This window comes from Streptomyces sp. NPDC002463 (genome assembly GCF_042889835.1).
Lineage (GTDB): Bacteria > Actinomycetota > Actinomycetes > Streptomycetales > Streptomycetaceae > Streptomyces > Streptomyces nymphaeiformis.
Genome location: NZ_JBIARL010000014.1, coordinates 203,803 through 261,473 on the forward strand (window position 1 = coordinate 203,803; position 57,671 = coordinate 261,473).

General features: G+C 73.1%; 46 protein-coding genes (2 of these 46 only partly in view). 31 read left to right on the forward strand and 15 right to left on the reverse strand.

Annotation, left to right across the window (positions count from 1 at the left end):
- Both ACFYX3_RS27515 and ACFYX3_RS27520 read right to left on the reverse strand, forming a co-directional pair.
- Positions 1-584, reverse strand: the 5' portion of a protein-coding gene (locus ACFYX3_RS27515) for an acyl-CoA dehydrogenase family protein (RefSeq protein ID WP_382658685.1). Its footprint begins 574 nt before the window's first position; 584 of the gene's 1,158 nt are visible here — the first part of the coding sequence; it begins with the start codon at positions 582-584; the stop codon falls past the left edge of the window.
- Between the two features lie 71 nt (positions 585-655).
- Complete coding sequence (locus tag ACFYX3_RS27520) at positions 656-1,876, reverse strand: helix-turn-helix domain-containing protein (RefSeq protein ID WP_389018514.1); 1,221 nt, start codon at positions 1,874-1,876, stop codon at positions 656-658.
- Positions 1,877-2,037: 161 nt separating this feature from the next.
- On the opposite strand from ACFYX3_RS27520, the gene ACFYX3_RS27525 reads away from it, so the two are divergent.
- The gene (locus ACFYX3_RS27525; RefSeq protein WP_389018517.1) at positions 2,038-2,643 is read left to right on the forward strand and encodes a hypothetical protein; all 606 of its coding nucleotides are present in this window, start codon (positions 2,038-2,040) and stop codon (positions 2,641-2,643) included.
- Between the two features lie 16 nt (positions 2,644-2,659).
- Here ACFYX3_RS27525 and ACFYX3_RS27530 read toward each other — a convergent pair whose 3' ends face one another.
- Positions 2,660-4,117: a PucR family transcriptional regulator gene (locus ACFYX3_RS27530; RefSeq protein WP_389018520.1), complete on the reverse strand. Its 1,458-nt coding sequence runs from the start codon at positions 4,115-4,117 to the stop codon at positions 2,660-2,662.
- A gap of 159 nt (positions 4,118-4,276) precedes the next feature.
- On the opposite strand from ACFYX3_RS27530, the gene ACFYX3_RS27535 reads away from it, so the two are divergent.
- From ACFYX3_RS27535 to ACFYX3_RS27550, 4 genes are all read left to right on the forward strand, one after another.
- Entirely contained in the window at positions 4,277-5,755 is a 1,479-nt protein-coding gene (locus ACFYX3_RS27535) for a sodium:solute symporter (RefSeq protein WP_389018523.1), read from the forward strand.
- A 72-nt stretch (positions 5,756-5,827) separates the two neighbouring features.
- Positions 5,828-6,805 carry an agmatinase gene (speB, locus tag ACFYX3_RS27540; RefSeq protein WP_376584377.1) on the forward strand — a complete coding sequence of 326 codons (978 nt, stop codon included), beginning with the start codon at positions 5,828-5,830 and terminating at the stop codon, positions 6,803-6,805.
- A gap of 77 nt (positions 6,806-6,882) precedes the next feature.
- Positions 6,883-8,565, forward strand: coding sequence for a thiamine pyrophosphate-binding protein (locus ACFYX3_RS27545; protein WP_389018528.1), 1,683 nt, complete (start codon positions 6,883-6,885; stop codon positions 8,563-8,565).
- A gap of 158 nt (positions 8,566-8,723) precedes the next feature.
- Complete coding sequence (locus ACFYX3_RS27550) at positions 8,724-9,149, forward strand: hypothetical protein (RefSeq protein ID WP_389018531.1); 426 nt, start codon at positions 8,724-8,726, stop codon at positions 9,147-9,149.
- Between the two features lie 54 nt (positions 9,150-9,203).
- On the opposite strand, the gene ACFYX3_RS27555 is transcribed toward ACFYX3_RS27550, so the two are convergent.
- Positions 9,204-9,575, reverse strand: coding sequence for a hypothetical protein (locus ACFYX3_RS27555; protein WP_389018534.1), 372 nt, complete (start codon positions 9,573-9,575; stop codon positions 9,204-9,206).
- A 156-nt stretch (positions 9,576-9,731) separates the two neighbouring features.
- Between ACFYX3_RS27555 and ACFYX3_RS27560 the strand changes: the two genes are divergently transcribed.
- The 3 genes from ACFYX3_RS27560 to ACFYX3_RS27570 all read left to right on the forward strand — a co-directional run bounded on the left by ACFYX3_RS27560 (position 9,732) and on the right by ACFYX3_RS27570 (position 15,500).
- Positions 9,732-13,454 (forward strand): ABC transporter ATP-binding protein, encoded by a 3,723-nt coding sequence (locus ACFYX3_RS27560; RefSeq protein WP_389018683.1) that lies wholly within the window; start codon positions 9,732-9,734, stop codon positions 13,452-13,454.
- Between the two features lie 90 nt (positions 13,455-13,544).
- Positions 13,545-13,949 carry a hypothetical protein gene (locus ACFYX3_RS27565; RefSeq protein WP_389018537.1) on the forward strand — a complete coding sequence of 135 codons (405 nt, stop codon included), beginning with the start codon at positions 13,545-13,547 and terminating at the stop codon, positions 13,947-13,949.
- Positions 13,950-14,048: 99 nt separating this feature from the next.
- On the forward strand, positions 14,049-15,500 hold the full coding sequence (locus ACFYX3_RS27570) for an aminopeptidase (RefSeq protein ID WP_389018540.1): 1,452 nt from the start codon (positions 14,049-14,051) through the stop codon (positions 15,498-15,500).
- 278 nt (positions 15,501-15,778) lie between these two features.
- Here ACFYX3_RS27570 and ACFYX3_RS27575 read toward each other — a convergent pair whose 3' ends face one another.
- Positions 15,779-17,614, reverse strand: coding sequence for a glycoside hydrolase family 3 protein (locus ACFYX3_RS27575; protein ID WP_389018543.1), 1,836 nt, complete (start codon positions 17,612-17,614; stop codon positions 15,779-15,781).
- A gap of 110 nt (positions 17,615-17,724) precedes the next feature.
- Entirely contained in the window at positions 17,725-18,636 is a 912-nt protein-coding gene (locus ACFYX3_RS27580) for a LysR family transcriptional regulator (RefSeq protein ID WP_389018546.1), read from the reverse strand.
- Between the two features lie 100 nt (positions 18,637-18,736).
- Here ACFYX3_RS27580 and ACFYX3_RS27585 point away from each other — a divergent pair, with 100 nt between their 5' ends.
- From ACFYX3_RS27585 to ACFYX3_RS27600, 4 genes are read left to right on the forward strand one after another with little or no spacing between them, the layout of a single operon-like run.
- Positions 18,737-19,657, forward strand: a complete 921-nt coding sequence (locus tag ACFYX3_RS27585) for an EamA family transporter (protein ID WP_389018549.1) — start codon at positions 18,737-18,739, stop codon at positions 19,655-19,657.
- Entirely contained in the window at positions 19,654-20,181 is a 528-nt protein-coding gene (locus ACFYX3_RS27590) for a hypothetical protein (protein WP_389018553.1), read from the forward strand. Before ACFYX3_RS27585 ends, ACFYX3_RS27590 begins: the two co-directional genes overlap by 4 nt.
- Positions 20,160-20,318, forward strand: a complete 159-nt coding sequence (locus ACFYX3_RS27595; RefSeq protein WP_389018556.1) for a hypothetical protein — start codon at positions 20,160-20,162, stop codon at positions 20,316-20,318. The genes ACFYX3_RS27590 and ACFYX3_RS27595 overlap by 22 nt, the downstream gene beginning before the upstream one ends.
- A gap of 29 nt (positions 20,319-20,347) precedes the next feature.
- Positions 20,348-20,953: an AAA family ATPase gene (locus ACFYX3_RS27600; RefSeq protein WP_389018559.1), complete on the forward strand. Its 606-nt coding sequence runs from the start codon at positions 20,348-20,350 to the stop codon at positions 20,951-20,953.
- 274 nt (positions 20,954-21,227) lie between these two features.
- Here the strand turns inward: ACFYX3_RS27600 and ACFYX3_RS27605 are convergent, their stop codons facing one another.
- On the reverse strand, positions 21,228-22,274 hold the full coding sequence (locus ACFYX3_RS27605) for a LacI family DNA-binding transcriptional regulator (protein ID WP_382658650.1): 1,047 nt from the start codon (positions 22,272-22,274) through the stop codon (positions 21,228-21,230).
- A gap of 114 nt (positions 22,275-22,388) precedes the next feature.
- Here ACFYX3_RS27605 and ACFYX3_RS27610 point away from each other — a divergent pair, with 114 nt between their 5' ends.
- From ACFYX3_RS27610 to ACFYX3_RS27620, 3 genes are read left to right on the forward strand one after another with little or no spacing between them, the layout of a single operon-like run.
- On the forward strand, positions 22,389-23,540 hold the full coding sequence (locus ACFYX3_RS27610; protein WP_389018563.1) for a Gfo/Idh/MocA family protein: 1,152 nt from the start codon (positions 22,389-22,391) through the stop codon (positions 23,538-23,540).
- On the forward strand, positions 23,537-24,691 hold the full coding sequence (locus ACFYX3_RS27615) for a dihydrodipicolinate synthase family protein (protein ID WP_389018566.1): 1,155 nt from the start codon (positions 23,537-23,539) through the stop codon (positions 24,689-24,691). Before ACFYX3_RS27610 ends, ACFYX3_RS27615 begins: the two co-directional genes overlap by 4 nt.
- Entirely contained in the window at positions 24,688-25,491 is an 804-nt protein-coding gene (locus ACFYX3_RS27620; RefSeq protein ID WP_389018569.1) for a sugar phosphate isomerase/epimerase family protein, read from the forward strand. The genes ACFYX3_RS27615 and ACFYX3_RS27620 overlap by 4 nt, the downstream gene beginning before the upstream one ends.
- 102 nt (positions 25,492-25,593) lie before the next feature.
- Here the strand turns inward: ACFYX3_RS27620 and ACFYX3_RS27625 are convergent, their stop codons facing one another.
- Positions 25,594-26,067, reverse strand: a complete 474-nt coding sequence (locus tag ACFYX3_RS27625; RefSeq protein WP_389018572.1) for a hypothetical protein — start codon at positions 26,065-26,067, stop codon at positions 25,594-25,596.
- 287 nt (positions 26,068-26,354) lie between these two features.
- On the opposite strand from ACFYX3_RS27625, the gene ACFYX3_RS27630 reads away from it, so the two are divergent.
- On the forward strand, positions 26,355-28,580 hold the full coding sequence (locus ACFYX3_RS27630; RefSeq protein ID WP_389018575.1) for an ATP-dependent RecD-like DNA helicase: 2,226 nt from the start codon (positions 26,355-26,357) through the stop codon (positions 28,578-28,580).
- Positions 28,581-28,759: 179 nt separating this feature from the next.
- Entirely contained in the window at positions 28,760-30,049 is a 1,290-nt protein-coding gene (locus ACFYX3_RS27635; protein ID WP_030685223.1) for a citrate synthase, read from the forward strand.
- A 478-nt stretch (positions 30,050-30,527) separates the two neighbouring features.
- Here the strand turns inward: ACFYX3_RS27635 and ACFYX3_RS27640 are convergent, their stop codons facing one another.
- Positions 30,528-32,735: a heavy metal translocating P-type ATPase gene (locus ACFYX3_RS27640; RefSeq protein ID WP_389018581.1), complete on the reverse strand. Its 2,208-nt coding sequence runs from the start codon at positions 32,733-32,735 to the stop codon at positions 30,528-30,530.
- Between the two features lie 70 nt (positions 32,736-32,805).
- Positions 32,806-33,030, reverse strand: a complete 225-nt coding sequence (locus tag ACFYX3_RS27645; RefSeq protein WP_389018584.1) for a heavy-metal-associated domain-containing protein — start codon at positions 33,028-33,030, stop codon at positions 32,806-32,808.
- A 129-nt stretch (positions 33,031-33,159) separates the two neighbouring features.
- On the opposite strand from ACFYX3_RS27645, the gene ACFYX3_RS27650 reads away from it, so the two are divergent.
- Positions 33,160-34,380, forward strand: a complete 1,221-nt coding sequence (locus tag ACFYX3_RS27650) for a cation:proton antiporter (RefSeq protein WP_389018587.1) — start codon at positions 33,160-33,162, stop codon at positions 34,378-34,380.
- Here the strand turns inward: ACFYX3_RS27650 and ACFYX3_RS27655 are convergent.
- A complete protein-coding gene (locus ACFYX3_RS27655; RefSeq protein ID WP_389018590.1) occupies positions 34,358-35,026 on the reverse strand; it encodes a TetR/AcrR family transcriptional regulator in 669 nt (222 codons plus the stop codon). The genes ACFYX3_RS27650 and ACFYX3_RS27655 overlap by 23 nt on opposite strands.
- Positions 35,027-35,190: 164 nt before the next feature.
- Here ACFYX3_RS27655 and ACFYX3_RS27660 point away from each other — a divergent pair, with 164 nt between their 5' ends.
- Genes ACFYX3_RS27660 through ACFYX3_RS27675 form a run of 4 tightly spaced genes read left to right on the forward strand, consistent with a single transcriptional unit; the run spans position 35,191 to position 41,422 of the window.
- Positions 35,191-37,422 (forward strand): MMPL family transporter, encoded by a 2,232-nt coding sequence (locus ACFYX3_RS27660; RefSeq protein ID WP_389018594.1) that lies wholly within the window; start codon positions 35,191-35,193, stop codon positions 37,420-37,422.
- A 31-nt stretch (positions 37,423-37,453) separates the two neighbouring features.
- Positions 37,454-38,755: a hypothetical protein gene (locus ACFYX3_RS27665; RefSeq protein ID WP_389018597.1), complete on the forward strand. Its 1,302-nt coding sequence runs from the start codon at positions 37,454-37,456 to the stop codon at positions 38,753-38,755.
- Between the two features lie 29 nt (positions 38,756-38,784).
- On the forward strand, positions 38,785-40,080 hold the full coding sequence (locus ACFYX3_RS27670) for a tachylectin-related carbohydrate-binding protein (protein ID WP_389018600.1): 1,296 nt from the start codon (positions 38,785-38,787) through the stop codon (positions 40,078-40,080).
- Between the two features lie 43 nt (positions 40,081-40,123).
- Positions 40,124-41,422 (forward strand): tachylectin-related carbohydrate-binding protein, encoded by a 1,299-nt coding sequence (locus tag ACFYX3_RS27675; protein ID WP_389018603.1) that lies wholly within the window; start codon positions 40,124-40,126, stop codon positions 41,420-41,422.
- Positions 41,423-41,476: 54 nt separating this feature from the next.
- On the opposite strand, the gene ACFYX3_RS27680 is transcribed toward ACFYX3_RS27675, so the two are convergent.
- Positions 41,477-41,674, reverse strand: a complete 198-nt coding sequence (locus ACFYX3_RS27680) for a helix-turn-helix transcriptional regulator (RefSeq protein ID WP_376593768.1) — start codon at positions 41,672-41,674, stop codon at positions 41,477-41,479.
- Between the two features lie 268 nt (positions 41,675-41,942).
- On the reverse strand, positions 41,943-42,863 hold the full coding sequence (locus tag ACFYX3_RS27685) for a sugar phosphate isomerase/epimerase family protein (protein WP_389018607.1): 921 nt from the start codon (positions 42,861-42,863) through the stop codon (positions 41,943-41,945).
- Positions 42,864-43,033: 170 nt separating this feature from the next.
- Between ACFYX3_RS27685 and iolC the strand changes: the two genes are divergently transcribed.
- From iolC to ACFYX3_RS27715, 6 genes are all read left to right on the forward strand, one after another.
- Positions 43,034-43,984, forward strand: coding sequence for a 5-dehydro-2-deoxygluconokinase (gene iolC, locus ACFYX3_RS27690; RefSeq protein ID WP_389018686.1), 951 nt, complete (start codon positions 43,034-43,036; stop codon positions 43,982-43,984).
- Between the two features lie 200 nt (positions 43,985-44,184).
- On the forward strand, positions 44,185-45,009 hold the full coding sequence (iolB, locus tag ACFYX3_RS27695; RefSeq protein WP_376593782.1) for a 5-deoxy-glucuronate isomerase: 825 nt from the start codon (positions 44,185-44,187) through the stop codon (positions 45,007-45,009).
- Complete coding sequence (gene iolD / locus ACFYX3_RS27700) at positions 45,006-46,856, forward strand: 3D-(3,5/4)-trihydroxycyclohexane-1,2-dione acylhydrolase (decyclizing) (RefSeq protein ID WP_389018610.1); 1,851 nt, start codon at positions 45,006-45,008, stop codon at positions 46,854-46,856. The genes iolB and iolD overlap by 4 nt, the downstream gene beginning before the upstream one ends.
- Positions 46,857-46,870: 14 nt before the next feature.
- The gene (gene mmsA, locus ACFYX3_RS27705; protein ID WP_382658606.1) at positions 46,871-48,373 is read left to right on the forward strand and encodes a CoA-acylating methylmalonate-semialdehyde dehydrogenase; all 1,503 of its coding nucleotides are present in this window, start codon (positions 46,871-46,873) and stop codon (positions 48,371-48,373) included.
- Positions 48,374-48,540: 167 nt separating this feature from the next.
- Complete coding sequence (locus tag ACFYX3_RS27710; RefSeq protein WP_389018615.1) at positions 48,541-51,261, forward strand: alpha/beta fold hydrolase; 2,721 nt, start codon at positions 48,541-48,543, stop codon at positions 51,259-51,261.
- Positions 51,258-52,133, forward strand: coding sequence for an ABC transporter permease (locus tag ACFYX3_RS27715; RefSeq protein ID WP_382658601.1), 876 nt, complete (start codon positions 51,258-51,260; stop codon positions 52,131-52,133). The genes ACFYX3_RS27710 and ACFYX3_RS27715 overlap by 4 nt, the downstream gene beginning before the upstream one ends.
- A gap of 33 nt (positions 52,134-52,166) precedes the next feature.
- On the opposite strand, the gene ACFYX3_RS27720 is transcribed toward ACFYX3_RS27715, so the two are convergent.
- Entirely contained in the window at positions 52,167-52,886 is a 720-nt protein-coding gene (locus ACFYX3_RS27720; protein WP_389018620.1) for a DNA-binding response regulator, read from the reverse strand.
- 270 nt (positions 52,887-53,156) lie between these two features.
- Here ACFYX3_RS27720 and ACFYX3_RS27725 point away from each other — a divergent pair, with 270 nt between their 5' ends.
- The 3 genes from ACFYX3_RS27725 (at position 53,157) to ACFYX3_RS27735 (ending at position 57,038) form a co-directional block, all read left to right on the forward strand.
- Positions 53,157-53,627, forward strand: coding sequence for a DUF1772 domain-containing protein (locus tag ACFYX3_RS27725; RefSeq protein ID WP_389018624.1), 471 nt, complete (start codon positions 53,157-53,159; stop codon positions 53,625-53,627).
- Between the two features lie 321 nt (positions 53,628-53,948).
- Positions 53,949-54,881: an AfsR/SARP family transcriptional regulator gene (locus tag ACFYX3_RS27730; protein WP_359509844.1), complete on the forward strand. Its 933-nt coding sequence runs from the start codon at positions 53,949-53,951 to the stop codon at positions 54,879-54,881.
- A 141-nt stretch (positions 54,882-55,022) separates the two neighbouring features.
- Complete coding sequence (locus ACFYX3_RS27735; protein WP_389018628.1) at positions 55,023-57,038, forward strand: helix-turn-helix domain-containing protein; 2,016 nt, start codon at positions 55,023-55,025, stop codon at positions 57,036-57,038.
- A gap of 13 nt (positions 57,039-57,051) precedes the next feature.
- Here ACFYX3_RS27735 and ACFYX3_RS27740 read toward each other — a convergent pair whose 3' ends face one another.
- A protein-coding gene (locus tag ACFYX3_RS27740) for an IS701 family transposase (RefSeq protein WP_389018631.1) crosses the window boundary here: on the reverse strand, positions 57,052-57,671 show its 3' portion. It continues 643 nt past the right edge of the window; the window shows 620 of its 1,263 coding nt (coding positions 644-1,263); its start codon lies off the right edge, out of view — the gene reads right to left on this strand; its stop codon occupies positions 57,052-57,054.

The following is a 57,671-nucleotide window of genomic DNA, read 5'->3' on the forward strand; positions in this document are numbered from 1 at the left end:
TTGGTGTCGACGGCGAAGAGGGAGATGCCGAAGCGGCGGTCCTCGGCCGACGGGGCGGAGGTGCGCGCGCAGACGATCACGCGGTCGGCGTGGACGCCGCCGGTGATGAAGGTCTTGGCGCCGTTGAGGACGTAGTGCGTGCCGTCCTCGGAGAGCTTGGCGGTGGTCTTCATGCCCGCGACGTCGGAGCCGGTGCCCGGCTCGGTCATGGCGAGCGCCCACATCTCCTCGCCGGTGACGAACTTCGGCAGGAAGCGCTTCTTCTGCTCGTCGGTGGCGAGCATCTTGATGTACGGCAGGGCGAGCAGCACGTGGACGCCGGAGCCGCCGAACTGGACGCCGGCGCGCGAGGTCTCCTCGTACAGGACGGCCTCGAACTTGTGGGTGTCCAGGCCCGCGCCGCCGAACTCCTCGGGGACGTTGATGCCGAAGATGCCGAGCTCACCGAGCTTGTCGTAGAACTCGCGCGGCGCCTGGCCCGCGGCGAACCACTCGTCGTAGACGGGGACGACCTCGGCCTCGATGAAGGCGCGGATGGTCTCCCGGAACGCCTCGTGGTCCTCGTTGAATACGGTACGGCGCACGAGCCGCCTCCTTGTCGCTGCCGGTTGTCTAAGCGCTTGCTCAGGCTGTTCCGTTCGAAGTTACCCAGCGGTCACCCACCCTGTCCAGACTCCGCGCCTGTGATCCAGAGCCCCTTCGCCGCGTCGTACACGTGGACCGGGCTGCTCCCCTTCGCCCGCCCGCTGGTACGGAAGGCCTCCCCGCCCGGGGCTCCGATCCGCACCACACCGCTCCGCCCCTGCGCGCTCCACTCCAGCTCCAGGTACCAGCGGCAGTCGCAGCCGGCCGCGCGGGCGGAGACCAGCAGCTCCTCGGGCTCGGCCGCCGTGACCGCGTAGGGGAACGAGACGGCGGGGATCGTCCGTCCCTCCTCGCCCGAGGCGTCGTACCCGTCGACCGGCCGCGCGAGCGGGCGCGGCGCGTCGAGGTCCACCGCGAACCGGCGGGGGGTGACCGCCCCGCCGCACCCCTCGTCCATCCGGTACGCCTCCCGGGGCAGCGGCTCCGCCCGTCCCACCACGCGCACGTGCAGCCCCTGGAGGACGACGGCGGAGGTCCCCTTCCCCTGCACCGTGAGCCGTACGAGCGTCTGCCCGCCGTCCACCGCGCCGAGCGCCTCGGCCCACCGGGCCGCGTCGGCGGGCACCGGGGGAGCGGGGACCCGCGCCGGCGGCCGGTCCGCCAGATAGGTGTGCCCGCAGCCGTTCTCCCAGAGGGAGGCGACGGTGTACGTGAACGGGGGCGCCGTCGGCGGCTTCGCGCGGGACTGCGGCTCCCGTCCGGTCCCGGACAGCAGGACGGCCCCGAGCGTCAGCGCCACGACGCCGGCCACGGCACCGACGGCGAACCAGGCCCTCCGCCTCCGTCGGGGCGGCGCGGTGACGGGGGCGGCCGGGTCGGCGGGCGCGGAGGCCGAAGCGGGCCCGGCCAGGGGCTCGGAGCCGGGTGCGGGCGCCGGGGGCTCGGAGCCGGGTGCCGGCCCGGGCGCCGTCTCCGGCGCCTCGGGCGTCGCCGCCGTCTCCGGCGCCGTCGCCCCCGGCGTGACCGGGTCCGCCGCCTCCGCCGGGGGCCGCCGGACGCGGTCCGCGCGCCGCCAGCGCTCCTCCAGCTCGCGCGTCTCGTCCGCGCCGGCCCCGCACAGCCGGGCCAGGCGCTCGATGACGGCGAAGGACTCCGGGACGGCCGCTCCGGAGCCGTAACGGTGCAGGGTGGAGGCGCTGACGCCGAGGCGCCGCCCCAGCGCCTCGTAACTCCGCCCGTCCCGTTCCTTCAGCGCGCGCACCCGCGCCGCGAACTCCTCGACCTCACCCATCGGCCCACCCCCGCTCGTTCCACCCCTCTTGCGTTCTCCCACGTCAGAGGGGGTGGAATGGTTCCGGGACGGGTGGAGGGCGCGTCGCCGTTGTCCGGGGTGGGCGGGGGCCCGACGCTGGTGGAGCACTGACCGAACCACCCGACGGGGGATCCATCACGATGAGCACGCTCCGTACCGCACTCGCCACCGCCACCGCCGCCGCCCTGGGCCTCGCGGCCCTCGCCACGGCCCCGGCGCAGGCCGCCGCCCGGCCCGCCTTCCTCGCCGCCTCCCAGATGCCCGCGTCGTCGACGCCGTGGACCGCCACCCGGGTCTTCACCGGCGTCCCGGAGAACGGCGGCGCCCTCTGCGCCCCGTACAAGATCCCGGCGCAGAACACCCGCTACCGCGAGTTCAGCACCGAGCTCGACACCAACGGCGTCCAGATCACCACCGTCGCCCGCACCGAGGCCGACGCGGTGAAGCTGGTCGACACCCTCCGCAAGGCCCTCGCCGGCTGCGGGGCCCTCCTGGAGCGGCAGAACCCGGGCCTGCACGCCGTCAGCGCCTACCACGGCAAGCTCGCCGTGGAGGAGGGCGCCTGGGTCTACAGCCTGGACACCGCCGACCCGCAGATCGGCATCACCGACATCCACCTGTTCTCCGTCGGCCGCGACGGCCGCACCGTCACCTTCGTCCGCTGGGGCCGGATGGGCGACCTGAAGGACGCCCCGCTGGCCGCCTTCCGCACCACGGCGAAGACGGCGGTGAACAAGCTCTGGTGACGGGGGACCGCCCGGGTCACTGAGCCCGCAGCGCGAACCACAGCTCCATCCGTACGTCCGGATCGTCCAGGTCGCGGTCGAGCAGGGCCGCGCAGCGGGTGATCCGCTGGCGGACCGTGTTCCGGTGGATCTCCAGGGCCACCGCCGTCCGGTCCCAGCTGCCGTGCAGGGAGAGCCAGACCCGGAGGGTCTCGGCGAGCGGCTCGGTGAGCGGGGCCAGGGCGTCCCGGGCGTACGCGGCGGCCTCGTCGCGGTCCACCAGCGCGGCGAAGCCGCTGGCCCGGTGCCGCACCAGGGCCGTCCGGGAGGCCTCCGCCCTGCGCAGGGCCCGCGCCGCCTGCGCCTCCCCGGCCGCGAGCTCCGGGGCCGTCACCGGGGCGCTCGCCCCGAGCGTCCACCCCTGCTGCGCCGTGACGGGGGAGGAGGAGGGCAGGAGGAGCCGCACGGTGCCTTCCGTCTCGTCCGCGAGGGGGGTGCCGAGCGCCGCCGCCAGGCTCGCCGTGGCGAACGGGGTGCCGTCGCCGCCCCGCCCGTGGACCACAGTCCACGGGCCCGGGGCCAGGGTGCCCGCGACCTCCGCCGGGTCCGCGCCGAGCAGCAGCCGGACCAGGGCCCCGTCCCGCACCGTCACGTCCGCGCCCCGGTGCGGGGCCGTGAGCAGCGACAGCAGGACCACCGCCACGCCCGCGATCGTGTGGTCGCCCGGGCCGCGCCGCTCCGTCGCCACCCCCAGGGTCAGCCCGTCCCCGCCGCCGAGCGCGTACGCCGCGAGCCGCAGCCCGCCGCCGTCCCCGCTCGCCGAGGCCGGCCCGCCCGGGCGCGGCCCGAGCACCCCCGCCAGGTCCCGCAGCGCCCGCGCCGCCTCCGCCGGGACCTCCCGGCCGGCCGCCGCCGACTCCGTGCCGTCCGCGCCGAACAGCACCGCCCGGCCGCCCAGCCGGGAGGCCAGCGCGCCGAGGACCGCCGGGACCGGGGCCGGCCGGGCCGCGGCCGCCGCCAGGGACTGCTGGGCCTCCGTCACCCGGCGCAGCTCGTGCAGCCGGGCCTCCGCCATCAACCGCCACAGCGCCCGCGCCACCGCCGTGAACGGGGTCCGGGGCGGGACCTCCACCAGGGGCAGGCCGTGGCGCTCGCAGGCCTCGACCAGCTCGGCGGGGACCGTGTCGTAGACCGGCGTCACCCCGAAGGCGAGCGCCGCCGCCCCCGCCTCCACGACCCGGTCGACGTAGTGCGCCGGATCGGTGAGCTGCACGCCCGCCGTCATGAGCAGCTCGCCGCCGAGCAGATACGGATGGGGGTCGGCCATCTCCGAGGTGTGCACCCAGTGCAGCGGGACGTCCTGGGGCCCGGCGAGCAGCCGCAGGCCCAGGTCGGGGCGGGCGAGCAGCGCGGCGAGCGACACCGGCGGCGCCGGGGGGGTGGAGCCGGGCTCAGAAGGGGACGGAGCGGTCATCGGTATGGGCCCTTCGTACATCCCTCGCCCGGACAGTGGAGGAAACGTACACTTCAACGTCGCTTTCCGGCCACTTACTGTCGTTCTCATCCCAGGGCCGCGGGTACGGGCGGATGTCCCCGCGATCAGCACCTGGGCACTCCCCCGCACGACACGCCACCGAGGTGAGAAGGAGTCCCCATGGCCGTCGACTACACAGTGATCGTCCTGTATCTGGCCGGCATGCTCGCGATGGGCTGGTGGGGCATGCGCCGCGCCAAGTCCAAGAGCGAGTTCCTGGTGGCCGGCCGCCGCCTCGGACCCCTCATGTACTCCGGGACGATGGCCGCCATCGTCCTCGGCGGCGCCTCCACGATCGGCGGCGTCGGCCTCGGCTACAAGTACGGCCTCTCCGGCGCCTGGATGGTCTTCGCCATCGGCCTCGGCCTGCTGGCCCTCTCGGTCTTCTTCTCCGCGCGGATCGCGCGCCTGAAGGTCTACACCGTCTCCGAGATGCTCGACCTGCGCTACGGCGGCAAGGCCGGCGTCATCTCGGGCGTCGTGATGTGGGCGTACACCCTGATGCTCGCGGTCACCTCGACCATCGCGTACGCCACGATCTTCGACGTCCTCTTCGACCTGCCCCGGACCCTCGCGATCGTCCTCGGCGGCACCATCGTCGTCGCCTACTCGACCCTCGGCGGCATGTGGTCCATCACCATTACTGACATGGTGCAGTTCGTGGTGAAGACCATCGGCGTGCTGCTCCTGCTGCTGCCCATCGCCGTCGTCAAGGCCGGCGGCTTCGAGGGGATGCGGGAGGCGCTGCCCACCTCGTACTTCGCGCCCCTCGGCATCGGCGGCGAGACGATCTTCACGTACGTGCTGATCTACACCTTCGGCATGCTCATCGGCCAGGACATCTGGCAGCGGGTCTTCACCGCCCGCAACGACAAGGTCGCCCGCTGGGGCGGCACCGTCGCCGGCACCTACTGCCTCGCGTACGCGCTCGCCGGGGCCGTCATCGGCACGGCGGCCAAGGTGCTCTACCCGAAGCTGCCCAGCGCCGACGACGCCTTCGCCACCATCGTCAAGGACGAGCTGCCGATGGGCGTCCGGGGCCTCGTCCTCGCCGCCGCGCTCGCCGCCGTGATGTCCACCTCCTCCGGCGCCCTCATCGCCTGCGCCACCGTCGCCAACAACGACATCTGGTCACGACTGCGCGGCGCCGTCGCCAGGAAGAGCGAGGACGACCACGACGAGGTGAAGGGCAACCGCCTCTTCATCCTGATCATGGGCGTCGCCGTCATCCTCATCGCCATCGCCCTCAACGACGTCGTCCAGGCCCTCACCGTCGCCTACAACCTGCTGGTCGGCGGGCTCCTCGTGCCCATCCTCGGCGGCCTGCTCTGGCGCCGCGGCACCGTCCAGGGCGCGCTCGCCGCGGTCACCGTCGGCGGCCTGACCGTCATTGGCCTGATGTGGACTTACGGAATCTTGGCAAATGAGCCTGTTTACTATGGTTTGTTGGCCTCGCTCGCCGCTTATGTGATCGTTTCCCTGGCGACCCGCCCGACGGACGCCGCCGTGCTCGCGAACTGGCGCGCCCGGCTGGCGGGCCAGGACACCACGACCGAGCCCGGAACCGAAACGCCGGAACCGGCACCCGCGACCGCCTGACCACGGCCGCACCCCGGGCGTCGAGACCCGACGCCCGGGCCGCATGAAACACACCCCAGGAGGACCCCGACCATGAGCAGCAGCGACCAGAACGCCTTCCGCGGCCCGATCGACTCGTCCCGCATCCCGCGGTACGCCGGTCCCGCGACGTTCGCCCGGCTGCCGCGCCTCGACGAGGTCGGCACCGCCGACGTCGCCGTGGTCGGCGTCCCCTTCGACACCGGCGTCTCCTACCGCCCCGGCGCCCGCTTCGGCGGCAACGCCATCCGCGAGGCCTCCCGCCTGCTCCGCCCGTACAACCCCGCGCAGGACGCCTCCCCGTTCGCCCTCGCCCAGGTCGCGGACGCCGGTGACATCGCCGCCAACCCGTTCAACATCAACGAGGCCGTCGAGACCATCGAGGCCGCCGCCGACGACCTCCTCGGCACCGGCGCCCGCATGATGACCCTCGGCGGCGACCACACCATCGCCCTGCCGCTGCTGCGCTCCGTCGCCAAGAAGCACGGCCCCGTCGCCCTGCTCCACTTCGACGCGCACCTCGACACCTGGGACACCTACTTCGGCGCCGAGTACACCCACGGCACCCCGTTCCGCCGCGCCGTCGAGGAGGGCATCCTCGACACCTCCGCCCTCTCCCACGTCGGCACCCGCGGCCCGCTCTACGGCAAGCAGGACCTCACCGACGACGAGAAGCTCGGCTTCGGCATCGTCACCTCCGCCGACGTCTACCGCCGCGGCGCCGACGAGATCGCCGACCAGCTGCGCCAGCGCATCGGCGACCGCCCGCTGTACATCTCCATCGACATCGACTGCCTCGACCCGGCCCACGCCCCCGGCACCGGCACCCCCGAGGCCGGCGGCATGACCTCCCGCGAGCTGCTGGAGATCCTCCGCGGCCTCTCCTCCTGCAACCTGGTCTCCGCGGACGTCGTCGAGGTCGCCCCGGCGTACGACCACGCCGAGATCACGGCGGTCGCCGCGTCGCACACGGCGTACGAGCTGACGACGATCATGTCGCGCCAGATCGCCGCGGCCCGCGCCGCCGAGTAGGACCCTGCCGGGGTGCGCGGTGCGGGCCGCGCACCCCGACCACCGGGCCGCACACGACCATCGAGCCAAGGGACCTCATGACCCACGACCACGACCTCGTACTGCGGCCCACCGCTGCCCAGACGGAGGCGGCCCTCAACCCGCCCCAGGGGCGCAACGGCGGTGACCTCGTCGTCGAGACCCTCACCGGCCTCGGCGCCACCACCGTCTTCGGCCTCCCCGGCCAGCACGCCCTGGGCATGTTCGACGCCCTCCGCCGCTCGGCCCTGCGCTACGTCGGCCTCCGCGTCGAGAACAACGCCGGCTTCGCCGCCGACGCGTACGGCCGGATCACCGGCGAGGCCGCCCCGCTGCTGCTCTCCACCGGCCCCGGCGCGCTCATGTCGCTCGCCGCGCTGCAGGAGGCGGCCGCCGCCTCCGCCCCCGTCCTCGCCATCGGCAGCCAGATCCCGGTGGCCGGGCTCGGCGGCGGCCGGCACGGCTACCTCCACGAGCTCCGCGACCAGCAGGCCTCCTTCCGGGACGTCGTGAAGTCCGTCCACACGGTCCGCACGCAGTCCCAGATCCCCTCCGCGATCGCGGCGGCCTGGGAGTCGGCGCTCACCGCCCCGCACGGGCCGGTCTGGGTGGAGATCCCGCAGGACGTGCTCCTCGCCGAGACCACGCTCCCCGTCGTCACCGCCATGGACGCCACGCCCGAGGAGGTCGTCCCGCGCCCCGAGCTGACGGCCGTCGCGGCGCACCTCCTGGAGAACGCCGAGCGGCCCGCGATCATCGCCGGCGGCGGGGTCGTCCGCTCCGACGCCTCCGGCAAGCTCCTCGCGCTCGCGGAGCGGCTCGACATCCCCGTCGTCACCACCTTCGGCGGCAAGGGCGCCTTCCCCTGGGAGCACCCGCTGTCGCTCCAGTCCTGGCTAGAGGACCGGCACACCACGGACTTCCTGGAGGACGCCGACGTCCTGCTCGTCGTGGGCTCGGGGCTCGGCGAGCTGTCCTCGAACTACCACACGTTCGCGCCCCGCGGCCGGGTGATCCAGATCGAGGCCGACGCGGGCAAGCTGGAGTCCAACCATCCGGCGCTCGGCATCCACGCGGACGCCCGCCTCGCGCTCCAGGCGCTCCTGGAGACGGTCGGGGAGCGCACGGACCCGGCCGCCCCGGAGCGGGTCGCCGCCGTCCTGGGCAAGGTCCGGGAGCGGATCGCCGCGCAGGACCTGGGCCTGGAGCAGCAGGTCGTCGCGGCGGTCCGGGAGGCGCTGCCGGACCGGGCGCCGAGCTTCTGGGACATGACGATCCTGGCGTACTGGGCGTGGTCGGCCTTCGACGCGCGGCACCCGAACACGATGCACTCCGCGCAGGGCGCGGGCGGCCTCGGCTACGGCTTCCCCGCCGCGCTCGGCGCGGCCGCCGCCGACCCGTCGCAGCCGGTCCTCGCGGTGTCCGGCGACGGCGGCGCGATGTACTCGATCGCGGAGCTCGCGACGGCGAAGCAGTACGGGCTCGACGTGACGTGGCTGATCGTCGACGACGGCGGGTACGGGATCCTGCGGGAGTACATGACGGGCGCGTTCGGCGAGGCGACGGCCACCGAACTCACCCGCCCGGACTTCGTCGCCCTGGCCGAGTCCTTCGGCGTCCCGGCCACCCCGACGACCCCGGAGACCCTGGCGACGGACCTGGCGAAGGCCCTGGCCACCCCGGGCCCGTCGGTGGTCGTCCTCCCGGCCCTCCTGAGGATGTTCGAACCGACGCACCTCTGACCGCACTGCGACGGCCTCGCGGCGCGCCTCCGGGCGCGCCGCGGATGCCCCGGAGGCATACGTGGTGAATGTTCCGGAGGCATAGTCTGAGGGTGTATGCGGACGGCGGCGCACTCCGCGTACACCACGGCGTTCGTTCCCCGGTGAGGTGAAACGCCATGCGACGCCATTCCGTATTGCTCGTGCCCGCTTCCGTCGCGCTCGGCATCGTGGGCTTCCTCGCCCCGACCGCAGGCGCCGTCAGTGCCCACTTCGTCGGCACCCCCACCGCGACGGCCTCGGGCAGCAGCCTGACCGTCAAGGGCAAGGAGGCCGGCCTGGGCAACCAGCAGTCCGTGAACATCTCCGTCACCGCCGACGCCCAGTGCGTCAACCGCGGCGGCAACGACCCCAGCGCCGGCAACAAGCAGTCCACCGGCGGCGGAGGCACCTTCCCCGTCCAGAACGGGAAGGCCAACTTCTCCGTGACCGTCACGGCGACCTTCCAGCCCAAGTGCTCCCCTCCGATGAGCCTGGTGTGGAGCAACGTGGTCGTCACGGACACCGGCAACAACATCTCCGTCACCCTCCCCGGCCCCTTCTGACCCCTCCGGCCCCCCGGGCCCCGGTGTCAGGACCGGGGCCCACGCCGCCCCGGCTCAGGGCACGAGCTTCTCCCACCTCTCCCGGTAGAGGCCCAGCTGGTGCTCGTACCCCTCGTGGAACGCCGCGATCTCCTTGTCGGTCAGCCCCTTCCCGTACATCGGCTCCGGGGCTATCAGCTCCGTGATGTCCACGACGACCGCGGCCGCCGCCCGGGCGTGCTCGCCGCCCTTCTCCCGGGCGGCGAGCAGCTGGAGCCCCATGGACCGCAGGAGGTTCTCGAAGTTGTTCCGCGGGGTGTTCGTCGTCTTCTTCCGCTCGGACGGCCGGCCCAGCTCGGTCCTCCCCTTGGCCAGCCCCTCGAGAACCTGCACCGCCGCGTGCAGCCGCCCCCACCGGTACGGCCCCCCGTCCTCGACCCGTCCCATGGACCTCCCCTTCCACTCGGACCACGGCGCCGCCCGTGCGACGGCCCCGGGGACTCCCTACCCGCCCCGGCGGTATTTGTTGCGGCGGGATGAAATCGCACGTCGGCCGTGTTGGGCCTTCCGGTAGAGCAGGACGGATGGGAGGCCCTCGTGGCGGTGGTCGGGGAGAAACAACAGGGCTGGGCGCGCAGGCTGGCCGGGTACGCGTGGCGGTACAAGGCGAACACGCTGCTCGCGCTGGGGTCCTCCCTCGCCGGCATGGCCGTGCTCGCCCTCGTGCCGCTCGTCACCAAGGTGATCATCGACGACGTCATCGGGGCGAAGACCCGGAGCCTCGGCGTCTGGACGGGGCTGCTCCTCGGCGCCGCCGTCTTCGTCTACGCCCTCACCTACGTCCGCCGCTACTACGGCGGAAAGCTCGCCCTCGACGTCCAGCACGACCTGCGGACCGACATGTACGAGACCGTCACCCGGCTCGACGGGCGGCGGCAGGACGAGCTGTCCACCGGGCAGGTCGTCGGGCGGGCCACCAGTGACCTCCAGCTCATCCAGGGCCTTCTCTTCATGCTCCCGATGACCATCGGGAACATCCTGCTGTTCCTCATATCGCTGGCCGTCATGGCCTACCTGTCGATCCCGCTCACCCTCGTCGCCCTCGCCGTCGCCCCCGCCCTCTGGTGGATCGCCAAGCGCAGCCGTACCCGCCTCCACCCCGCCACCTGGCACGCCCAGCAGCAGGCGGCCGTCGTCGCCGGCGTCGTCGACGGGGCCGTGACCGGCGTCCGGGTCGTGAAGGGCTTCGGGCAGGAGGACCAGGAGACCGGCAAGATCCGCGAGGCCGGGCGGAAGCTGTTCGCGGGCCGCCTGCGGACGATCCGGCTGAACTCCAAGTACACCCCGGCCCTCCAGGCCGTGCCCGCCCTCGGCCAGGTCGCGGTCCTCGCGCTCGGCGGCTGGCTCGCCTACCGGCACCAGATCACCCTCGGCACCTTCGTCGCCTTCTCCTCGTACCTGGCCTCCCTCGTCGGCCCGGTCCGCATGCTCGCCATGGTCCTCACCGTCGGCCAGCAGGCCCGCGCGGGCGTCGAGCGGGTCTACGACCTCATCGACACCGAGCCGACCATCAAGGACGGCACCAAGGAGCTGCCCGCCGACGCGCCCGCGACCGTCGAGTTCGACGACGTGTCCTTCGCGTACGAGGGCGCCTCCGGCAAAACGAAGCCCGTCCTCGAAGGCTTCTCCCTGGAGATCCGGCAGGGCGAGACCGTCGCCGTCGTCGGCGCCTCCGGCTCCGGCAAGTCGACCGTCTCCCTCCTCCTGCCCCGCTTCTACGACGTCACCCACGGCGCCGTCCTCGTCGGCGGCCACGACGTCCGCGAGCTCACCCTCGACTCGCTGCGCGCCGCCGTCGGCCTCGTCCCCGAGGACTCCTTCCTCTTCTCCGACACGGTCGCCGCGAACATCGCGTACGGCGTCCCCGACGCCACCCGCGAGCAGATCGAGACCGCCGCCCGCGCCGCCCAGGCGGACCGTTTCATCGCCGAGCTCCCGGACGGCTACGACACCAAGGTCGGCGAGCACGGCCTCACCCTCTCCGGCGGCCAGCGCCAGCGCGTCGCGCTCGCCCGCGCGATCCTCACCGACCCCCGGCTCCTCCTCCTCGACGACGCCACCTCCGCCGTCGACGCCAAGGTCGAGCACGAGATCCACGAGGCCCTGAAGTCGGTCATGGCGGGCCGTACGACCCTGCTCATCGCGCACCGCCGCTCCACCCTCGGCCTCGCCGACCGCATCGCCGTCCTCGAGGACGGCCGCCTCGCCGACATCGGCACCCACGCCGAGCTGGAGCAGCGCTCCCCGCTCTTCCGCCGTCTCCTCACCGACCCCGAGGAGCTCGGCGCCGTCTCGCCCGGCCGCCTCACGCCGCCGGACGAGCTCCCCGAGGACCGCACGCTGCGGGCCGAGCTGGACGCCGAGTTCGACGCCGAGCGGGGCATCACCCCCACCCTGTGGGTACGGGACGAGACCACCGGCCGCGAGACCCCCGCGCCCGGGGCGACCCCCGAGCTGCTCGCCGCCGTCGAGGCCCTGCCGCCGGCCACCGACATCCCGGACATCGACGAGGCCCGGGCCGTGTCGCCCGAGGACACGTACGGGCTGCGCCGACTCCTGCGCGGCTTCGGCGTCCCGCTGCTCATCAGCCTCGGCCTGGTCGCCCTCGACGCGGGCGCGGGCCTGCTGCTCCCGGTCCTGATCCGGCACGGCATCGACGAGGGCGTGAACCGGCTCGCGATCGGCGCCGTCTGGGCGGCCTCCGCGCTCGCCCTGGTCACCGTCCTCGTGCAGTGGGTCGCGCAGACCGCCGAGACCCGGATGACCGGCCGCACCGGTGAGCGGGTCCTGTACGCGCTGCGCCTGAAGATCTTCGCCCAGCTCCAGCGGCTCGGCCTCGACTACTACGAGCGCGAGCTGACCGGTCGGATCATGACCCGGATGACCACGGACGTGGACGCCCTGTCGACGTTCCTCCAGACGGGTCTGGTCACCGCCTTCGTCTCCGTCGTGACCTTCTTCGGCATCATGGTCGCGCTGCTCGTGCTCGACCTCCAGCTCGCCCTGGTCGTCTTCACGACCCTGCCGGTCCTCGCCATCGCCACGTACTACTTCCGCCGCTCCAGCGTGAAGGCGTACGAGCTGGCGCGCGAGCGGATCAGCGTCGTCAACGCCGACCTCCAGGAGTCCGTCTCGGGCCTGCGGATCGTGCAGGCCTTCCGCCGCGAGCGCTCGGGCGCGGCCCGGTACGCGGAGCGCAGCGACGCCTACCGCGAGGCGCGGATCCGGGGCCAGTGGCTGATCTCGGTCTACTTCCCGTTCGTGACGCTGCTGTCCTCGGCCGCGGCGGCCGCCGTCCTGATCGTCGGTGCGAACCGCATCGAGGCCGGCACCCTCACCACCGGCGCCCTCGTCGCCTACCTCCTCTACATCGACCTCTTCTTCGCGCCCGTCCAGCAGCTCTCGCAGGTCTTCGACGGCTACCAGCAGGCCGCCGTCTCGCTGAAGCGGATGCAGGAGCTCCTCCAGGAGCCGACGTCGACGGCCGCCGCCGACGCGCCCCTGGACGTGCTGTCGCTGCGCGGCGAGATCGCCTTCGAGGACGTCTCCTTCGCGTACGGGGACGAGGAGACGGCGCTGACCGGGATCGACCTGCGGATCCCCGCCGGGCAGACCGTCGCCTTCGTCGGCGAGACCGGCGCCGGGAAGTCCACGCTGGTCAAGCTGGTCGCCCGGTTCTACGACCCGACCGGCGGCCGGGTCACCGCCGACGGCACCGACCTGCGGGACCTCGACATCACCGCGTACCGCCACCGGCTCGGCGTCGTCCCCCAGGAGGCGTACCTCTTCGCCGGGACGATCCGCGACGCCATCGCGTACGGCCGCCCCGAGGCGACCGACGCCGAGGTCGAGGCGGCGGCCCGCGCGGTCGGCGCGCACGACATGATCGCCACGCTCGACGGCGGCTACCTCCACGAGGTCGCCGAGCGCGGCCGGAACCTCTCCGCCGGGCAGCGCCAGCTGATCGCCCTGGCCCGCGCCGAACTCGTCGACCCGGACATCCTGCTCCTGGACGAGGCCACGGCGGCCCTGGACCTGGCGACCGAGGCCCAGGTCAACCAGGCCACCGACCGGCTCGCGGGCCGCCGCACGACGCTCGTCGTCGCCCACCGCCTCACGACGGCCGCCCGCGCCGACCGCGTGGTCGTCATGGACCACGGCCGGGTCGCGGAGGACGGCACCCACGACGAACTCCTCGCCCTGGGCGGCCGGTACGCGACGCTGTGGAACACGTTCATCGGGGAGGCGGAGCCGGAGCGGGTCTGAGTCTTCGCGGAACCGGCACACCCGGAGGCAACCATTCCCGGGCGTCGTGCGTCGTACGGCCGTACGACGACTCGCCCGGGAGGGGAACGCATGACCACGGACACCGGCACGCCGCGGATCCTCGCCCGCATGCTCGTCCCGCTCCTCTCCGCGCTCGCGCTGCTCCTCCTCCCCGGGCCCGGGGCCGGGGGCGCGACCGCCGACGCCGCCTCCGTCTGCCAGGGCCGCCCCACCAGGACCATCGCCTTCTCCACCGGCGAACTGCGCCTCTACCGGACCCGGCAGTACGTCTGCGCCGTCACCGTCGCCAAACGGCCGGGACCCCGCCGTCCGATGTCCGTCACGCTCCAGCCGCGCGGCGCCCGCCCCGTCGTCCGGTCCGGCCGGTTCGACCGGCAGGCCGGCCCCCTGACCGTCCACGCGCTCAACCGCTGCGTCCGGGCGGCCGGTTCGGTGGCGGGCCGGGGGACGGCGACGGGCTGGATCCTGTGCTGATGTGCAGGAAAGTCCAAGAGTAAGGATCAACTGGGTCTGGCGGTCCGCACGTTGTCCCCGCTAGGTTCGCGACACCGTTGTGAACCAAGGGGAGGGTGAATGCGCAAGTCGCTGAGATGGGCGCTGTCGCTTTCGGTGCTCATAGGCACCGTCGGGTCGACCGGTGTGGCTACCGCCGCGGACACGGAGACCGGCAGCGCGGCCGTCGTCGACTCGCAGAGCACGAGCACCGACATCAAGGACCGCATCCTGGCGATCCCCGGGATGAGCCTGATCGAGGAGAAGCCGTACGCGGGCTACCGCTACTTCGTCCTCAACTACGAGCAGCCGATCGACCACAAGCGCCCGTGGGCGGGCACGTTCCAGCAGCGGATCTCGATCCTCCACAAGGACACGAGCCGCCCCACCGTCTTCCGCACCAGCGGCTACGGCCTCTCCACCACGCCGAGCCGCACCGAGCCGACGCGGATCATCGACGGCAACCAGGTCTCCATGGAGTACCGCTTCTTCACGCCGTCCCGCCCGGCGCCGGCCGACTGGTCGAAGCTGGACATCTGGCAGGCGGCCAGCGACCAGCACCGCATCTACACGGCGCTGAAGTCGATCTACGGCCAGAAGTGGCTGTCCACCGGCGCCTCCAAGGGCGGCATGACCGCCACGTACTACGAGCGCTTCTACCCGCGCGACATGGACGGCGTCGTCGCGTACGTGGCACCGAACGACGTGGTCAACAAGGAGGACTCGGCCTACGACCGGTTCTTCGAGACCGTCGGAACGAAGGACTGCCGCGACCGCCTGAACAACATGCAGCGCGAGGCCCTCGTCCGCCGCGAGCCGCTGGAGAAGAAGTACAAGGCCTGGGCCGAGTCCGAGGGCGCCACCTTCAACACGGTCGGCTCGCTCGACAAGGCCTACGAGGCCGTCGTCCTCGACTTCGTGTGGGGCTTCTGGCAGTACTACGGCCAGGACGTCTGCGACCAGATCCCGGACGCGGCGACCGCGAGCGACGACGTCGTGTACGACACGATCGACGCGTACTCCGGCTGGTCCGCCTACACCGACCAGGGCCTGGAGTACTACACGCCGTACTACTACCAGGCGGCGACCGAGCTCGGCTCGCCCACCATCAAGCAGCCGCACCTGAACGGCCTGACCCGCTACGGCTACCAGCCGGCCAGCAGCTTCGTGCCGAGCTCCATCCCCATGAAGTTCAAGCCGTGGGTCATGCGGGACGTCGACGACTGGGTCCGCAAGAACGCGAACCACATGCTCTTCGTCTACGGCGGCAACGACCCGTGGGGCTCGGAGAAGTTCCACGTCGACAAGGGCGCGCGCGACTCCTTCGTCTACGTGGCGCCGGGCATGAACCACGGTGCGAACGTCGCGGGCCTGGTCCCGTCGGAGCGTGACAACGCGACGGCCCGCATCCTGGCGTGGGCGGGCGTCTCGGCCCCGGCGGTGCAGGCGGCGCAGCCGCTGGCGCGGTTCGATGCGCGACTGGACGCGACGGTCGACGAGGACGCGACGCGGGAGCACGGCCTGCGCCCGTAACGCCCTTCCCGTTGTGGGCAGTCGTTCCGCTGGGGCGGAACGGGTGGGCACAACGGAACGGCGCCCTTGCCGGCGCCAGAGGCTCCCGAGCCCGGACCCGCACCCCGTGCACAGCGCCCTTGTGGTGCGGGTCCGGGCGCGGAACGCGGAGGCGCCGCTAGGGGCGCCGCCCCGTGTGCCCACCCTCCCCGAGCTCTCGGCTTCGCTCGAGCAGGGGGACCCCCATCGCCCTGCGGGACGATTGCCCACACGGCGGGTGGGCACCGCCCGACGCGGGCTCAGCGCGTGTACGACAAGCCGTACCCCACCGGGTGCAGGACCTTCGTCGGGTCGGACGCGTCCTGGACCGGGACCGGGAGGCGGCCCCGCGGTGCGGCCCGGCCCGCCAGGACGCGCACCGCCGCGCGGAGTTCGACGTCCGTCCAGGAGTAGGACGCCAGACTCGCCCGTTGCCCCCCGAGACGCGCCACGTCGTACGGGTTCCGGATCGCGACCGTCACCACCGGCACCCCGGTCGCGACGAGCCGCGCGACCAGCGTCCGCTGCGGACTGGTCGCGGAGACGTTGTACGTGCCGACGAGCACCACGTCCTTGCCGCCCGCCGCCGCCACCGCCTCCTCGATCTTCGTCGCCGTCGGCGTGATCCCGGTGGAGAGCGCCGTCGCGCTGAAGCCCAGCTCCGTGAGGGCCGTCGCGAGCGTCGTCGTCGGCGGGCCCGTCGTACCGGACGGGGACGCCGGGTCGGCGCCGACGACGAGGACCGAGCGGTGGGTCGCCGGGCTCAGCGGCAGGAAGCCGTCCTCGTTGAGCAGCAGGGTCGTCGTCGCCTCGGCGATGCGGTCGGCGTGCGCGAGGTGGGACTCGCTGCCGACCACCCGCTCGACGCCCGCCCGCGTCGCGTACGCCTGCCGGAAGAGGCCCAGCTTCGCCTTGAGCCGCAGGATCCGCAGGATCGATTCGTCGAGCCGGGCCTCCGTCAGCTCGCCCGCCCTGACCGCCGCCAGGACCGCGTTCCAGGCGACGTCGAGCCTGGGCGGGTTGAGCAGCTGGTCGACCCCGGCCTTCAGGGCGAGGACCGGGACGCGCTCGTCGCCGTACTTGGTGCGTACGCCCTCCATGCCGAGCGAGTCGGTGACCACCACGCCGTCGTAGCCGAGCTGTTCGCGCAGGATGCCGGTGAGGATGGGCCGGGACAGCGTCGCCGGGTCCTCGCTGGGGTCGAGCGCGGGGACCACGATGTGCGCGGTCATGATCGAGTCGATGCCGGCGTCGATCGCCGCCCGGAACGGCGGCGCGTCGAGCTCCGCCCACTGCTCCCGGGTGTGGGTGATCGTCGGCAGGCCGTAGTGGCTGTCGACGGCGGTGTCGCCGTGGCCCGGGAAGTGCTTGGAGGTGGCCGCGACCCCGGCCTGCTGGTAGCCCTTCACCTGCGCGGCGACGAGTCCGGCGACGGCCTGCGGGTCGGAGCCGAAGGAGCGGACGCCGATGACGGGGTTGGCCGGGTTGACGTTCACGTCGGCGACGGGGGCGTAGTTCTGCCGGATGCCGATGGCGGCGAGCTCCTCGCCGGCGATCTGCGCGGCTTTGCGGGCGTCCGCGTGCGAGCCGCCGGCGCCGAGGGCCATCGCCCCGGGCAGCAGGGTCGCGGGCTTGCCGACGCGGCAGACGATGCCGTGCTCCTGATCGGTGGAGATGAGCACCGGGACGGGAGTGGGCCGGGCGAGCGCGGCCTGCTGGATGCCGTTGGAGAGCTCGGCGATCTGCTGCGGGTCGCGGGTGTTGTGGGCCCACGTGAAGTAGATGATCCCGCCCACGTGATAGCGCTCGACCAGCTCGGCGGCGGTGCGGACGCCGATCTCCGCGAGGTTGGCGTCGACGTCGGCCTGGTCGGGGGCGGTGGCGGAGTGGCCGTAGACCCGCATGACGAAGAGCTGGCCGACCTTCTCCTCGAGGGACATCCGGTCGATGATCCGCCGGAGCGCGAGGTCGTCGGATGCGGCGTTCGTCTCCGCGTGGGCGGTGGGCGCGAAGGCGCCGGTGACGGCCGCCGCGGCGGCTGCGGCGGTCACCGTGAGGAGGGTACGTCGGGAGGGGGCGGGGGCGCGGTGGTGCACTGATGCTCCTTCCGGCCGTGCGAGGTTGAAGGAAACTTCCAAGGTGTCACGGATAGCCCGAAAGTAACTGCCAGGTCAAGGATCCGCGCAGGAATCGCCCGCGCACGGCCTCAGTCGGCAGAGGCGATCGAGGGCCAGAGCTCCTGGAGCGTACGGACCGTCTCCCGGATCGCCGGGCGCCGCGCCGCACCCGTCCGCCACATGGCGTGCAGCCGGCGCGTCGGCACCGGGTCGAGCCGCACCGGCACCACCTCGGCCGGCAGCGTCCCGCGTCCCAGGCGCGGGACCAGGGCGATCCCCAGACCGGCCGCCACCAGGGCCACCTGCGTGTGGTTCTCCTCCGCCTGATGGACGATCAGCGGTTCGTACCCCGTCGCCCGCAGCGTCCGCGTGAGCCAGTCGTGGCAGACCGTCCCCGGCGGCTGCGAGATCCACCGCTCCGCCGCGAGCTCCTCCCGGCGCACCGACTCCCGCGCCGCCAGCGGATGGTCCCGGTGGACGAGGATGTCGCACCGGTCGTCGCCGATGACCACCTGCTCGACCCCCGAGGGCGTCGGCAGCGGCGCGATGTCCCAGTCGTGTGCCACCGCCAGGTCGATCACGCCCCGCGCCACCAGGTCGACCGAGAGGTGCGGGTCCACCTCCGAGAGCCGGGCGTCGAGCTCGGGGTGGAGCCGGGCCAGCTCGGCGAGCGCCCGCGGCATCAGACCACGCGCCGCGCTCGCGAAGCAGCCGATCGCGAGCAGCCCCGCGGGCCGGCCGCGCCGTTCTTCGAGCCGTACCTCCGCCTCCTCGACGAGCGCCAGCAACTGGCGTGCGGTGGCGGCGAGTTGATGAGCGTCGTCGGTGAGCCGGATGCCGCGCCCGCTGCGTTCGACCAGGGTCGTACGGGTCTCCCGCTCCAGCTTCGCGATCTGCTGCGAGACCGCGGACGGGGTGTAGCCGAGGGCGGTGGCGGCGGCGCCGACACTGCCGTGGACGGCGACGGCGTGCAGGGCGCGAAGACGGCCGAGATCCAGCACGAGCGGCTCCCGAAGGGCTTGTCGATGTAGCGGTGCTTCATCCAACCATGTAGGAATCCGTGCTGGTGCTACACGGTCGGGGGCGGCCATGCTCGACGGCATGCGCCCCGCCCACATCGCCCTCGCCGCCCTGGTCGCCGCCGTCTGGGGAGTCAACTTCGTCGTCATCGAGATCGGCCTCGACCACTTCCCGCCGCTGCTCTTCTCCGCCCTCCGCTTCCTCGTCGCCGCCCTGCCGGCGGTGTTCCTCGTCGGTCGCCCGAAGGTCGCCTGGAAGTGGATCGTGGGCGTCGGACTTGTCCTCGGCGTGGCGAAGTTCGGGCTGCTCTTCACCGGCATGGACCTCGGCGCGCCCGCCGGGCTCTCCTCCCTCGTCCTCCAGGTCCAGGCCGTCTTCACCGCCCTCTTCGCCTTCGCGGCCCTCGGCGAACGCCCCGGGCGCGTCAAGCTCGCCGGGATGGCCGTCGCCCTCGCCGGCATCGGCGTCGCCGCCGTCGACGAGGGCGGCTCGGGCCCGCTCGCGGGCTTCGCCCTGGTGATCGCCGCGGCGGCCTGCTGGGGCGTCTCCAACGTCCTGACCCGCAAGGCCGCCCCGCCCGACGCGCTCAACTTCATGGTCTGGGTCAGCACCGTGCCGGTCCTGCCGCTCCTCGCCCTCTCCCTCCTCCTGGAGGGCCCCGAACGCGACCTCGCGGCCCTGCGCGGACTCGACTGGACGGGCGTCGGCGTCATCGTCTACGTCGCCTGGATCACCACGGTCTTCGGCTTCGGCGCCTGGGGCCGGCTCCTCCGCCGCTATCCCGCCTCCTCCGTCGCCCCCTTCTCCCTCCTCGTCCCCGTCTTCGGCATGTCCTCGGCGGCTCTGTTCCTGGGCGAGAGCGTGAGCCCGCTCCGCTGGTGCGCGGCAGCGCTCCTCGTCGGGGGTGTGGCGCTGACGTCCTTCCGGCGGAGGGCGGTCGAGGCGCCCGAGGCCAGGGTGCCGGTGCCGACGCCGACGCCTTCCGGGGGAGCGACACGATGACGCATCCGCAGCAGTACGGGCCTCCGCAGCCTCCTCCGTACGGGCAGCAGCCCGCGCAGCCGTACGCGTACGGGCAGGGGCAGGGATACGCGCGCGGCTGCGAGGTCTGCGGCGCGCAGCCCGCCGCGGCGGTGACCGTCCGGGCGCACCAGGGCATGATCGTCGTCATGCGCACGGTCACCCGGCGCGGTGTCCTCTGCCGCACCGGCGGCCTCGCCGTCTACCGGAAGACGACCTCCGACACCCTCGTGACCGGACGGTGGGGCCTGTTCTCGCTGTTCGTCACGCCGTTCGTCGTGCTCGGCAACGTCCTCGGCGCCCGCTCCGCGCTCCGCCGCCTCCCCGAGCCGTACGGCGCGCTGCGCCCGCTGCTCGACCCGGGCCGGCGGGTGCTGCGGCGGGCGCCCGCGATGCTGGTCCTCACCCCGCCGGCGCTCCTCGCGGGCCCCGGCGACGAGCACGCGGGCCTGTCCGTCGGCGACTGCGTCGCCAACACCGCCGAGTGGCCGAGCAGGCGCTCCTGAAGGTGGCCCGCGGCTCGCCGCAGGCCGAGTACCGCGTCGCGGACGAGGCGTCCTGCGGTCCGGAGGACCACCTCCTGCGCGCGGAATACTCGATCGACTCCCCGGGGAAGCCGGGCTACTGTGTCAGGCCGTTGTGACCGTACGGCGCTGAGAGGCACTGCCCCGCATGACCTTCGAGAACGTCACCGTCGACAGCGCCGAACCCGCCCCCGGCATCGTCCTGCTGGCCGGGATCCCCGGGAGCGGCAAGAGCACCGTCGCGGCGGCCCTCGCGGCCCGCTTCGCGCGCGCCGCGCACGTCGAGGTCGACCACCTCCAGGAGCTGATCGTCCAGGGCGGCCGCTGGCCGAGCCCGGACGGCGACCCGGAGGCCGACCGGCAGATCCTGCTGCGCGCCCGCCACGGCTGCCTCCTCGCGGACAGCTTCGCCGCGGCGGGCTTCCTGCCGGTCCTCGACGACGTGGTCGTCCGCCGCTCCCACCTGGACTTCTACCGCGCCCACGTGCAGGCGGTCCCGCTCCACGTGGTGATCCTGGCCCCGGGCCCGGACAAGGCCTGGGAACGGAACAACGCCCGCCACAAGAAGCTGACGACGAACTGGGCCTTCCTGGACGAGGCGATGCGCGCGGAACTCTCCGGCGAGGGCGTCTGGATCGACAACGCGGACCAGACGGTCGAGGAGACGGTCGACGCGGTCCTCGCGGCGACGGGCCTGACCGCCTACGCGGACGCTCAGGCCGACGCGGACGCGAAGGCCGCGACGGGCTCGTAACGCTCGCCGACGTCCCCGAACAGCCCCTCCTCCACCAGAGGCCGAGCCGCGCGGCCCGGCGGAAGCCGAGCGCGTCGAGCCGGGTCCGGGCAGCGGCAGCTCACCGCCGAAGCCCGCGTACTTCCGCAGGGTGTGTGGCGCGCTCAGCCCTCGGAGCGCGGAAAGCCGTCCGTCTTCACGACGATCTCGCGCCCTTCGAGGGGGATGTGCGTATCCCTCGAAGGGCGCGAGATCGTCGGGCCTCCGTGCGGAGACAGCTCACCGCAGCGCCCCGCTACCCCCGCGGCGCCGCCGTCGACCCCCGTACCACCAGCTCCCCCGGCACCGTCTCCACGCCGTCCGCCGGTGGCTCCGTCGTCGACATCGCCAGGCGGCCCGCCCGTACCCCCGCCTCGTGGAGGGGGAGGCGGACCGTCGTGAGGGACGGGACCGCGTCCGTCGAGAACGGGAGGTCGTCGAAGCCCGCGACCGAGACGTCGCCGGGGATGGACAGGCCCCGCTCCCGCAGGGCCGCGCAGACGCCCAGGGCCACCGTGTCGTTGGCCGCGACGACCGCCGTGAGGTGCGGGTCGCGGGCGAGGAGCTCGGCCGTCGCCTCGTGGCCGGAGCTCCGGTCGTACGGCCCGTGGACCGTCGGGCCCTCGGCGACCCCGGCCGCCGCGAGCGCCTCCCGGTGGCCCTCCAGGCGGTGCCGGGTGGTGGTGCGGTCGGTCGGGCCCGCCACGTAGCCGATCCGCCGGTGGCCGAGGCCGAGGAGGTGCTCGGTGAGCTGCCGCGCGCCGCTGCGGTTGTCGAAGACCAGGGCCGCCGCGCTCGCGTCGCCCGGCACCGGCGGGCGCCCGCACAGCACGACCCGCGTTCCGGCCTCCGACAGCTTCGTCAGCTTGCCCGCCGTCGCCGCCAGGTGCTCCGGGTCCTCCAGGGCGCCGCCCATGAGGATCACGGCCGCCGCCCGCTGCCGCTGGAGCAGGGTGAGGTAGGTCAGCTCGCGCTCGGGGGAGCCGCCGGTGTTGCAGACGACGGCGAGCTTCTCGCCCCCGCCGCGCCCCGTGGCGCTCTCCCCGATCGCGCTCTGCGCCGCACTCGCCATGATCCCGAAGAACGGGTCGGCGATGTCGTTGACGAGGACGCCGACCAGGTCGGAGGTGGCGGCGGCGAGGGCGCTCGCGGGGCCGTTCAGGACGTAGTCCAGCTCGTCCACGGCCCGCAGCACCCGCTCCCGGGTCGACGCGGCGACCGGGTAGTTGCCGTTCAGGACGCGGGAGACGGTTGCGGGGGAGACCCGTGCGCGGGCGGCCACGTCCGCCAGGGTGACGGTCATCGCGTGCGTACCTCCAGGGCCCTTGTCGGCGGCGATGTCGGCAGGCTAGCGTCCCCCTCGATAGAAAGCGCTTTCTTTCCTGAGGGCGCCGAGCACCGGGGAGAGGAACCTTTCGTGACACGCAGGACAGTCCGCATCGCCATGAACGGCGTCACCGGGCGCATGGGCCACCGCCAGCACCTCGTCCGCTCGATCCTCGCCCTGCGCGAACAGGGCGGCCTCGACCTCGGCAACGGCGAGACCCTCTGGCCCGAGCCCGTCCTCGTCGGCCGCCGCGAGCCCGCCCTGCGCGCCCTCGCCGAGCGCCACGGCCTCACCGAGTGGTCCACCGACCTCGACGCCGTCCTCGCCGACGACAGCATCGACATCTACTTCGACGCCCAGGTCACCTCCGCCCGCGTCGACGCCCTCACCAGGGCCATCGCCGCCGGCAAGCACGTCTACACCGAGAAGCCCACCGCCGCCGACCTGGCCGGCGCCCTCGAACTCGCCCGCCTCGCCGAGGCGAAGGGCATCAAGCACGGCGTCGTCCAGGACAAGCTGTTCCTCCCCGGCCTGCTCAAGCTCAAGCGGCTCGTCGACGGCGGCTTCTTCGGCGAGATCCTGTCCGTACGCGGCGAGTTCGGCTACTGGGTCTTCGAGGGCGACTGGCAGGACGCCCAGCGCCCCAGCTGGAACTACCGCGCCGAGGACGGCGGCGGCATCGTCGTCGACATGTTCCCGCACTGGGAGTACGTGCTCCACGAGCTGTTCGGGCGCGTCACCTCCGTCACCGCGACCGTCGCCACCCACGTCCCGCGCCGCTGGGACGAGCAGGGCAAGCCGTACGAGGCCACCGCCGACGACGCCGCGTACGGCACCTTCCGGCTGGAGGGCGGCGCCATCGCCCAGATCAACTCCTCCTGGACGGTCCGCGTGAACCGCGACGAGCTCGTCGAGTTCCAGGTCGACGGCACGGAGGGCTCCGCCGTCGCGGGACTCCGCAACTGCCGCGTCCAGCACCGCTCGGCGACCCCGAAGCCCGTGTGGAACCCGGACATCCCCGCCACCGAGGCCTTCCGCGACCAGTGGCAGGAGGTCCCCGACAACGCCGAGTTCGACAACGGCTTCAAGGCCCAGTGGGAGCTCTTCCTCCGGCACGTCGTCCTCGACGAGCCGTACCACTGGGACCTCCTCGCCGGAGCCCGCGGCGTCCAGCTCGCCGAACTGGGCCTGAAGTCCGCCGCCGAGGGCCGCCGCCTGGACGTCCCGGAGGTGACCCTGTGACGCTCCGCCTCCCCGTCCCGGGCGGCTCCACGCGCGCGTACGAGCCCCGCACCGAACCCCTCGCGCTCTCCACGGCCGGCCCGCTGACCTCCCGTACGGTCTTCTCCGCCGCGCACGTCGTCGCCGACCCGTACGCCGACACCACACCCGACGCCCCGGCCGCCGTCGACTGGGACGCCACCCTCGCCTTCCGCCGCCACCTCTGGTCCCACGGCCTCGGGGTCGCCGAGGCCATGGACACCGCCCAGCGCGGGATGGGACTCGACTGGGCCGGCGCGGCGGAGCTGATCCGCCGGTCGGCGGCGGAGGCCCGCGGCGTCGGCGGCCGGATCGCCTGCGGCGTCGGCACCGACCAGCTCACCGGCCCGGCCTCCCTGCCCGAGGTCCGCGCGGCGTACGAGGAACAGCTCGCGCTCGTCGAGGAGTCGGGTGCGCAGGCCGTCCTCATGGCCTCCCGCGCCCTCGCCGCCGCCGCGACCGGCCCCGAGGACTACCTCGACCTCTACGGCCACCTGCTCCGGCAGGCGGGCGAGCCGGTGATCCTGCACTGGCTGGGCCCGATGTTCGACCCGGCGCTCGACGGCTACTGGGGCTCGCGCGATCTGGACGCCGCCACCGAGACCTTCCTCGACGTGATCGCCGCGCACCCCGACAAGGTCGACGGCATCAAGGTCTCCCTCCTCGACGCCCGGCGCGAGGTCGGACTGCGCCGCCGCCTCCCGGAGGGCGTCCGCTGCTACACGGGCGACGACTTCCACTACCCGGAGCTGATCGCGGGCGACGAACAGGGCTTCAGCCACGCCCTGCTCGGCATCTTCGACCCGCTGGGCCCGCTGGCGGCAGAGGCGGTGCGGCTCCTGGACACGGGAGACGAGGAGGCCTTCCGCAAGACGCTGGACCCGACGGTGGAACTCTCCCGCCACCTCTTCGAGCCCCCCACCCGCTTCTACAAGACGGGCGTGGTGTTCCTGGCCTGGCTGGCCGGCCACCAGGACCACTTCGCGATGGTCGGCGGCCTGCAGTCGGCCCGTTCGCTCCCGCACCTCGCCCGCGCGTACGAACTCGCCGACGGCCTGGGCCTGTTCCCGGACCCGGCCCGCGCGGAGTCCCGGATGCGCTCGCTCCTCACGACGTACGGAGTCCCCCAGTGAACCCCGACCGCTTCGGCATCAACCAGATGACGGTGAAGCAGCTCGCCCTCCCCGACCTCGTGCGGGAGTGCGTACGGCTGGGAATCCCGGGCGTGGGGCTGTGGCGCGAACCGGTTCGGGAGTACGGGGTCGAGGCGGCGGCCGCCCTGGTGCGGGACGCGGGCCTGACCGTCACCACCCTCTGCCGGGGCGGCTTCTTCACGACCGACGGCTGGGAGGCGGAGAACCGCGCGGCGATCGACGAGGCCGTCACGCTCGGCACGGACACCCTCGTCCTGGTCTCGGGCGGCCTCACCCCGTCCTGCCCGGACCTGTTGTCCGCCCGGGCGCGCATCGCCGAGGCGATCGGCATCCTCGCCCCCTACGCGGGCGAACGCGGAGTCCGCCTCGCGATCGAGCCGCTCCACCCGATGTACGCCTCCGACCGGTGCGCGGTCTCGACCCTGGACCAGGCCCTGGAGATCGCGGAGCGCTTCCCCGCGACCCAGGTCGGCGTCACGGTCGACACGTACCACCTCTGGTGGGACGACCGGGCCCCGGCGGCGGTGCGGCGCGCGGGCGCGGCGGGCCGCATCCACTCCTTCCAGCTCGCCGACTGGACCACCCCCCTCCCCGCCGGCGTCCTCACCGGCCGAGGCCAACTGGGCACGGGCGCGATCGACCTCGCGGCCTGGACGTCCCTCGTGGAGAAGGCGGGCTACACGGGTCCGATCGAGGTGGAACTCTTCAACGACGCCCTGTGGGCGAGGGACGGGGTGGAGGTCCTGGAGGAGACGCTGGAGGCGTTCCTGGCGGTGTGACGCGCCACCGGCCGGCGCGGCGGTCTTCGACGCCCCGAACCGGACGGTGCTCCGCCCCCGTCGACGTGGGGGCGGAGCACCGGGCGACCGGGCGTCAGGGGATCAGCACGGGCGGATGTGCCACACCGGCGACCACGAGGCCGTTCCGCTCTGCGGGGCCCTGCTGGTCCACCTGAGGCTGCCGTCCTGGTTGTAGAACCTCGCGACGGTGCCCGAGGTCTGGTTGTTGTTGAAGTACCCGTCGCCGATGCCGGAGAAGTCGTAGTAGCCGCAGTAGTAGTAGTCCCAGCGGCTGCCGTTGCCGTCCTGGATGCAGAGGTGGCCGTAGCTGCAACTGATGGCGGCGGCACCGGCGGTGCCGGTGGCGGAGAAGGTGACCGACCCGCCGGGCATGGTCGCCTTGCCCTCGGCGAGCTGGCGCTCACCGGGATGGCTCGCCAGGTAGGCGTCGACCTTCTGCTGAAGGCCGTCCGCCCGGTCGGCCGCGGGTGCGGCCGACGCGGTGCCGGACAGCAGTTGGCCGGCGGTCAGCACCACGGCCGCACCCGTCATCGCCAGGCTCTTGATCCAGTTCATGCCGCTGTTCCCCTTCACGTCGGTGGCTTCGGCGGCCGGTCGTGACCGTCGCCGGAAGGCACGCCCATCGTTCCGGCGGCGCGGGATGCCCTGAAGGGCGAATCAGGACAGTCTGGTGGCAAGCGTCGCCATCTTGACGAGGCTGCTCAAACGCCCTTTCCGGGGATGGGCAGCGCATTCCGCGCGGGCGGTCGTCGTGGCCGGGACGACCGAACGCGCCATGTGGCGAAACAACGCCATCCCGACGCCCGCCGCACGATGTCCGACCTCTTCGCTACGGTCGAGACATGTCCAACGACGGTCGCGGGCCCGCAGTGCTCGAAGGTGTGCTGGAGCGGATCACCTACGCCAACGAGGAGAACGGCTACACCGTCGCCCGGGTCGACACCGGGCGTGGTGGTGGGGAGCTGCTCACCGTCGTCGGGGCGTTGCTCGGCGCGCAGCCGGGGGAGTCGCTGCGGATGGAGGGGCGGTGGGGGTCGCATCCGCAGTACGGGAAGCAGTTCACCGTCGAGAACTACACGACCGTGCTGCCCGCCACCATCCAGGGCATCCGGCGCTATCTCGGGTCCGGGCTCGTCAAGGGCATCGGGCCCGTCTTCGCCGACCGGATCACGACGCACTTCGGGCTCGACACCCTCGACATCCTCGAGGAGTCGCCCGGCCGGCTGATCGAGGTCCCGGGGCTCGGGCCCAAGCGGACCAAGAACATCACCGCCGCCTGGGAGGAGCAGAAGGCGATCAAGGAGGTGATGGTCTTCCTCCAGGGGGTGGGAGTGTCCACCTCCATCGCCGTGCGGATCTACAAGAAGTACGGGGACGCCTCCATCTCCGTCGTGCGGAACCAGCCCTATCGGCTTGCCGCCGACGTGTGGGGCATCGGGTTCCTCACCGCCGACAAGATCGCCCAGGCCGTCGGCATCCCGCACGACAGCCCCGACCGGGTGAAGGCCGGCCTGCAGTACGCCCTGTCCCAGTCCAGCGACCAGGGGCACTGCTTCCTGCCCGAGGAGCGGCTGATCTCCGATGCCGTGAAGCTGCTGCAGGTCGACACCGGGCTCGTCATCGAGTGTCTGGGCGAGCTGGCCTCGGATCCCGAGGGGGTCGTACGCGAGACCGTTCCCGGACCCGAAGGCGCGCCCGTCACCGCCGTGTACCTCATCCCCTTCCACCGCGCCGAGCTGTCCCTCGCCGGGCAGCTCCGGAGGCTCCTGCGGGCCGAGGACGACCGGATGCCGGCCTTCCGGGACGTGGCCTGGGACAAGGCGCTCGCCTGGCTCGCCGACCGGACGGGGGCGTCGCTCGCGCCCGAGCAGGAGGAGGCCGTGCGTCTCGCCCTCACCCGGAAGGTCGCCGTGCTCACCGGCGGCCCCGGCTGCGGCAAGTCCTTCACCGTCCGGTCGATCGTCGAGCTGGCCCGGGCCAAGAAGGCCAAGGTGGTGCTCGCCGCGCCCACCGGACGGGCCGCCAAGCGGCTCGCCGAGCTGACCGGCGCCGAGGCGTCCACCGTGCACCGGCTCCTTGAGCTGAAGCCGGGCGGGGACGCCGCGTACGACCGGGACCGGCCCCTCGACGCCGACCTGATCGTCGTCGACGAGGCTTCCATGCTCGACCTGCTCCTCGCGAACAAGCTGGTCAAGGCCGTGGCTCCGGGTGCCCATCTGCTGCTCGTGGGGGACGTCGACCAGCTGCCGTCGGTCGGCGCGGGCGAGGTCCTGGGTGATCTCCTCGCCCCCGGCAGTCCCGTACCGGCCGTGCGGCTGACCCGGATCTTCCGGCAGGCCAAGGAGTCCGGCGTGGTGATGAACGCGCACCGGATCAACGCCGGCACCCCGCCGCAGACCCAGGGGCTGCCGGACTTCTTCCTCTTCGCCGAGGAGGAGACGGAAGACGCCGCCCGGGTCGCGGTGGAGGTCGCGGCCCGCCGGATTCCGGCCAAGTTCGGCCTGGACCCGCGCCGGGACGTCCAGGTCCTCGCCCCGATGCACCGGGGCCCGGCGGGCGCGGGCTCGCTGAACGGTCTGCTCCAGCAGGAGATCACACCGGCCCGCCCGGACCTGCCGGAGAAGCGGTTCGGCGGGCGTGTCTTCCGTGTCGGTGACAAGGTGACCCAGATTCGGAACAACTATGAGAAGGGGGCCAACGGGGTCTTCAACGGTACGGTCGGCGTCGTCACGGCACTGGACACCGTCGAGCAGCGGCTGACCGTGCGGACCGACGAGGACGAGGAGGTGCCGTACGACTTCGACGAGCTGGACGAACTCGCCCATGCGTACGCGGTCACCATCCACCGTTCGCAGGGCAGCGAGTATCCGGCGGTGGTGATTCCGGTCACCATGAGCGCCTGGATGATGCTCCAGCGGAACCTGCTCTACACGGCCGTGACCCGGGCCCGGAAGCTGGTCGTCCTGGTCGGCTCCCGTCGGGCGATCGCCCAGGCGGTCCGTACGGTCTCGGCGGGCAGGCGCTTTACCGCACTCGCCCATCGGCTCACAGGGGACGCCCTCGTGTGAAAGATCACGGAGGACTACCGGAACCGGGGCGAAGGGGGCAGGATATGAAGGTTGGCGGCACTGAGTGCCGCCGAATGGCCCAATGAGCGACCCCGAGTGCACTCTCCTGAGCCAAATGGGGGATGGTAGAGACAGTCAGGGCACCTCGAAGAAGAGGCACTACGTCGGTGAGGGATGACGTGAGCGACAACTCTGTAGTACTGCGGTACGCGGACGGTGAATACACCTACCCGGTGGTCGAGAGCACCGTCGGCGACAAGGGCTTCGACATCGGCAAACTCCGAGCCCAGACCGGTCTGGTCACCCTTGACAGCGGATACGGCAACACCGCCGCCTATAAATCCGCCATCACCTACCTCGACGGTGAGCAGGGCATTCTGCGGTACCGCGGCTACCCCATCGAGCAGCTGGCCGAGCGCTCCACCTTCCTTGAGGTGGCGTACCTGCTGATCAACGGTGAGCTGCCGAAGGTCGACGAGCTGTCGACCTTCAAGAACGAGATCACGCAGCACACCCTGGTCCACGAGGACGTCAAGAACTTCTTCCGCGGCTTCCCGCGGGACGCCCACCCGATGGCGATGCTGTCCTCGGTGGTCTCCGCGCTGTCCACCTTCTACCAGGACAGCCACAACCCCTTCGACGAGCAGCAGCGTCACCTCTCCACGATCCGCCTGCTCGCCAAGCTGCCGACGATCGCGGCGTACGCGTACAAGAAGTCGATCGGTCACCCGTTCGTCTACCCGCGTAACGACCTCGGCTACGTCGAGAACTTCCTGCGCATGACCTTCTCGGTCCCCGCCCAGGAGTACGACCTCGACCCGGTCGTCGTCTCCGCGCTCGACAAGCTGCTGATCCTGCACGCGGACCACGAGCAGAACTGCTCGACCTCCACCGTGCGTCTGGTCGGCTCCTCGCAGGCGAACATGTTCGCCTCGATCTCCGCCGGCATCTCGGCCCTGTGGGGCCCCCTGCACGGTGGCGCCAACCAGTCGGTCCTGGAGATGCTGGAGGGCATCCAGGCCAACGGCGGCGATGTCGACTCCTTCATCCGCAAGGTGAAGAACAAGGAGGACGGCGTCCGCCTGATGGGCTTCGGCCACCGGGTGTACAAGTCCTTCGACCCGCGCGCCAAGATCATCAAGGCGGCGGCGCACGATGTCCTCTCGGCGCTCGGCAAGTCCGACGAGCTGCTCGACATCGCGCTCAAGCTGGAGGAGCACGCGCTCTCCGACGAGTACTTCGTCTCGCGCAACCTCTACCCGAACGTGGACTTCTACACGGGCCTGATCTACCGGGCCATGGGCTTCCCGACCGAGATGTTCACGGTCCTCTTCGCCCTCGGCCGCCTCCCGGGCTGGATCGCCCAGTGGCACGAGATGATCAAGGAGCCGGGCTCCCGCATCGGCCGCCCGCGCCAGATCTACACGGGCGAGGTCCTCCGCGACTTCGTCCCGGTCGAGGCCCGCTGACGCCAGGCTGACGCGCCCGGCGAGTGAGCCGAAGGGGCGCGTCGGTGTCGAGGCGGCGAACGCGCGGAGGCCCGACGAAGGAGGGTCGAGCGCGATCGTCGCCTCGACACCGGCTCCAGCGCCCCGGAGGCGAACCGAGCCTCGAAGAAGAAGTGCGAAAAGCGCCCCGCCACCGATCCCCCCACGGGTCGGCGACGGGGCGCTTTCCATATCCCGGTGCGGATTCCCCCCACGGGATCCGGGCCGGGCGTCTTGCGCGCGGTCTGCCGGGGTACGTACGGGAGGGCCGCTCAAAGCTCCCCGGTGCACGTGCCCCGGCCGCGCTTGCCTGGGACGTCCCCCAAGACATCCCATGAACGTCCCCCAAGACGTTCTTGGCATCGCCCACTTAGACTCGCGAACAGCCCAGATGGTTACCCCCCAATATCTGTGATCTAGATCTCTTTGTGAAGGTCCTGTGCGTCACACGTGGGTGAATTCACGTGAAGCGCCGCAGACGAAGGCTGTTGGATACGACGAAGACGGACGAAAAGGCCATGGCCAGGCCTGCGATCATCGGGTTGAGAAGTCCGGCCGCCGCGAGGGGGAGCGCGGCGAGGTTGTAGCCGAAGGCCCAGCCGAGGTTGCCCCGGATCGTCGCCAGGGTCCGCCGTGCCAGCCGGATGGCGTCCGCCGCGACCCGCAGGTCGCCCCGCACCAGGGTCAGGTCGCTCGCCTCGATGGCCGCGTCGGTGCCCGTCCCCATCGCGAGCCCGAGGTCGGCCGTCGCGAGCGCGGCGGCGTCGTTCACCCCGTCGCCGACCATCGCGACCGTACGGCCCTCGTCCCGGAGCCGCCGGACCACCTCGGCCTTCTCCTCGGGCAGCACCTCCGCGATCACCTCGTCGATGCCCACCTCGGCCGCCACGGTCTCGGCGACCGCACGGTGGTCCCCGGTGAGGAGGACGGGCCGCAGCCCCAGGGCGCGCAGCCGGGCGACCGCCTCGGCGCTGGTGTCCTTGACGGTGTCGGCGACGGTCAGGGTGCCGCGGGCCACTCCGTCCCAGGCGACGTGGACGGCGCCGGGCTCCGTCGTCGCGGGCGCCTCGACGCCCTCGGAGGCGAGCAGGGCGGCGCGTCCGACGAGGACGAGCCGGCCGTCGACGGAGCCGCGCACGCCGAGGCCCGGCACGTTCTCGAAGGTCTTCGGGGTGGGGAGCTCCCCGCAGCGCTCGGCGGCGCCGGCGGCGATCGCGCGGGCGACCGGGTGCTCGGAGGAGTGCTCCAGGGCGCCCGCGAGCCGCAGCAGCTCGGTCTCGTCGGCGGAGTCGGCGCCGTACCGACCGCCGTACACGTGCACGCCGGTCAGCCGCATGCGGCCGGTGGTGACCGTCCCGGTCTTGTCGAGGACGACCGTGTCGACGCGGCGGGTGGACTCCAGGACCTCGGGGCCCTTGATGAGGATGCCGAGCTGGGCGCCGCGGCCCGTGCCGACCATGAGGGCGGTCGGGGTGGCGAGGCCGAGGGCGCAGGGGCAGGCGATGATCAGGACGGCGACGGCGGCGGTGAAGGCCGCGGTGACGTCGCTCGTCACGAGGAGCCAGGTGACGAGGGTGGCGAGGGCGATGAGGATCACGACCGGGACGAAGACGGCGGAGATCCGGTCGGCGAGCCGCTGCACCTCGGCCTTGCCGCTCTGGGCCTCCTCGACGAGCCGCGCGATCCTGGCCAGTTGGGTGTCGGAGCCGACCCGGGTGGCCTCGACGACGAGCCGGCCCGAGACGTTGACGCAGCCGCCGGTGACGGCGGAGCCGGGGGTGACGTCCAGGGGGAGCGACTCGCCGGTGAGCAGGGAGGCGTCGACGGCGGACGCGCCCTCGACGACGGTGCCGTCGGTGGCGATCTTCTCACCGGGGCGTACGACGAAGAGGTCGCCGGTACGGAGCTCGCCGACGGGTACGCGTACCTCCCCGTCGTCCTTGAGTACGGCCACGTCCTTGGCGCCCAGCTCCATCAGGGCCCTCAGCGCGGTGCCCGCCTTCCGCTTGGCGCGGGCCTCCAGGTAGCGGCCGAGGAGGATGAAGGTGACGACTCCGGCGGCGACCTCCAGGTAGATCGCGGAGGAGGCGTGGGCGCGGTCGGCGGTGAGGTCGAAGCCGTGCCGCATGCCGGGCATGCCGGCGTCGCCGAGGAAGAGGGCCCAGAGGGACCAGCCGTAGGCGGCGAGGGTGCCGACCGAGACGAGGGTGTCCATGGTGGCGGCGCCGTGCCGGAGGTTCGTCCAGGCGGCCCGGTGGAAGGGGAGGCCGCCCCAGACGACGACGGGGGAGGCGAGGGTGAGCGAGAGCCACTGCCAGTAGTCGAACTGGAGGGAGGGGACCATGGCGAGCAGGACCACGGGCGCCGCGAGGAGCGCGGAGACGGTGAGCCGCTGCCGGAGGGAGGCGAGCTCGGGGTCCTCCGGCTCGTCCTGCTGCTCCTCCACGGGCGGGGCGGGTTCCTCGGCGGTGTAGCCGGTCTTCACGACGGTGGCGATCAGCGCGTCGACGCCGACGTCCGGGGCGTGCTCGACGCGCGCCTTCTCCGTGGCGTAGTTGACGGTGGCGGTGACGCCGTCCATCCGGTTGAGCTTCTTCTCGACGCGGGCGGCGCAGGAGGCGCAGGTCATCCCGCCGATCGTGAGCTCGGTGACGGTGGTGCTGGGCATGTGCGTTTCCAAAGGGGAGCAGGGCCGTACCGATAACGGTACGGCCCTGCGGCGCCGGTGCGACGAGGGGTCAGGCCAGCTCGTAGCCGGCCTCGTCCACGGCGGCGGCGACGGCCTCGCGGTCGAGCGCGGCGGCGGAGACGACGGTGACCTCGCCGGTCTTGGCGACGGCGGTGACGGAGGAGACGCCGGGGATCTCGGAGATCTCGCTGGAGACGGCGCCCTCGCAGTGGCCGCAGGTCATGCCCTTGACCTGGTAGACGGTGGTCAGTTCGGTCGTGGTCTCTGCGGACATGGCGCTCTCCTCCTGGGTGGTTCGGGGTCTTACGATAGCGAGACTATACCCCTGGGGGGTATAAATCCAGCGCGTGGATCCAGGACGTGAATCCGGTGGTCGGTGCGGAGCTCATGGTAGACACCCGATATGTCGCATTCGGGGAGCACGCTCATCCTGATCATGGCGATCGCCGTCCTGGCGCCGCTGCTCGCCTACGGGGTGGGGCGATGGCTCCCCGTCCCGCTCGTCATCTTCGAGATCCTGCTCGGCATCCTCATCGGCCCCGACGTCCTGGACTGGGCCCGGCCCGACGCGCTGATCGACGGGCTCTCCCAGCTCGGCCTCGCGATGCTGATCTTCCTCGCCGGGTACGAGATCGAGTTCGGCAAGGTCCGCGGCGACACCCTCAGGCGCTCCGTGTGGGCCTGGGTGATCGCCCTCGCCCTCGGCCTCGGCACCGGCGTCCTGCTCGGCGGCGGCTACACCAAGGGCGTCTTCATCGGCGTCGCCCTGACCAGCACCGCGCTCGGCACCGTGCTGCCCGTGCTGCGGGACGCCGGCGACCTCCACGGGCGGTTCGGCACGGTCGTCATGGCCTTCGGCGCGGTCGGCGAGTTCGGCCCGATCATCGCGATGGCGCTGCTGCTCAGCGGCCGGGGCGCCGCCGAGTCCACCGTCCTCCTCGCCGTCTTCGCCGCGCTCACGGCGGGGGCCGTCTACTGGGCGCTGCGGCCCCGACCGCCGTGGTTCTCGAGGGTCATCGCCCGGACCCTGCACAGCAGCGGCCAGTTCGCGGTCCGCTTCGTCTTCCTGCTGCTCGCCCTGATGCTGGGGGCGTCGACGGCGCTCGGGCTCGACGTGCTGCTCGGCGCCTTCGCCGCCGGACTCATCACCCGGCTCGTGCTGACCGGCGCCGCGCCCGACTCCGGACCGCAGATCCTGGAGAAGGTCGAGGGCGTCGGCTTCGGCTTCCTCGTCCCCGTCTTCTTCGTCGTCACCGGGATCGAGTTCGACCTGGACTCGCTCCTCGGCGGGGGCAGGACCCTGCTCCTGCTGCCGGTCTTCCTGCTGCTCTTCCTCGTCGTGCGCGGCGGGCCGATCTGGTTCCTCGCCCCGCGCGACCTCGGCCGTACGGACCGGAGCGGCCTCGTCCTGTACGGCTCCACGGCGCTGCCGCTCGTCGTCGCCATCACCACCATCGGCGTGGACGACAAGGAGATGACGGCCGGCGAGGCGGCGGCGCTCGTCGGGGCCGGCATGCTCTCCGTCCTCGTCTTCCCGCTGCTCGCCCTGAAGCTGAGGGCGGGGGCGGGGCCGGGGGAGAAGAGGCTGCCCGCCGAGTCGGTCAGCGGGGCGGAGTCGTGGTGACCGGGGCCGTGGCGGCCGGGGTCTCGACCAGCGGGGAGAGGTAGCGCAGGAGGACGGTCTTCAGCTCGGCGATGGTCGCGTCCCGCTCGGCTCCCTCGGGTGCGGCGAGGACGAGCCCGAGGCCGCCCTTGAAGATCGCGAAGACCATGTCGGCGACGCGGCCGCGCTCGGCGGCGGAGAGGCCCGGGGCGTAGTGCCCGATCACCCCCTGCACCGTGGCGAGCAGGTTGGCGTGCAGGGCGTCGTGCTCCTCGGCGATCCGGCCGGGCACCTCGGAGCCGTGCATCAGGGCGAGGAAGACCGGGTGCTCGCAGTTGAAGGCGATCATCGGGTCGACGACGACGTCCAGCATCTCGGGCAGCGGCAGGGCGAGGTTCTCCTGGGTGAACGCCTGGCCGTGTGCCTCCCGCATCTCGCCGAGGAGGCGCTCGCCGAGCTCTACGGCGATGGCCTCCTTGTTCGGGAAGTACTGGTAGAGCGTGCCGGGGGAGACGCTCGCCTCCCGGGCGATCGCGTTGGTGCTGGTCGCCGTGTACCCGTACGCGCAGAAGACTCTCGCGGCGGCCTGGAGCAGCTGCGCGATGCGGCGTTCGCCGCGGGCCTGGCGGCGGCGCGGCTTCGGTTCTTCGGACACGTCTCCGGACATGGCTGTCTCCGGCCCTCCTCGGCACGTTTGACAAACACGAGAGGTCGCTCGCATTCTTGGGAAACGCGAGCGATCACTCGTGTTTGCCAGTCTATGGCAATGGGCGGCCCCCGCGACCTGCCGGGAAGCGCGTGCGGGGACCACGGTGAAGGGGACACCGCGTCATGTCCGAAGTCAAGAAAACGACTCCCGGTGGGGGATGGACGCGGTTCGTCACCGCCCGCCCGCGCCTCACCCTCCTGGTCGCGCTCGTGCTCACCGCACTCGCCGTCCTCGCGGGCGGCGGCGTCGCCGACCGCATGGGCAGCGGCGGCTGGGAGGACCCGGCCGCCGAGTCCACGTACGCCACCAAGGCCCTGGAGAAGCAGTTCCCGGGCTCCCAGCCGAACGTGCTGCTCCTCGTCGACGCGGGCACCCCCGGTGTCGACAGCCCCGCCGCCGCCGCCGAGGCCCGCGGGCTCGCCGAGCGCCTCGGCGCCGAACCGGGCGTCGAGGGCGTCGGCTCCTACTGGTCCACCGGCTCGCCCGCCCTCCGCTCCGAGGACGGCCACCAGGCCGTGATCGCCGCCCGGATCCCCGGCGACGAGAAGGACGCCGCCGCCGTCCTCGACCGCATCGCCCCCGCGTATCGGGGGACCCACGGCCCCGTCGAGGTCTCCCTCGGCGGCGGACTCGCCGTCCGGCACGAGATGCAGACCGTCATCCAGGAGGACCTGCTGCGGGCCGAGCTCATCGCCCTGCCCGTCACCCTCGTCCTGCTCGTCATGGTCTTCGGCAGCGCCGTCGCCGCCCTCCTGCCGCTCGGCGTCGGCATCGTCGCCATCCTCGGCACCAACGCCGTCCTGCGCGGCATCACCGAGTTCACCGACGTCTCCGTCTTCGCGCAGAACCTGACGACCGCCCTCGGGCTCGGACTCGCCATCGACTACGCCCTGTTCGTCGTACGCCGCTACCGCGAGGAGCTCGCCGCCGGCGCCGACACGCACACCGCCGTCCGCACCACCCTGCGCACGGCCGGCCGGACCGTGCTCTTCTCCGCCCTGACCGTCGCCGTCTCGCTCGCCGCGATGCTGGTCTTCCCGCAGTACTTCCTGCGCTCCTTCGCGTACGCCGGGATCGCCGTCGTCCTGCTCGCCGCCACCGCCGCGCTCACCCTGCTCCCGGCCGCCCTCGTGCTGCTCGGCGACCGGGTCAACGCCCTCGACCTGCGGCGCCTCCTCCGGCGCGGCAGGGCGCCCCGGGAAGAGGGCGCGGGCTGGGCGCGGGCCGCCGGCCTCGTGATGCGGCGGGCGCCCGTCTTCGCCGTCGTCACCACCGCCGGTCTCGTCCTCCTCGGACTGCCCTTCCTGGGCGTGAAGTTCGGCACCGCCGACGACCGCCAGCTTCCCGTCACCGCCTCCTCCCGCGTCGTCCAGGACCAGCTGCGGGACGGCTTCCCCGGCAACCCCGGCGGCGGCATCACCGTCCTCGCCGAGGGCACCGCCACCCCCGCGCAGTACGCCGGCTACCGCGACCGGATCGCCGCCCTCGACGGCGTCGTCCGCGCCGAGGGGCCCGTCACCACCGGCGGCGGCGCCGCCTACTTCACCGTCGTGCCCGAGGGCGAGACCGTCGGTGCCGGAGCCCAGCGGGTCGTCGGCGAACTGCGCACGGCCGAGGCGCCGTTCGCGACCTCCGTCACCGGACCCGCCGCCGTCCTCGTCGACTCCAAGCACGCCATCGCCGACCGGCTGCCCTGGGCCGCCGGGATCATCGTCCTCGTCACCCTGCTCCTCGTCTTCCTGCTCACCGGCAGCGTCGTCGTCCCCGTCCAGGCCGTCCTCCTCAACGCCCTCAGCCTCACGGCCATGTTCGGCGCCGTCGTCTGGGTCTTCCAGGAAGGACACCTCGCGGGACTCCTCGGCTTCACCTCCACCGGCGACATCGAGACCACCCTGCCCGTCCTCATGTTCTGCGTGGCCTTCGGACTCTCCATGGACTACGGGGTGTTCCTGCTCTCCCGCATCAAGGAGGAGTACGACGCCACCGGCGACCACGAGCACTCCGTCCGCTTCGGACTGCGCCACACCGGCGGCCTGATCACCGCCGCCGCCGTGATCCTCGCCGTCGTCATGGTCGCCATCGGCACCTCCCGCGTCACCAACACCAAGATGCTCGGACTCGGCGTCGCCCTCGCCGTCCTCATGGACGCGATGGTCGTCCGCAGCCTCCTCGTCCCCTCCGTGATGAGGCTGACCGGCCGCCTCACCTGGTGGGCACCGGGGCCGCTGCGCCGCTTCCACGACCGCTTCGGAATCAGCGAGAACGAAGAGAAGGACACGTACAACCCTTCGGATACCCCGGATGTCATAGAGGTGTCCGAGGAGTGGCGGGAAGCCGCTTCCTCACGTCAATAAGCCTTAAAACTTGGGGGAGTTCGTGGCGCGTATGCGTGCAGGCCTGGTTCTGGCGACGGCCCTCGTCGCCGGCATCGCACCGGTGGCGCTCGGGGGAGCAGTGGCCGCGGCCGCGCCGGCGGTGAACCGGGCGGAGGCCGTCGTGGAACCCGGCACGGTGGTCCAGGACGGGGGCCGGACGAAGGTGTGGGCCGGCGACGAGGGCCCGGGGACGATCCGTTTCCGCGCCTCGCTGCCGGCCGGGGTGACCGGGCCGGTGACGGCCACGATCGGGTTCGCCAAGCCGGTCTCGGAGTGGCCCGGGGCCGGCGTCACGTCGGAGCGGCTCGCGACCAACATGGGCAGGATGACGACCTGGTCGGTGGACGGGTCCGCCCCGGCGGCCCTGACGTGGCACGTGACCGGCGACGAGGCGGGCGAGCCGATCGCCGCCGACGTTCCGGCCGTCGAGGCGAAGGCCGCCCTGAACTACGCGGTGACGCTCGACCTGTCGTCCGCCGACCGCTGGTTCGGCTCGCTCGACCTGTCGGTGACCCTGAAGGACGCCCGGGGGAACGTCGTCTCGAAGGGCGCCGTCGGCGTCGACGCCGCCCTCGGCACCCCCGAGGCGGCCTTCCGCGGCGCCGTCCACGCCCGCGACAAGGACGGCGTCCTGTGGCGGTACGAGGGGACCGGCTCGGCCGACGGCAAGCTGACGGCGCGCAAGCGCGTCGGCGGCGGCTGGAACGCGTACACCGCGATCGTGCCCGTCGGCCGCATCACCGCGGACGGGCGGGGCGACGTGTACGCCCGCGACAAGGCCGGCGTCCTCTGGTACTACGAGGGCTCCGGCAACCCGGACGCCCCGTTCAAGCCGCGCGTGCGCGTCGGCGGCGGCTGGAACGCCTACACCGCGATCGCGACCAATGGTTCCGGCCTGGTCGCCCGCGACAAGGACGGCGTCCTGTGGAACTACATCGCCTACCGGTCCACCCTCTATCCGCGCGCGCGTGTCGGCGGCGGCTGGAACACCTACACGCAGATCAGCGGATACGCCGACGGCCTGGTCGCCCGTGACGCGGCCGGCGTCCTGTGGAAGTACAACCGCGCCACCGTCGCACCGTCGTCGAGCAAGCCGTTCGACGCACGGGCGAAGGTCGGCGGCGGCTGGAACGCCTACAACACGCTTGCCGGCACGTGGGATCTCGGTCGCTGGAACCACCTCGACCTGCTCGCCCGCACCACGACCGGCGACCTCTACGCCTACCAGGGCAAGCCGTCCGGCTTCGGCTGGGTCCCGGGGACCCGCACCAAGGTCGGCCACGGCTGGAACGTCTACAACGTCGTCATCTGAGTGATCCGACGAGAACGCCGGGGGGATCCATGAGACACACCATCCGCACATCTCTGGTCGCGGCGGGCGCCCTGCTCGCCGCTCTGGTCCCCCCGGCCGCCGGAGGGGCGACGGCACTCGCCGCGCCCCTCGCGGTGTCCGAGCAGGCCCCCGGGACCGTCGTCCAGAGGGGCGGCACCCTCTCCGTCCCCTCGGGCGAAGAAGGGCCCGCCACCAGCTACTTCGGGGCCGCGCTGCCGGCCGGCGCCACCGGCACCGTGAAGGCCCGGCTGGTCCTGTCCGACCTCTTCTGGCCGCCCGAAGGCTCCGACGAACACATCCCCTCCGAGCTGTACTACACGCGATGGTCCTGCTCCGTGAACGGCGGCGCGTTCGTCGACTGCCCGTACGGGCGCGAGGGCCTCGTCCTGCCGGAGACCGCGGCAGCCCCGTTCGTCACCTACGCCGTCCGCGTCGACGCCGGCTCGTACGCGGCCAACGACCGCTCCCTCCACGGCTCCTTCGATGTCACCGACGCGGCGGGCGGCCGGATCGCCACCGGCCCGGCCGGGTTCGCGTTCGTCCCCGGCACCCCCGAGGCCGAGTTCCGCACGGTCCTGCACGCCCGTGACCGCGCCGGAGTGCTCTGGCAGTACGAGGGCACCGGCAGGCCGTCGGCGCCGTTCAAGCCGCGGCAGCGGGTCGGCGGCGGCTGGGGCGGCTACACCGCGCTCACCCGGCTCGGCCCGGCGACCGCCGACGGCAAGGGCGACCTCGTGGCCCGCGACCGGGACGGCGTCCTCTGGTACTACCGGAACTCCGGCACCCTCTCCGCCCCCTTCTGGCCGCGCGTGCGCATCGGCGGCGGCTGGAACGCGTACACCGCCCTCATCGGCACCCCCGACGGACTCTTCGCCCGCGACCGGGACGGCGTCCTGTGGAACTACCCGCGCGCCGCCGGCGCCCCCGCTCCCGCCTCCGCCCCGTTCGCCCCGCGCGTGCGCATCGGCGGCGGCTGGAACGCGTACACCGCCCTCACCTCGGTCGCCGGCCTCAGCGCGAACATCCTCGCCAGGGACACCGGCGGAGTGCTCTGGGCCTACCGGCCCAGCTATTCGTCCGACCCCGCCGTCCCCCTGCGGCCGCGCGTCCGCGTCGGTGGCGGCTGGAACGTCTACACGGCCCTCGCCGGCACCGGCGACCTGGGCTTCCACACCGATCGGGACCTCCTGGCCCGCGACCGCGACGGCAGGCTCTGGGCGTACGAGGGCGACTACGCCGGCGTCCCCGCCGCGACCCGCACCGCGGCCGGCTGGGGCTGGAACATCTACGACACCCTCCTCTGACCGAAGCCAGACGGAATCCCGAAGAAAGCCTGGGGGAAACGCCATGAGACAGCTGCGCAGAGCCCTCGTCACGGCGGGACTCGCCCTCGCCCTCACCTCCTCCGCCCTGGCCGGCGGGGCCGCCACGGCCACCGCCGCGCCCGAACCCGGCACGATCACGCAGGAGGGCGGCCCGCTGCGCGTGCCGGCCGGTGAGGAGGGGCCCGTCACCACCCGGCTCACCGTCACCCTGCCGCCCGGAGTCAAGGGGCCGATCCGGAGCGAGCGCCTGGGCTTCCTGGCCGCCTACGGAACCCCGGGAGACCGGCCCGGACCGCGGATCACCTCGACCTGCGCCGTCGACGGCGGGGCCTTCGAGCCCTGCCCCTGGGCCTCGCCCGACCCGGAGACGGTCGACGGCATCTGGCTCCTGTTCGACCTGCCGGCGGCCCAGGTGCCCGAAGGCGCCTCCAGCGTCACCTACGACATCACCATGGACGTCGGCTCGGACTTCGCCCGGTTCGGCTACATCTCCACCGCCGTCGACCTGCACGACGCGACCGGCACGGTCGTCGCGCGCGGCGAACTGGCCTTCTCCTTCGAGCGGGGCACCCTCGAGGCCTCCCTCCGGACCTCGCTGCACGCCCGCGACCGGAACGGCGTCCTCTGGCAGTACGACGCCACCGGGCGCATCGGCACCCCGCTCAAGCCGCGCAAGCGGGTCGGCGGCGGCTGGAACGCGTACACCGCCCTCACCAAGCTCGACCGCACGACCGCCGCCGGCGCGGGTGACCTCGTGGCCCGCGACCGGGACGGCGTCCTCTGGTACTACCGGGGCAGCCGGCGGGAGGGCGCGCCCTTCGAGCCGCGCCGACGGGTCGGTGGAGGCTGGAACGTGTACACCAGCCTCACCGGACTGCCCGGCGGCGACCTCTACGCCCGCGACCGGGACGGCGTCCTCTGGCGCTACCCCGCAACCCATTGGGTCGAGCACCCGTTCGGGCGCCGGGTGCGGGTCGGCGGCGGGTGGAACGCGTACACGAGCATCGTCGCCTTCGGGGACGGCCTGATCGCCCACACGCCGGACGGCCGGCAGTGGCGCTACGAGAAGGCCGACGACTGGGATCCGGCCGTGCCCTTCAAGCCCCGCCGCGCCGTCGGCGGCGGCTGGAACGCCTACACCGCCCTCGCGGGGATGGGCAGGATCGACCCCGAAGCGTACGGCGACGAACAGTCCCTCGCCGCCCGGGCCAGGGACGGGAAGCTCGTGGTCTACGGCGTGGTGAAGTTCGACGGGAAGAGCGAGCCGTACTACCCGAGGCCCGGCGGCTGGGGTTGGAACATCTACGACCTGCTCGTCTGAGAACGGTGGAGGCCCCCGCCCGCGGGCGGGGGCCTCCACCGGAGGCGAGCGGGGTCAGTCGCGGCGCGCCCGGTTGCCGGGGCGGCTCGCGACCCAGGCACGGATCGTGTCCACGTACCAGTACGGCTTGCCCGACTCCACCTGGTCCGGCGCCGGGAGCAGCCCGTGCTTCCGGTAGGAGCGGACCGTGTCCGGCTGCACACGGATGTGTGCGGCGATGTCCTTGTACGACCAGAGCCTTCTGTCCGTCATGCCCGGTACCTCCCTGCGCGCCGCGCAGCGGCGGCGGGGGTGCCGTTCGGGGGCGCTGCGCGGCGGGCGGTTGATCAGCCTTTGCCCCGTGCAACGCCCCTCCCGACAGGAGGGCAGCGGCTGTCGAGCGCCTGTGACGCAAAGCCCGCGTAACGGAGACATATGTGACGGCAGGGAGACCCGCGTGACGGAAGCGGAACACGCGGCTGTCGGTGTGTCCGCGTGCGTCACCCCTGGTCAGAGCGGTATGCGCGGGGCCGCGTGCCCGTCATACGCCGCACGAGCGGAGGAAGCTCCGGGTCCGCAGGGCGATCGGGTACGGCGCGTCCGGCTCGCACGGGTACATGTCCTGCTCGACGATCGCGAACAGGTCCACGTCCAGGGCCGACGCGGCGGCGAGCACCGGTTCCAGCGCGGGCACCCCCGACGGCGGCTCGCACATCACGCCCCGCGCCACCGCGGGACCGAACGGCACCCCCTCGGCCACCACCCCGGCGAGCACCTCCGGGTCGACCTGCTTGAGGTGGAGGTAGCCGATCCGCTCCCCGTACGTCTCGATCAGCTTGACGCTGTCCCCGCCGGCGTACGCGTAGTGCCCGGTGTCCAGGCAGAGCGCGACCGCGTCCGGATCGGTCGCGTCGAGGAAGCGCGCCACGCTCTCCTCGCCGTCGATGTGGGTGTCGGCGTGCGGATGGACCACGATCCGCAGCCCGTACCGCTCGCGCACCTCACGCCCCAGACGCTCCGTCAGCCGCGCCAGGTCCCGCCACTGGCCGGCCGTGAGCACGGGCTCCTCCAGGACCTCGCCGGTCCTGTCGTCCCGCCAGAACGACGGGATGACCACCAGATGCTCCGCGCCCACGGCCTGCGCGAGGGCGGCGTTCTCGGCGACGTGCGCCCAGGTCCGGTCCCAGACGTCCGGGCCGTGGTGGAGGCCGGTGAAGACGGTCCCCGCCGAGACCCGCAGGCCGCGCCGCGCGGTCTCCTCCATGAGGACGGCCGGATCGGTGGGCAGATAGCCGTACGGACCCAGCTCGATCCACGTGTAGCCGGCGCCCGACACCTCGTCGAGGAACCGCTGCCACGGCACCTGTCGGGGGTCGTCGGGGAACCACACCCCCCACGAGTCGGGGGCCGATCCGATACGGATCCGGGACGGTGGCGACGGCTGCGGCGACGGCTTCGTCATGCCTGCCACCTTGGCCGCGGGCCGAGAGCAGCGTCAAGCGGTGGGGTCGTCCGAATGTCCGGACATATCGTTGACACGCCTCCCGGCGGACGACTAGACCTGGGGACGGAGCCGACGGCGGTCCGACCGAGAGGTGGCGCGTGGAGACGGAGCCGTACGACCTGATCGCCATGGGGCGCCTCGGCGTGGACCTCTATCCGCTCCAGACCGGCGTCGGACTCGACCGGGTCGACACCTTCCGCAAGTTCCTCGGCGGCTCCGCGGCCAACGTCGCCGTCGCCGCGGCCCGCCTCGGCCGCCGTGTCGCGCTCGTCTCGCGCACCGGTGCCGACCCCTTCGGCACCTATCTGCGCCGCGAGCTCAAGGGCTTCGCCGTGGACGACCGCTGGGTGACGGAGGTCGACGCGCACCCCACGCCCGTCACCTTCTGCGCGCTCTTCCCGCCCGACGACTTCCCGCTGTACTTCTACCGCCGCCCGCAGGCCCCCGACCTGGAGATCCGGCCCGGCGAGCTGGACCTCGACGCGATCCGCGCCGCCCGGGTCTTCTGGGCGACCGGCACCGGCCTGTGCGCCGAACCCAGCCGCTCCGCGACCCTGGAGGCGCTGCGGGCCAGGTCCGGCCGGGAGACGACGGTCCTCGACCTGGACTGGCGGCCGATGTTCTGGACGGATCCTTCGGCGGCGCGCCCGTACTACACCGAGGCGCTGCGGCACGCGACCGTTGCCGTCGGCAACCTCGACGAGTGCGAGGTCGCCACGGGGGAGCGGGAGCCGGAGGCCGCCGCCCGCGCGCTCCTCGCCGGCGGCCCGGTCCGCCTCGCCGTCGTCAAGCAGGGCCCCGCGGGCGTCCTCGCGCTCGCCGCCGACGGAACCCGCGCCGAGGTGCCGCCGCTGCCGGTCGAGGTCGTCAACGGACTGGGCGCCGGCGACGCGTTCGGCGGGGCGCTCGTCCACGGACTGCTCGCAGCCCAGGACCTCGCCACGACCCTGCGCCACGCCAGCGCCGCGGGCGCGATCGTGGCGGGCCGCCTGGCCTGCTCCTCCGCGATGCCGGACGCGGCGGAGATCGCGGAGGCCCTCGCGACGGGCACGGGAACTCTCCCGGAGAAGAAGGGGTAGGGATCTCCGCCATGAGCCCCGACCGCCCCACCGAAACCCCCGGCCCGACCGGAGCCGGCCCCGCCCGGCCCGCAACGGGCCCCGCCCCGACCGCTGTGGGCGCCGGCCGCCCGGCCACGGGTGCCGCTCCGGCCGCTGTGGGCGCCGGCCGCCCGGCCACGGGTGCCGCTCCGGCCGCCGTGCGCCCCGCCCGGCCCGTCATGGACCCCGACCCGGTGCCCTCCCTCCACCTCCCCGCCGGGACCGCCGCCCGTGCCCCGTACGCCGTCGACATCGACCCCGACCGGGCCGGATGGGCGTACTCCTCCCTCCGGGTTCTCGTCCTCGGAGCCGGTGAGATCCACTCCTTCGAGAGCGGGGATTGCGAATGGGTCGTGCTTCCCCTCTCCGGTGCCTGTAGCGTGCGCGTCGACGGCGAGATCCTCGAACTCCAGGGCCGCGCGAGCGTGTTCGACGGGGTGACCGACTTCGCCTACGTACCGCGCGACACCCACGCCCAGATCGCCTCCGGCGCGGGAGGCCGCTTCGCTTTGGCAGGAGCGAAGTGCGAGCGACGACTCCCCGCCCGCTACGGCCCCGCGCCGGAGGTTCCCGTCGAGACCCGCGGCAGCGGCAACCGGGCCCGCCGGGTGCGGAACTTCGCCTCGGCCGACGCCTTCGACTGCGACCGCCTCATCGCCGTCGAGGTCGTCACCCCCGGCGGGAACTGGTCCTCCTACCCGCCGCACAAGCACGACGAGCACCGCCCGGGCGCCGAGTCCGTCCTGGAGGAGATCTACTACTACGAGGTCCAGGGCCCCCACGGCCTCGCCTACCAGCGGATCTCGCCCTCCAGGCCCGGCGGCGCCGACCTGCTCGCCGAGGTCCGGGACGGCGACGCGGTCCTCGTGCCCGACGGCTGGCACGGGCCCTCGATCGCCCAGCCGGGGCACGACCTCTACTACCTCAACGTCATGGCGGGCCCCGGCCCCGAACGGGAGTGGAAGATCTGCTTCCACCCGGACCACACGGAGGGATACGCATGAGGCTCACCGTCGCGCAGGCCCTCGTCCGCTTCCTCGCCGCCCAGTACACCGAGCGCGACGGCGTCCGGCAGCGCCTCGTCACCGCCACCTGGGGCATCTTCGGGCACGGGAACGTCGCCGGGATCGGACAGGCCCTGGTCGAGGAGGAGGGCATGCCCTTCCACCAGGGCCGCAACGAGCAGGCCATGGTGCACGCCGCCGTCGGCTACGCCCGTCAGACGAACCGGCTCTCCGCGCACGCCGTCACCACCTCCATCGGCCCCGGCGCCACCAACCTCGTCACCGGCGCCGCCCTCGCCACCATCAACCACCTGCCCGTCCTGCTCCTGCCCGGCGACACCTTCGCCGGCCGCCCCGCCGACCCCGTCCTCCAGCAGCTCCAACTGCCCCACGCCGGCGACGTGTCCGTCAACGACTGCCTCCGCCCGGTGTCGCGGTACTTCGACCGGGTCGCCCGGCCCGAGGCCCTGATCCCGGCCGCCCTCGCCGCCGTCCGGGTCCTCGCCGACCCCGTCGAGACCGGCGCCGTGACCCTCGCCCTGCCCCAGGACGTCCAGGCGGAGGCGTACGACTGGCCGGAGAGGTTCTTCGCCGAGCGGATCTGGCCCGTCCGCCGCCCCCGCCCCGACGCCGCCGAACTCGACGCCGCCGTCCGGGCCGTGAAGGCGGCCGAGCGGCCGATGATCATCGCCGGCGGCGGGGTGAAGCACAGCGCCGCCGAGGACGCGCTGCGCGAGCTCGCCGACCGCACCGGCCTGCCCGTCGCGAGCACCCAGGCCGGCAAGGGCGCCCTCCCGTACGACCACCACTGCGACGTCGGCGGCATCGGCCACACCGGCACCGACACCGCCAACGTCCTCGCCCGCACCAGCGACCTCGTCATCGGCGTCGGCACCCGCCTCACCGACTTCACCACCGCGTCCGGCACCCTCTTCCGCCCCGACACGCCGTTCCTCAACCTCAACATCGCCGCGTTCGACGCCCACAAGCAGGCCGCGCTGCCCCTCGTCGCCGACGCCCGTGAGGGCCTCACCGCCCTCACCGAGGCGCTCGGCGGCCACCGGCAGAGCAGGGCCGAGTGGCACCGCTCGAAGGCCGCCTGGCAGGAGCGGACCGACGCCGCGTACGCCGCCCCCGACGAGGACGCCCGCCCCACCCAGACCCAGGTCCTCGGCGTACTCGACACTCTGGTCGACGGCAGCGACATCCTGATCAACGCCGCGGGCTCGCTCCCCGGCGACCTCCACAAGCTGTGGCGGACCCGCTCCCGCGACCAGTACCACGTCGAGTACGGCTACTCCTGCATGGGCTACGAGATCCCCGCCGCCGTCGGCGTCCTCCTCGCCGCCCCCGGCCGGCCCGTCTGGGCGCTCGTCGGCGACGGTACGTACCTGATGAATCCCACCGAGATCGTCACCGCCGTGCAGGAACGGCTCCCGCTGAAGCTGGTCATCCTCCAGAACCACGGGTACGCCTCCATCGGCGGCCTCTCCGAGGCCGTCGGCGCCGAGCGGTACGGCACCGACTACCGCCACCGGGACGGGGGCGGAGGCTTCACCGGCCCCCCGCTCCCCGTCGACCTCGGGGCCAACGCGGCCTCCCTCGGGATGCGCGTCCTGCGTCCCCGTACCGTCCGTGACCTGCGGGAAGCCCTCGCGGACGCCCGGAAGGCCACGGATCCCACATGTGTCTACGTCGAGACCGAAACGGCAGACAGTGTGTCGGGCCCGCCCCCGGCCCAGGCGTGGTGGGATGTGCCCGTGGCCGAGACCTCGACCCGCCCGTCGGCGGTCAAGGCCCGCGAGGAGTACGACCGGCACGTCACCGCCCGACGCCGCCATCTCTGAAGGAGTAACTCGTCATGACGAAGAGCGTCCACCACTGGATCGGTGGCAAGACCGTCGAGGGCACGTCGGGCAACTGGGGCCCGGTCACCGACCCGGCCACCGGTGCCGTCACCACCCAGGTCGCCCTCGCCTCGGTGGAGGAGGTCGACGCGGCCGTCGCCGCCGCGAAGGACGCCTTCGCCACCTGGGGCAACTCCTCGCTCGCCCAGCGCACCACGATCCTCTTCAAGTTCCGCGCGCTGCTCGACGCCAACCGCGACGCGATCGCCGAGCTGATCGTCGCCGAGCACGGCAAGGTCCACTCCGACGCGCTCGGCGAGGTCGCCCGCGGCCTGGAGATCGTCGACCTGGCCTGCGGCATCACCACGCAGCTCAAGGGCGAGCTGTCCACCCAGGTCTCGAACCGCGTGGACGTGGCGTCGATCCGCCAGCCCGTCGGTGTCGTCGCCGGCATCACGCCCTTCAACTTCCCGGCCATGGTGCCGATGTGGATGTTCCCGATCGCCATCGCGACCGGCAACACCTTCATCCTCAAGCCGAGCGAGAAGGACCCGTCGCCGTCCCTGAAGATCGCCGAGCTGCTCGCCGAGGCGGGCCTCCCCGACGGTGTCTTCAACGTCGTCCACGGCGACAAGGTGGCCGTCGACCGCCTCCTGGAGCACCCGGACGTCTCCGCGATCTCCTTCGTCGGCTCGACCCCGATCGCCCGCTACATCCACACCACCGCCTCCGCCAACGGCAAGCGCGTCCAGGCGCTCGGCGGCGCGAAGAACCACATGCTGGTCCTCCCGGACGCCGACCTCGACGCCGCCGCCGACGCGGCCGTCTCCGCGGCCTACGGCTCCGCCGGCGAGCGCTGCATGGCGATCTCCGCGGTCGTCGCCGTCGGCGCGATCGGCGACGAGCTCGTCCAGAAGATCCGCGAGCGCGCCGAGAAGATCAAGATCGGCCCCGGCACCGACCCGACCTCCGAGATGGGCCCGCTCATCACGGCCGTCCACCGCGACAAGGTCGCCTCCTACGTCCACGGCGCGGCGGACGAGGGCTGCGAGGTCGTCCTCGACGGCACCGGCTACACGGTCGAGGGCCACGAGAACGGCCACTGGATCGGCCTGTCCCTCCTGGACCACGTGCCGACCTCGGCCAAGGCCTACCAGGACGAGATCTTCGGCCCGGTCCTCTGCGTGCTGCGCGCCGAGACGTACGAGGAGGGCCTCGACCTCATCAACGCCTCGCCGTTCGGCAACGGCACCGCGATCTTCACCCGCGACGGCGGCGCCGCCCGCCGCTTCCAGCTGGAGGTCCAGGCCGGCATGGTCGGCGTGAACGTGCCGATCCCGGTGCCGGTGGGCTACCACTCCTTCGGTGGCTGGAAGGACTCGCTCTTCGGCGACCACCACATCTACGGCAACGACGGCATCCACTTCTACACCCGCGGCAAGGTCGTCACGACCCGCTGGCCGGACCCGTCCGAGGCCCCGTCCGGCGTCGACCTGGGCTTCCCGCGCAACCACTGATCCGCGGAAACGGCCGACGGCCCCCGGGGTGCTGGACAGCACACCCCGGGGGCCGTCCCCGTACCGCGTCTGCTGTACGGGAACGGGTCGCGTACGACCTGAGGAGGCCGCCGAATTCCGTCCGTGGGTCGCCGTGGGCCACAGGGACGCCGCTTAGGCTCGACGCCATGCGACTCCGACTTCCCCGGTGGGCCGCCGTCACCGCCGTCCTCACCGTCCTCGCGGGCGCCGGTACCTGGACCGCCGTCGCCACGGACGAGGCGCCGCCCGTGCGGCGCGCGGACCGGGCCCTCGACATCGACGGGGTGCGCATCGACACCTCGTACTTCACCGACGGCTCCGCCGGCCGGCGCCCCGCCGTCCTCCTCGGCCACGGCTTCGGCGGCTCCAAGGACGACGTCCGCGCCCAGGCCGAGGGCCTCGCCCGCGACGGGTACGCCGTGCTCACCTGGTCGGCCCGCGGCTTCGGCGCCTCCACCGGCTCGATCGGCCTCAACGACCCCGCGCACGAGGTCGAGGACGTCCAGAAGCTGATCGACTGGCTCGCGGCCCGCCCCGAGGTCCTCCTCGACAAGCCCGGCGACCCGCGCGTCGGCGTCACCGGCGCCTCCTACGGCGGCGCGATCTCCCTGCTCGCCGCCGGGCACGACCCGCGCGTCGACGCGATCGCCCCGCAGATCACGTACTGGAACCTCGCCGACGCCCTCTTCCCGAACGGCGTCTTCAAGAAGCTCTGGGCCGGGATCTTCTTCTCGGCCGGCTCCCCGGCCGAGGGCGGCGCCCCGGGCGCGGCCGGCGCCCCGGCCACGTCCACGGGCGGGGCCGCGGCCGGCTCCTGCGGCCGGTTCACCGCCGAGCTCTGCTCCCTCTACCAGCGCGTCGCCGTCTCCGGGAAGCCCGACGCCGCCGCCCGCGCCCTCCTCGAAGCCCGCAGCCCCGCAGCCGTCGGGTCCAGGATCAAGGTGCCCGCGCTCCTCGTCCAGGGCCAGTCCGACTCGCTCTTCACCCTCGCCCAGTCCGACGCCATGGCCCGCACCCTCACCGCCAACGGCGCCCCCGTCGCCGTCGACTGGATCGCCGGCGGCCACGACGGCGGCGACCGCGAGACCGAGCGCGTCGACCGCCGTGTCACCACCTGGTTCGACCGCTGGCTGAAGCGCGACACCTCCGTCGACACCGGCCCCGCCTTCCGCGTCAGCCGCACCGGCGGCGTCGACTCCACGGACGGAAAGGCCACCCTGCGCGCCGCGACCGCCGACCGCTACCCGGGGCTCACCTCCGGCACCGAGCGCATCGCCCTCGGCGGCCCGCCGCAGACCTTCACCAACCCGCCGGGCGCCGCACCGCCCGCCGTGTCGGCCGTCCCCGGCCTCGGCGGCGGACTCTCCGGACTGTCCTCCCTCGGCGTCGGCCTCTCCCTCGACTTCCCCGGCCAGCACGCCCGCTTCGACGCGAAGCCGCAGACCCGCACCCTGCGGATCACCGGCACGCCGACCGTCCCCGTCCGGGTCACCTCCACCGCCGCCGACGGTTCCGCCGTCCTCTTCGCCAAGGTGTACGACGTGGGGCCCGACGGACGGCAGCAGGTGCTGCCCGCCCAGCTCGTCACCCCCGTCCGCGTCGACGGCGCCAAGGCCGGGAAGAACGTCACCCTGACCCTGCCCGCGATCGACCACGAGGTGGAGGCCGGGCACCGGCTGCGGCTCGTCGTCGCCGCCACCGACCTCGGCTACGCCTCCCCGGCGGTCCCCGCCCGCTACACCGTCACCGTCCAGGGCCCGCTCGCCGTGCCCACCGCCCCCGGGCTCGCCACCCAGGCCGCCGGCCTGCCCTGGTGGGTGTGGGGCCTGCCGCTCCTCGGGCTCGCCGGGGCCGCCGCCCTGCTGCTCACCGCCCGCCGCAAGGTGACCGCGCCCGCGCCCGACCCCGAACTCGCCTCCGTACCGCTCCAGATCACCGGCCTGTCGAAGAAGTACAAGGGCGGCGACCTTCCCCAAGCTCTCGGCTTCGCTCGAGCAGGGGAGACCCCATTCAGCGTCCGGGACCTCTCCTTCCGCGTCGAACAGGGCCAGGTCCTCGGCCTGCTCGGCCCCAACGGGGCCGGGAAGACCACCACCCTGCGCATGCTGATGGGCCTGATCACCCCCGACGAGGGCGAGATCCGGGTCTTCGGCCAGGCCATCAGGCCGGGCGCCCCGGTGCTCTCCCGCGTCGGCGCCTTCGTCGAGGGCGCCGGCTTCCTGCCGCACCTGTCCGGCCGGGAGAACCTGGACCTGTACTGGAAGGCCACCGGCCGTCCCGCCGAGGACGCCCACGTCGACGAGGCCCTGCGCATCGCCAACCTGGGCGGCGCCCTCGAACGCGCCGTCCGCACCTACTCGCAGGGCATGCGGCAGCGCCTCGCCCTGGCCCAGGCCATGCTCGGCCTGCCCGATCTGCTCATCCTCGACGAGCCGACCAACGGGCTCGACCCGCCGCAGATCCGCGAGATGCGCGAGGTGATGATCCGGTACGCGGCCGGGGGCCGGACCGTCATCGTCTCCAGCCACCTCCTCGCCGAGGTCGAGCAGTCCTGCACGCACCTGGTCGTCATGGACCGGGGGCAGCTCGTGCAGGCCGGACCGGTCGCCGAGATCACCGGCTCCGGCGACACCCTGCTCGTCACCCTGGCCGGGGAGATCGACGACGCCCTCGTCGCGAAGATCGACGCCCTGCCCGGCATCGGCACGGCGACCCGCACCGACGGCGGGCTCCTGGTCCGCCTCGACGGCACCGACCCGACCGGCCTCATCGGCGAACTCGTCCGCCTGGACGTGCCGCTGACCGGCGTCGGCCCCCACCGGCGTCTGGAAGACGCGTTCCTGACCCTGATCGGAGGAGCCGCGTGACCGCCACGGCCACCCCGCCCGCCCCGTCGACGAGCGCCCCCGGCTACCGGCCCGGGCGCACCCTGCCCCTGCGCGTCGAGGCCCTCCGCCAGTGGAAGCGCCGCCGCACCCTGGTCATGGGCGGCATCCTCGTCGCCCTGCCGTTCGTCCTGATCGCGGCCTTCGCGATCGGCGGCTCCGGGGACGGCGGCCGCGGCGACCGCATCACCCTGATGGACACGGCGACGGCCTCCGGGGCCAACTTCGCGGCGACCTGCCTCTTCGTCTCGGCCGGCTTCCTCCTCGTCATTCCGGTGGCGCTGTTCTGCGGGGACACGGTCGCCTCCGAGGCGAGCTGGTCCTCCCTGCGGTACCTCCTCGCCGCGCCCGTCCCGCGTTCCCGGCTCCTCGCCTCGAAGCTGACGGTCGCCCTCGCCTACAGCGCGGCCGCGATGCTCCTCCTCCCGCTCGTGGCCCTGGCCGCGGGCACGGTCGCGTACGGCTGGGGGCCGCTCCGGCTGCCGACGGGCGGCTCGATCCCCGCCGGGGAGGCCCTGCTGCGGATCGGAATCGCCGTCGTCTTCGTCTTCGCCTCCCAACTGGTCACCGCGGGCCTCGCCTTCTGGCTGTCCACCCGCACCGACGCCCCGCTCGGCGCGGTGGGCGGCGCCGTCGGTCTGACGATCGTCGGCAACGTCCTGGACGCGGTCACGGCGCTCGGCGACTGGCGGGACTTCCTGCCCGCGCACTGGCAGTTCGCCTGGATCGACGCGCTCCAGCCCCAGCTGGAGTGGGGCGGCATGGTGAAGGGCACGGCGATCTCCCTGACGTACGCCCTGGTCCTCTTCGCGCTGGCCTTCCGCGGCTTCGCCCGCAAGGACATCGTGTCGTAGACCGTGTCGTGAAGGGTCTGACAACCACCCGTCTCACAACCACCCCCTCCGAGCCGCTTCCGCACCCGCGCGGAAGCGGCTCGTCGTGCCGAGGGCGGCCATCAGCTCGCCCACCCTGCGGCTGTACGTCCGCGCGGACACGCCGAGCCGGGTGGCCGCCGTCTCGTCCGTGACCCCCGACAGGAGGGCGTCGAGGACCGGGCGCAGCTGGGGCGGCAGATCGCGGGGCGGCGGCGGGGGAGGCGCCGCGGACGTCAGCTCCTCGGCCGCCGTCCAGCAGGCGTGGTGGGTCCGGACGAGGGCCTGCACCACGACCGGGTCCCGGATCAGCAGCAGCCCGTTGTACAGCAGCTCCAGGTCGAGCGGGACCGCGGCCACCGTCCGGTCGACGACGATCATCTTGAACGGGATGGCCTCCGCGAGGCGGGCCCGGCCGGGGAGCCGGAGCCCTTCGCCGAGCCGGGGCAGGGCGTGCCGCGGGACGATCCGTCTGACCTCCTCGGCCCGCTCCACCGCGGCTCGCATGCACGCTCCCGCCAGCTCCAGGAACGGCTCGGGGATCGCGAAGCCCGCGGAGGCGACCGGGTCGTCGAAGGTCAGCAGCTCGTGCCGGGTGGAGGCGGCCAGCCCGGCGAGTGCGGCACTGATCCGCCGCGCACCCCGGACCGGCCGCCCGGCGGGCCGCTGTCCCTCGGTCGCGGCCCGGTTCATCGCCGAACGGGCGAGCATCACGGAGCCCGCGCTCTCTGCCACCGCTGACCACCCCCGCCCGATCGATGTCCACTCCATGTACGCATGTGACTGCACACGGTGACAACCCCTGTTGAGAAGGATGGCGAATCCATGCCACGGCGCTTCACCCGCGTCGCCGTCGCCGCACCGGGGTCCCTCCGCAACTCCTTCGACCGCTCTTCGCGCGCCCCTCGTCCGCCCCATGCGCAAGTGCCGTCCAGGGAGGGTGAGTTGAAGTCGGATGATCCCTACGGCTGACGCGTACGGCGGGTGGCGGGCCAGAATGGCCGCATGGCCACCCTGCTGCTCGCCCTCGCCGTCGGAAGCACCGGGCTCTACGCCGGTTTCCTGTTGATCTTCCAGACCGGGATCATGCCCGCCCTCGCCCGCCTGACGGACCGGGAGTTCGTCACGGCGATGCGCCGGATCAACGAATGCGTCCCGAGGGCCGTCTTCCTCGCGGTCTTCCTGGGTGTGGTCGCCTTTCCCGCGGCCGCCTTCCTCGTCCCCGCCGACGGGCGGACGGACGCGCAGAAGTGGCTGGTCCTCGCGGGGCTCGTCTGCGCGGTCCTCAACCACGCGGTGACCATCGGCGGGAACGTCCCGCTCAACACGGCCCTCGCGGCGTCGGAGCGGGACGCGGGCGACGACCCCTCGGCCGCCCGGGCCGCGTTCGAGGGGCGCTGGAACGGCTTCCACCGCGTCCGTACGGCCCTGATCGCCCTCGCGTTCGGGCTGCTCACCGCCGCCGCGGTGCTCTAGGGCGCACCGGGGAGCCCCGGAAAACCGTACCTACGCGCCGGTTTCTGGCGTGATCTCGCGGGTGGCGACCCTTCGCGCATCCGAAAGAACCCTTCGAAAGCGTACCCCCGAGTCCGGAAACAGTCTTTCGGTGGGCGCAAGTTCTGCGTCACTGACGAGAACCCGATGCGAGATATTCGGGCAAACAGGGTGAATCACCACGATATCTCAGACCGTCATTCCGTACCCTCCGGTTTCTTATTGACATGGCTACAGGGGTCTTTTCTAATCATCAGGAGGTCATCCCGCGCACAGACACCGCACAGACACTGAGGGGGCAAAGTGGACGTCCGGATCCTGGGGGGACTGTCGGTACGTGAGAACGGGGTCTCGATCACCCCGACGGCGGCCGCGCCCCGGCAGCTGCTCGCCCTGCTCACGGCCAGCGCCGACCAGGTCGTCCCCGTGACGGTCCTGACCGAGGAGCTGTGGCCGTCCGGCGCGCCCCGCGGTGCCCGCGCCGAACTGCAGGCGCACATAGCCGAGTTGCGGACGCTCATCGCGGGCGCCCTGCGCGACGCCGACCCGGCGGAGCCGCGGCCCGGCTGGTCGGACCGGCGCAGCGCCGAGGCGATCCTCGTCTCCCAGCCCGGCGGCTACCGGCTCGACACCGGCGGCGGCCCCAACGACGTCTGGCAGTTCGAGCGCGCGGCCGGCGCCGGCTACCGCGCCATGGAGGCGGGAGACCTGTCCCGGGCCGCGCTCCGCCTCGGCGAGGCGCTCGCCCTGTGGCGCGGCGAACCCTACGCGGGCGTGGCCGCGGGACCCCGGCTCCGCCGCGAGATCGAGCGCCTCGAAACGTCCCGGCTCAGCGTCCTCGACCAGTGGCTGGAAGCACAGCTGGGCCTCGGCCGGCACGCCGAACTCGTCTCCGAACTCACCGGGCTCGTCGCCCGCTACCGCACCAACGAGCCCCTCCACGCCCACCTCATGGTCGCGCTGCTGCGCTGCGGACAGCACGACGAGGCCCTCGTCGTGTACGAACGGCTGCGCGCGGCCCTCAAGGCCGAGACCGGCATGGAACCCTCGGCGCGGCTCCGTCGGCTCCAGCGCTCGGTCCTCGCTGTCCGGGACACCGCCGGCCGCCCCTCGTACGGCCCCCGGATCCCCGCCCAGTACGTCCCCAGCCGGCACGTCCCGGCCCCCTACGTCCCCGCCCAGTACGGCACCGCGCAGTACGGGCCCGCGCGCTCGCGGCTCGTCCCGGCGGTCTGACCGCCCGTCCGACTGCCGGTCAAGGGGAATGAAGTGCGGCAACTCACCGTTGACCGACTCCCGAAGCCGAATTATTTTCGGCGAGCAGGACGGGTTTCCTCCTAGGTGCCCGATTTCGCTCGACCACGGGGGGCAGGGGCCATGACGGTGCACGGCGCGGACGGAGCCGGTGGTGCCGACGCGCTGCTCACGGTCCTCGAACTCCTGGCCCGGCAGGCCCCGCCCGCCCAGTTCGACACGGTCCTCGACGAGGCCCGGCGGACCGGACTGACCGGCGCGGAACTCCACCGCCTGGAGCGGGCCGTGACCCTCGCCGGCCAGGTCCGCGCGGGACACGAGCGCGACGCCCGCCGCGGAGCCGGACTCGCCAGCCTCACCGACACCGCCCGCGACCTCACCCTCTCCTACGACCTCGACAGCCTGCTGCGCGTCATCACCCGCCGCGCCCGGCGGCTCCTCGGCCTCGACCTCGCCTATGTGACCCTGCGCGGCCCGCACGGCGCCAGCTTCGTCCACACCTCCGAGGGCTCCCGCACCGCGACCGGGCCCGGCGCGCGCCTCACCCCCGGACTCCGGATCGCCGAGGGGTACGGACTCGGCGGCGCCGTCCACCTCCACGGCGAACCCGTCTGGACCGCCGACTACCTCGCCGACGAGCGCTTCGCCCCCTCCGGCTCCCTCGACGCCGGCGTCCACGCCCCCGCCTTCGACGAGGCCGCCGAATCCGCCCTGCGCGCCGAAGGCGTCCACGCGATCGTCGCCGCGCCGCTGCGCAGCGGGGACACCGTCGTCGGCGTCCTGTACGGAGCGGACCGGCGCGTCCGCCACCACACCCCGGACGAGATCAGCCTCCTCGCGGGCCTCGCCGACCTCGCCGCCCTCGCCGTCGAGAAGGCCGGCCTGATCGACCGCACCCGGGCCGAGGTCACCGAACTGGAGCGGGACAGCGCCCGGGTGCGCACCAGCCTCGCCCGGATGCGGCACGTCAGCGAGGCCCACGGCCGCATCATGAACCTCGTCCTCGCCGGCGGCGACCTGTGCAACGTCGCGAAGGCGGCCGCCGACGCCCTCGACGGGACCGTGCTGATCCGCGATCCCGGCGGCCGGCCCCTCGCCGCCGCGGGAGACATCCCCGGCCTCGACGAGGAGGCCGTGGCCAAGGCCTCCCTCGACGCCCACGCCCGCCGCCGCCCCGTCCTCACCGACGACGACACCTGGGTCGCGCCCGTCATCGCCGGCTCCGAGGACCTCGGCGGCCTCGTCATCCGCGCCGCCGGCGGACTCACCGGCGAGGACGAACGCCTCCTCGAACTCGCGGCCCAGTGCGTCGCCTTCCTCCTCCTGATGCGCCGCTCCACCGCCGTCGCCGAAGGACCCGTCCGCGACGAGCTCCTCGACGACCTCATCGCCGACCCGCCGCACGCACCGCAGCACATCGCCCAGCGGGCCCGCCGCCTCGGCGTCGACCTGCGCCGGCCGCACGTCCTCGTGCTCGCCCGGCCCGAGGGCGGCGAGCAGGGCCGGGCGGTGGTGTGGGCGTCCTCGTACGCGTACCGGCTCTCCGGCCTCAAGACCGTGCAGGGCGGCTGCATCGTGCTGCTGCTCCCCGGCATCGACGCCTCGGCCGCCGCCAAGGCCGTCTCCGCCGAGCTGTCCCCGCTGCTCGGGCACCCCGTCTCCGTCGCCGCAGCCGGACCCGCCGAGAGCCCGGACGGCGTCGGGCGGATGCACCAGGAGGCCCTCCGCTGCCTGGACGCGATGAGCGCGCTCGGCGGCACCGGTTCCGCGGCCTCCGTGCAGGACCTCGGCTTCCTGGGGCTGCTGCTCTCCGACGACAACGACGTCGACGGCTTCGTCGAGGCGGCGATCGGGCCCGTACTGGACTACGACGCCGAGCGGTTCACCGACCTCACCCACACCCTGGAGGCGTACTTCGCCTCCGGCGGCAGCCCCTCGATCGCGGCCGAGGCGCTCCACGTCCACCCCAACACGGTCTCCCGCCGCCTGGAGCGCATCGGCGAACTCCTCGGCCCCGAATGGCAGAAGCCCGGTCAGGTCCTGGAGGTCCAGCTGGCGCTGCGCCTCCAGCGCACCCGCGAGGTCCTGGCCCGCGGCCGTGGCCCCGCCGGGCCCGCGGGCCCCACGGGACCCGCCTGACCCTGTTCGGCCCTCAGCTCGCCGAGCGGCGCGAGGCGTAGCCCGTGTCGTACGCCGCGTCCCAGCCGCCGGCCATCACCGTCGCCGCGTGCGCCGCCGAGGCCAGCGTGATGTGACGGTGCCAGCCGCGGAACGAACGGCCCACGAAGTCCCGCAGCCCCGCCCCCTCGCCGACCTCCGCGAAGTCCCGCTCCACCCGGCGGCCGAGCTTCGTGATCCGCAGCAGCGAGCCCACCGGGGAGTTCGTCAGATCGCTGATCCACACCCGGGCCGGCGCCCGGCGCGGGTCGTCCCACTCGCCGAGCAGCACGAGCGGACGCATCCGCTCCCCGCCCGGCGCGGGCAGCGCGACCCGGACGGCCGTCGCGAGCGAGGTCCGCGAGGTCCGCGCGCCCGCCACCGTGTCCACCCAGCTCACCGGTCGGCGAAGCCCCTTGAGGGACTCCAGGATCTGTATCGCGGACAGCGGGCCCGCGCCGAAGCCCGGCAGCGAACGGTCGGCGATCGCGAGCCGCGAGCCCGGGTTGATCCGCGCCACCACCGGCACCCCGGCGCCGGCGAGCCGCGTCAGGGCCGCCCGCCCCGCGCCGCCCCGGATGTCGAGGAGCACCGGCTTGCGGGTGACGTCGCTCC

Coding starts and splice junctions, on each gene's coding strand:
- ACFYX3_RS27520 (WP_389018514.1), bottom strand. CDS start 1,876: ATGGGTGAGGTCGAGGAGTTCGCGGCGCGGGTGCGCGCGCTGAAGGAA.
- ACFYX3_RS27525 (WP_389018517.1), top strand. CDS start 2,038: ATGAGCACGCTCCGTACCGCACTCGCCACCGCCACCGCCGCCGCCCTG.
- ACFYX3_RS27530 (WP_389018520.1), bottom strand. CDS start 4,117: ATGTACGAAGGGCCCATACCGATGACCGCTCCGTCCCCTTCTGAGCCC.
- ACFYX3_RS27535 (WP_389018523.1), top strand. CDS start 4,277: ATGGCCGTCGACTACACAGTGATCGTCCTGTATCTGGCCGGCATGCTC.
- speB (WP_376584377.1), top strand. CDS start 5,828: ATGAGCAGCAGCGACCAGAACGCCTTCCGCGGCCCGATCGACTCGTCC.
- ACFYX3_RS27545 (WP_389018528.1), top strand. CDS start 6,883: ATGACCCACGACCACGACCTCGTACTGCGGCCCACCGCTGCCCAGACG.
- ACFYX3_RS27550 (WP_389018531.1), top strand. CDS start 8,724: ATGCGACGCCATTCCGTATTGCTCGTGCCCGCTTCCGTCGCGCTCGGC.
- ACFYX3_RS27555 (WP_389018534.1), bottom strand. CDS start 9,575: ATGGGACGGGTCGAGGACGGGGGGCCGTACCGGTGGGGGCGGCTGCAC.
- ACFYX3_RS27565 (WP_389018537.1), top strand. CDS start 13,545: ATGACCACGGACACCGGCACGCCGCGGATCCTCGCCCGCATGCTCGTC.
- ACFYX3_RS27570 (WP_389018540.1), top strand. CDS start 14,049: ATGCGCAAGTCGCTGAGATGGGCGCTGTCGCTTTCGGTGCTCATAGGC.
- ACFYX3_RS27585 (WP_389018549.1), top strand. CDS start 18,737: ATGCGCCCCGCCCACATCGCCCTCGCCGCCCTGGTCGCCGCCGTCTGG.
- ACFYX3_RS27590 (WP_389018553.1), top strand. CDS start 19,654: ATGACGCATCCGCAGCAGTACGGGCCTCCGCAGCCTCCTCCGTACGGG.
- ACFYX3_RS27600 (WP_389018559.1), top strand. CDS start 20,348: ATGACCTTCGAGAACGTCACCGTCGACAGCGCCGAACCCGCCCCCGGC.
- ACFYX3_RS27605 (WP_382658650.1), bottom strand. CDS start 22,274: ATGACCGTCACCCTGGCGGACGTGGCCGCCCGCGCACGGGTCTCCCCC.
- ACFYX3_RS27625 (WP_389018572.1), bottom strand. CDS start 26,067: ATGAACTGGATCAAGAGCCTGGCGATGACGGGTGCGGCCGTGGTGCTG.
- ACFYX3_RS27630 (WP_389018575.1), top strand. CDS start 26,355: ATGTCCAACGACGGTCGCGGGCCCGCAGTGCTCGAAGGTGTGCTGGAG.
- ACFYX3_RS27640 (WP_389018581.1), bottom strand. CDS start 32,735: ATGCCCAGCACCACCGTCACCGAGCTCACGATCGGCGGGATGACCTGC.
- ACFYX3_RS27645 (WP_389018584.1), bottom strand. CDS start 33,030: ATGTCCGCAGAGACCACGACCGAACTGACCACCGTCTACCAGGTCAAG.
- ACFYX3_RS27650 (WP_389018587.1), top strand. CDS start 33,160: ATGTCGCATTCGGGGAGCACGCTCATCCTGATCATGGCGATCGCCGTC.
- ACFYX3_RS27655 (WP_389018590.1), bottom strand. CDS start 35,026: ATGTCCGGAGACGTGTCCGAAGAACCGAAGCCGCGCCGCCGCCAGGCC.
- ACFYX3_RS27660 (WP_389018594.1), top strand. CDS start 35,191: ATGTCCGAAGTCAAGAAAACGACTCCCGGTGGGGGATGGACGCGGTTC.
- ACFYX3_RS27665 (WP_389018597.1), top strand. CDS start 37,454: ATGCGTGCAGGCCTGGTTCTGGCGACGGCCCTCGTCGCCGGCATCGCA.
- ACFYX3_RS27670 (WP_389018600.1), top strand. CDS start 38,785: ATGAGACACACCATCCGCACATCTCTGGTCGCGGCGGGCGCCCTGCTC.
- ACFYX3_RS27675 (WP_389018603.1), top strand. CDS start 40,124: ATGAGACAGCTGCGCAGAGCCCTCGTCACGGCGGGACTCGCCCTCGCC.
- ACFYX3_RS27680 (WP_376593768.1), bottom strand. CDS start 41,674: ATGACGGACAGAAGGCTCTGGTCGTACAAGGACATCGCCGCACACATC.
- ACFYX3_RS27685 (WP_389018607.1), bottom strand. CDS start 42,863: ATGACGAAGCCGTCGCCGCAGCCGTCGCCACCGTCCCGGATCCGTATC.
- iolC (WP_389018686.1), top strand. CDS start 43,034: ATGGGGCGCCTCGGCGTGGACCTCTATCCGCTCCAGACCGGCGTCGGA.
- iolB (WP_376593782.1), top strand. CDS start 44,185: ATGGACCCCGACCCGGTGCCCTCCCTCCACCTCCCCGCCGGGACCGCC.
- iolD (WP_389018610.1), top strand. CDS start 45,006: ATGAGGCTCACCGTCGCGCAGGCCCTCGTCCGCTTCCTCGCCGCCCAG.
- mmsA (WP_382658606.1), top strand. CDS start 46,871: ATGACGAAGAGCGTCCACCACTGGATCGGTGGCAAGACCGTCGAGGGC.
- ACFYX3_RS27710 (WP_389018615.1), top strand. CDS start 48,541: ATGCGACTCCGACTTCCCCGGTGGGCCGCCGTCACCGCCGTCCTCACC.
- ACFYX3_RS27725 (WP_389018624.1), top strand. CDS start 53,157: ATGGCCACCCTGCTGCTCGCCCTCGCCGTCGGAAGCACCGGGCTCTAC.
- ACFYX3_RS27735 (WP_389018628.1), top strand. CDS start 55,023: ATGACGGTGCACGGCGCGGACGGAGCCGGTGGTGCCGACGCGCTGCTC.